Annotated in this window: 62 protein-coding genes and 2 pseudogenes (2 of these 64 only partly in view); 19 read left to right on the top strand and 45 right to left on the bottom strand. The window is 58.8% G+C overall.

Annotated features, from left to right (window positions below; genetic code table 11):
- From AC13Q5_RS15305 to AC13Q5_RS15295, 3 genes are all read left to right on the top strand, one after another.
- Positions 1-912: the 3' portion of a CapA family protein gene (locus AC13Q5_RS15305; protein ID WP_488502226.1), read on the top strand. It extends 324 nt beyond the left edge of the window; 912 of the gene's 1,236 nt are visible here — the last part of the coding sequence; its start codon lies beyond the left edge, outside the window; its stop codon occupies positions 910-912.
- 231 nt (positions 913-1,143) lie between these two features.
- Positions 1,144-1,479, top strand: a complete 336-nt coding sequence (locus AC13Q5_RS15300) for a helix-turn-helix domain-containing protein (RefSeq protein ID WP_488502225.1) — start codon at positions 1,144-1,146, stop codon at positions 1,477-1,479.
- Complete coding sequence (locus AC13Q5_RS15295) at positions 1,472-2,719, top strand: type II toxin-antitoxin system HipA family toxin (RefSeq protein WP_488502224.1); 1,248 nt, start codon at positions 1,472-1,474, stop codon at positions 2,717-2,719. Before AC13Q5_RS15300 ends, AC13Q5_RS15295 begins: the two co-directional genes overlap by 8 nt.
- Positions 2,720-2,914: 195 nt before the next feature.
- On the opposite strand, the gene AC13Q5_RS15290 is transcribed toward AC13Q5_RS15295, so the two are convergent.
- Entirely contained in the window at positions 2,915-3,391 is a 477-nt protein-coding gene (locus AC13Q5_RS15290) for a helix-turn-helix domain-containing protein (protein WP_488502439.1), read from the bottom strand.
- A 145-nt stretch (positions 3,392-3,536) separates the two neighbouring features.
- Between AC13Q5_RS15290 and AC13Q5_RS15285 the strand changes: the two genes are divergently transcribed.
- Complete coding sequence (locus AC13Q5_RS15285) at positions 3,537-3,797, top strand: helix-turn-helix domain-containing protein (RefSeq protein WP_488502438.1); 261 nt, start codon at positions 3,537-3,539, stop codon at positions 3,795-3,797.
- A 15-nt stretch (positions 3,798-3,812) separates the two neighbouring features.
- Here the strand turns inward: AC13Q5_RS15285 and AC13Q5_RS15280 are convergent, their stop codons facing one another.
- The 3 genes from AC13Q5_RS15280 to AC13Q5_RS15270 form a co-directional block, all read right to left on the bottom strand.
- Positions 3,813-5,225, bottom strand: coding sequence for a hypothetical protein (locus AC13Q5_RS15280; protein ID WP_488502223.1), 1,413 nt, complete (start codon positions 5,223-5,225; stop codon positions 3,813-3,815).
- Positions 5,222-6,463, bottom strand: coding sequence for an MFS transporter (locus AC13Q5_RS15275; protein ID WP_488502222.1), 1,242 nt, complete (start codon positions 6,461-6,463; stop codon positions 5,222-5,224). Before AC13Q5_RS15275 ends, AC13Q5_RS15280 begins: the two co-directional genes overlap by 4 nt.
- 99 nt (positions 6,464-6,562) lie before the next feature.
- A complete protein-coding gene (locus tag AC13Q5_RS15270) occupies positions 6,563-7,462 on the bottom strand; it encodes a helix-turn-helix domain-containing protein (RefSeq protein WP_488502221.1) in 900 nt (299 codons plus the stop codon).
- A gap of 265 nt (positions 7,463-7,727) precedes the next feature.
- Between AC13Q5_RS15270 and AC13Q5_RS15265 the strand changes: the two genes are divergently transcribed.
- Together AC13Q5_RS15265 and AC13Q5_RS15260 are read left to right on the top strand one after the other, a co-directional pair.
- Complete coding sequence (locus AC13Q5_RS15265; RefSeq protein ID WP_488502437.1) at positions 7,728-8,741, top strand: class I SAM-dependent methyltransferase; 1,014 nt, start codon at positions 7,728-7,730, stop codon at positions 8,739-8,741.
- A 191-nt stretch (positions 8,742-8,932) separates the two neighbouring features.
- A complete protein-coding gene (locus AC13Q5_RS15260; protein ID WP_488502220.1) occupies positions 8,933-9,562 on the top strand; it encodes a hypothetical protein in 630 nt (209 codons plus the stop codon).
- A 1-nt stretch (position 9,563) separates the two neighbouring features.
- On the opposite strand, the gene AC13Q5_RS15255 is transcribed toward AC13Q5_RS15260, so the two are convergent.
- The 5 genes from AC13Q5_RS15255 to AC13Q5_RS15235 all read right to left on the bottom strand — a co-directional run bounded on the left by AC13Q5_RS15255 (position 9,564) and on the right by AC13Q5_RS15235 (position 13,641).
- The gene (locus AC13Q5_RS15255; protein WP_488502219.1) at positions 9,564-11,576 is read right to left on the bottom strand and encodes a relaxase/mobilization nuclease domain-containing protein; all 2,013 of its coding nucleotides are present in this window, start codon (positions 11,574-11,576) and stop codon (positions 9,564-9,566) included.
- A complete protein-coding gene (locus AC13Q5_RS15250; RefSeq protein ID WP_488502218.1) occupies positions 11,542-11,916 on the bottom strand; it encodes a hypothetical protein in 375 nt (124 codons plus the stop codon). Before AC13Q5_RS15250 ends, AC13Q5_RS15255 begins: the two co-directional genes overlap by 35 nt.
- Positions 11,917-11,939: 23 nt before the next feature.
- The gene (locus AC13Q5_RS15245) at positions 11,940-12,344 is read right to left on the bottom strand and encodes a hypothetical protein (RefSeq protein WP_488502217.1); all 405 of its coding nucleotides are present in this window, start codon (positions 12,342-12,344) and stop codon (positions 11,940-11,942) included.
- A gap of 4 nt (positions 12,345-12,348) precedes the next feature.
- Entirely contained in the window at positions 12,349-13,098 is a 750-nt protein-coding gene (locus tag AC13Q5_RS15240) for an AAA family ATPase (RefSeq protein WP_488502216.1), read from the bottom strand.
- A 162-nt stretch (positions 13,099-13,260) separates the two neighbouring features.
- Positions 13,261-13,641 (bottom strand): hypothetical protein, encoded by a 381-nt coding sequence (locus AC13Q5_RS15235; RefSeq protein ID WP_488502215.1) that lies wholly within the window; start codon positions 13,639-13,641, stop codon positions 13,261-13,263.
- A 112-nt stretch (positions 13,642-13,753) separates the two neighbouring features.
- Here AC13Q5_RS15235 and AC13Q5_RS15230 point away from each other — a divergent pair, with 112 nt between their 5' ends.
- The 5 genes from AC13Q5_RS15230 to AC13Q5_RS15210 all read left to right on the top strand — a co-directional run bounded on the left by AC13Q5_RS15230 (position 13,754) and on the right by AC13Q5_RS15210 (position 16,979).
- Entirely contained in the window at positions 13,754-14,449 is a 696-nt protein-coding gene (locus AC13Q5_RS15230) for a thermonuclease family protein (RefSeq protein ID WP_488502214.1), read from the top strand.
- The gene (locus AC13Q5_RS15225; RefSeq protein ID WP_488502213.1) at positions 14,449-15,093 is read left to right on the top strand and encodes a thermonuclease family protein; all 645 of its coding nucleotides are present in this window, start codon (positions 14,449-14,451) and stop codon (positions 15,091-15,093) included. The genes AC13Q5_RS15230 and AC13Q5_RS15225 overlap by 1 nt, the downstream gene beginning before the upstream one ends.
- Positions 15,090-15,713, top strand: coding sequence for a thermonuclease family protein (locus AC13Q5_RS15220; RefSeq protein ID WP_488502212.1), 624 nt, complete (start codon positions 15,090-15,092; stop codon positions 15,711-15,713). Before AC13Q5_RS15225 ends, AC13Q5_RS15220 begins: the two co-directional genes overlap by 4 nt.
- The gene (locus AC13Q5_RS15215; protein ID WP_488502211.1) at positions 15,714-16,028 is read left to right on the top strand and encodes a hypothetical protein; all 315 of its coding nucleotides are present in this window, start codon (positions 15,714-15,716) and stop codon (positions 16,026-16,028) included.
- 405 nt (positions 16,029-16,433) lie between these two features.
- The gene (locus AC13Q5_RS15210; RefSeq protein ID WP_488502210.1) at positions 16,434-16,979 is read left to right on the top strand and encodes a hypothetical protein; all 546 of its coding nucleotides are present in this window, start codon (positions 16,434-16,436) and stop codon (positions 16,977-16,979) included.
- Positions 16,980-17,009: 30 nt separating this feature from the next.
- Here AC13Q5_RS15210 and AC13Q5_RS15205 read toward each other — a convergent pair whose 3' ends face one another.
- Positions 17,010-17,351, bottom strand: coding sequence for a helix-turn-helix domain-containing protein (locus AC13Q5_RS15205; protein ID WP_488502209.1), 342 nt, complete (start codon positions 17,349-17,351; stop codon positions 17,010-17,012).
- A gap of 309 nt (positions 17,352-17,660) precedes the next feature.
- Between AC13Q5_RS15205 and AC13Q5_RS15200 the strand changes: the two genes are divergently transcribed.
- Complete coding sequence (locus AC13Q5_RS15200; RefSeq protein WP_488502208.1) at positions 17,661-19,007, top strand: hypothetical protein; 1,347 nt, start codon at positions 17,661-17,663, stop codon at positions 19,005-19,007.
- Here AC13Q5_RS15200 and AC13Q5_RS15195 read toward each other — a convergent pair.
- The 19 genes from AC13Q5_RS15195 to AC13Q5_RS15105 all read right to left on the bottom strand — a co-directional run bounded on the left by AC13Q5_RS15195 (position 18,989) and on the right by AC13Q5_RS15105 (position 36,088).
- Positions 18,989-19,267, bottom strand: coding sequence for a hypothetical protein (locus AC13Q5_RS15195; protein ID WP_488502207.1), 279 nt, complete (start codon positions 19,265-19,267; stop codon positions 18,989-18,991). The two genes, AC13Q5_RS15200 and AC13Q5_RS15195, sit on opposite strands and share 19 nt — an antisense overlap.
- A gap of 5 nt (positions 19,268-19,272) precedes the next feature.
- Positions 19,273-19,755 carry a GNAT family N-acetyltransferase gene (locus AC13Q5_RS15190; RefSeq protein WP_488502206.1) on the bottom strand — a complete coding sequence of 161 codons (483 nt, stop codon included), beginning with the start codon at positions 19,753-19,755 and terminating at the stop codon, positions 19,273-19,275.
- Positions 19,755-20,039, bottom strand: a complete 285-nt coding sequence (locus tag AC13Q5_RS15185) for a type II toxin-antitoxin system TacA family antitoxin (protein ID WP_488502205.1) — start codon at positions 20,037-20,039, stop codon at positions 19,755-19,757. The genes AC13Q5_RS15190 and AC13Q5_RS15185 overlap by 1 nt, the downstream gene beginning before the upstream one ends.
- 289 nt (positions 20,040-20,328) lie before the next feature.
- On the bottom strand, positions 20,329-20,667 hold the full coding sequence (locus AC13Q5_RS15180; RefSeq protein ID WP_488502204.1) for a hypothetical protein: 339 nt from the start codon (positions 20,665-20,667) through the stop codon (positions 20,329-20,331).
- Between the two features lie 58 nt (positions 20,668-20,725).
- Positions 20,726-23,479 carry a type IV secretory system conjugative DNA transfer family protein gene (locus AC13Q5_RS15175; RefSeq protein ID WP_488502203.1) on the bottom strand — a complete coding sequence of 918 codons (2,754 nt, stop codon included), beginning with the start codon at positions 23,477-23,479 and terminating at the stop codon, positions 20,726-20,728.
- Positions 23,448-24,497: a P-type DNA transfer ATPase VirB11 gene (gene virB11 / locus AC13Q5_RS15170; protein ID WP_488502202.1), complete on the bottom strand. Its 1,050-nt coding sequence runs from the start codon at positions 24,495-24,497 to the stop codon at positions 23,448-23,450. Before virB11 ends, AC13Q5_RS15175 begins: the two co-directional genes overlap by 32 nt.
- Positions 24,494-25,822 (bottom strand): type IV secretion system protein VirB10, encoded by a 1,329-nt coding sequence (gene virB10 / locus AC13Q5_RS15165; protein ID WP_488502201.1) that lies wholly within the window; start codon positions 25,820-25,822, stop codon positions 24,494-24,496. Before virB10 ends, virB11 begins: the two co-directional genes overlap by 4 nt.
- A gap of 10 nt (positions 25,823-25,832) precedes the next feature.
- The gene (locus AC13Q5_RS15160; protein WP_488502436.1) at positions 25,833-26,657 is read right to left on the bottom strand and encodes a TrbG/VirB9 family P-type conjugative transfer protein; all 825 of its coding nucleotides are present in this window, start codon (positions 26,655-26,657) and stop codon (positions 25,833-25,835) included.
- Positions 26,657-27,313 carry a VirB8 family type IV secretion system protein gene (locus tag AC13Q5_RS15155; protein ID WP_488502200.1) on the bottom strand — a complete coding sequence of 219 codons (657 nt, stop codon included), beginning with the start codon at positions 27,311-27,313 and terminating at the stop codon, positions 26,657-26,659. Before AC13Q5_RS15155 ends, AC13Q5_RS15160 begins: the two co-directional genes overlap by 1 nt.
- 136 nt (positions 27,314-27,449) lie before the next feature.
- Complete coding sequence (locus tag AC13Q5_RS15150) at positions 27,450-28,523, bottom strand: TrbL/VirB6 family protein (RefSeq protein ID WP_488502199.1); 1,074 nt, start codon at positions 28,521-28,523, stop codon at positions 27,450-27,452.
- A 31-nt stretch (positions 28,524-28,554) separates the two neighbouring features.
- Positions 28,555-28,764, bottom strand: coding sequence for a hypothetical protein (locus tag AC13Q5_RS15145; RefSeq protein ID WP_488502198.1), 210 nt, complete (start codon positions 28,762-28,764; stop codon positions 28,555-28,557).
- Positions 28,761-29,552, bottom strand: coding sequence for a conjugal transfer protein (locus tag AC13Q5_RS15140; protein WP_488502197.1), 792 nt, complete (start codon positions 29,550-29,552; stop codon positions 28,761-28,763). The genes AC13Q5_RS15145 and AC13Q5_RS15140 overlap by 4 nt, the downstream gene beginning before the upstream one ends.
- A gap of 23 nt (positions 29,553-29,575) precedes the next feature.
- Entirely contained in the window at positions 29,576-30,748 is a 1,173-nt protein-coding gene (locus AC13Q5_RS15135) for a lytic transglycosylase domain-containing protein (RefSeq protein ID WP_488502196.1), read from the bottom strand.
- Positions 30,726-33,245 carry a VirB4 family type IV secretion/conjugal transfer ATPase gene (locus tag AC13Q5_RS15130; RefSeq protein WP_488502195.1) on the bottom strand — a complete coding sequence of 840 codons (2,520 nt, stop codon included), beginning with the start codon at positions 33,243-33,245 and terminating at the stop codon, positions 30,726-30,728. The genes AC13Q5_RS15135 and AC13Q5_RS15130 overlap by 23 nt, the downstream gene beginning before the upstream one ends.
- Positions 33,246-33,248: 3 nt before the next feature.
- Positions 33,249-33,575 carry a VirB3 family type IV secretion system protein gene (locus AC13Q5_RS15125; protein ID WP_488502194.1) on the bottom strand — a complete coding sequence of 109 codons (327 nt, stop codon included), beginning with the start codon at positions 33,573-33,575 and terminating at the stop codon, positions 33,249-33,251.
- A gap of 2 nt (positions 33,576-33,577) precedes the next feature.
- A complete protein-coding gene (locus tag AC13Q5_RS15120; RefSeq protein WP_488502193.1) occupies positions 33,578-33,937 on the bottom strand; it encodes a TrbC/VirB2 family protein in 360 nt (119 codons plus the stop codon).
- Positions 33,934-34,758: a lytic transglycosylase domain-containing protein gene (locus AC13Q5_RS15115; protein ID WP_488502192.1), complete on the bottom strand. Its 825-nt coding sequence runs from the start codon at positions 34,756-34,758 to the stop codon at positions 33,934-33,936. Before AC13Q5_RS15115 ends, AC13Q5_RS15120 begins: the two co-directional genes overlap by 4 nt.
- Before the next feature lie 438 nt (positions 34,759-35,196).
- On the bottom strand, positions 35,197-35,658 hold the full coding sequence (locus AC13Q5_RS15110) for a hypothetical protein (RefSeq protein ID WP_488502191.1): 462 nt from the start codon (positions 35,656-35,658) through the stop codon (positions 35,197-35,199).
- A gap of 4 nt (positions 35,659-35,662) precedes the next feature.
- The gene (locus tag AC13Q5_RS15105; protein ID WP_488502190.1) at positions 35,663-36,088 is read right to left on the bottom strand and encodes a hypothetical protein; all 426 of its coding nucleotides are present in this window, start codon (positions 36,086-36,088) and stop codon (positions 35,663-35,665) included.
- On the opposite strand from AC13Q5_RS15105, the gene AC13Q5_RS15100 reads away from it, so the two are divergent.
- Both AC13Q5_RS15100 and AC13Q5_RS15095 read left to right on the top strand, forming a co-directional pair.
- Entirely contained in the window at positions 36,080-36,334 is a 255-nt protein-coding gene (locus AC13Q5_RS15100; RefSeq protein WP_488502189.1) for a hypothetical protein, read from the top strand. The two genes, AC13Q5_RS15105 and AC13Q5_RS15100, sit on opposite strands and share 9 nt — an antisense overlap.
- Before the next feature lie 1,227 nt (positions 36,335-37,561).
- Positions 37,562-38,035, top strand: coding sequence for a WGR domain-containing protein (locus tag AC13Q5_RS15095; RefSeq protein ID WP_488502188.1), 474 nt, complete (start codon positions 37,562-37,564; stop codon positions 38,033-38,035).
- Here the strand turns inward: AC13Q5_RS15095 and AC13Q5_RS15090 are convergent.
- On the bottom strand, positions 37,989-38,159 hold the full coding sequence (locus tag AC13Q5_RS15090) for a hypothetical protein (RefSeq protein WP_488502187.1): 171 nt from the start codon (positions 38,157-38,159) through the stop codon (positions 37,989-37,991). The genes AC13Q5_RS15095 and AC13Q5_RS15090 overlap by 47 nt on opposite strands.
- A 400-nt stretch (positions 38,160-38,559) precedes the next feature.
- On the opposite strand from AC13Q5_RS15090, the gene AC13Q5_RS15085 reads away from it, so the two are divergent.
- Positions 38,560-38,838, top strand: a complete 279-nt coding sequence (locus tag AC13Q5_RS15085) for an HU family DNA-binding protein (RefSeq protein WP_488502186.1) — start codon at positions 38,560-38,562, stop codon at positions 38,836-38,838.
- Between the two features lie 65 nt (positions 38,839-38,903).
- Here the strand turns inward: AC13Q5_RS15085 and AC13Q5_RS15080 are convergent, their stop codons facing one another.
- The 6 genes and pseudogenes from AC13Q5_RS15080 to AC13Q5_RS15055 all read right to left on the bottom strand — a co-directional run.
- Positions 38,904-39,236 (bottom strand): hypothetical protein, encoded by a 333-nt coding sequence (locus AC13Q5_RS15080; RefSeq protein WP_488502185.1) that lies wholly within the window; start codon positions 39,234-39,236, stop codon positions 38,904-38,906.
- Positions 39,237-39,290: 54 nt separating this feature from the next.
- A complete protein-coding gene (locus AC13Q5_RS15075) occupies positions 39,291-39,614 on the bottom strand; it encodes a DUF736 domain-containing protein (protein WP_488502184.1) in 324 nt (107 codons plus the stop codon).
- Positions 39,615-40,138: 524 nt separating this feature from the next.
- Positions 40,139-40,558: a hypothetical protein gene (locus AC13Q5_RS15070; RefSeq protein WP_488502183.1), complete on the bottom strand. Its 420-nt coding sequence runs from the start codon at positions 40,556-40,558 to the stop codon at positions 40,139-40,141.
- Complete coding sequence (locus tag AC13Q5_RS15065; protein ID WP_488502182.1) at positions 40,548-40,808, bottom strand: type II toxin-antitoxin system Phd/YefM family antitoxin; 261 nt, start codon at positions 40,806-40,808, stop codon at positions 40,548-40,550. Before AC13Q5_RS15065 ends, AC13Q5_RS15070 begins: the two co-directional genes overlap by 11 nt.
- A gap of 83 nt (positions 40,809-40,891) precedes the next feature.
- A pseudogene (locus AC13Q5_RS15060) lies at positions 40,892-41,365 on the bottom strand (DUF2493 domain-containing protein); the annotation flags it as partial.
- 19 nt (positions 41,366-41,384) lie between these two features.
- Positions 41,385-41,564 (bottom strand): annotated as a pseudogene (locus AC13Q5_RS15055) (helix-turn-helix domain-containing protein); the annotation flags it as partial.
- 328 nt (positions 41,565-41,892) lie between these two features.
- Here AC13Q5_RS15055 and AC13Q5_RS15050 point away from each other — a divergent pair.
- The 3 genes from AC13Q5_RS15050 to AC13Q5_RS15040 are packed head-to-tail and all read left to right on the top strand — an operon-like array spanning position 41,893 to position 46,309.
- Positions 41,893-43,929: a DUF4034 domain-containing protein gene (locus AC13Q5_RS15050; RefSeq protein WP_488502181.1), complete on the top strand. Its 2,037-nt coding sequence runs from the start codon at positions 41,893-41,895 to the stop codon at positions 43,927-43,929.
- Positions 43,930-43,937: 8 nt separating this feature from the next.
- The gene (locus AC13Q5_RS15045; protein ID WP_488502180.1) at positions 43,938-45,884 is read left to right on the top strand and encodes a M48 family metallopeptidase; all 1,947 of its coding nucleotides are present in this window, start codon (positions 43,938-43,940) and stop codon (positions 45,882-45,884) included.
- A gap of 53 nt (positions 45,885-45,937) precedes the next feature.
- The gene (locus tag AC13Q5_RS15040; protein WP_075856077.1) at positions 45,938-46,309 is read left to right on the top strand and encodes a hypothetical protein; all 372 of its coding nucleotides are present in this window, start codon (positions 45,938-45,940) and stop codon (positions 46,307-46,309) included.
- 270 nt (positions 46,310-46,579) lie between these two features.
- Here AC13Q5_RS15040 and AC13Q5_RS15035 read toward each other — a convergent pair whose 3' ends face one another.
- The 9 genes from AC13Q5_RS15035 to AC13Q5_RS14995 all read right to left on the bottom strand — a co-directional run bounded on the left by AC13Q5_RS15035 (position 46,580) and on the right by AC13Q5_RS14995 (position 54,140).
- Positions 46,580-46,981 (bottom strand): hypothetical protein, encoded by a 402-nt coding sequence (locus AC13Q5_RS15035; protein WP_488502179.1) that lies wholly within the window; start codon positions 46,979-46,981, stop codon positions 46,580-46,582.
- Between the two features lie 407 nt (positions 46,982-47,388).
- Positions 47,389-47,610 carry a hypothetical protein gene (locus AC13Q5_RS15030; RefSeq protein WP_075856075.1) on the bottom strand — a complete coding sequence of 74 codons (222 nt, stop codon included), beginning with the start codon at positions 47,608-47,610 and terminating at the stop codon, positions 47,389-47,391.
- Between the two features lie 115 nt (positions 47,611-47,725).
- Positions 47,726-48,421: a TfuA-like protein gene (locus AC13Q5_RS15025; RefSeq protein ID WP_488502178.1), complete on the bottom strand. Its 696-nt coding sequence runs from the start codon at positions 48,419-48,421 to the stop codon at positions 47,726-47,728.
- A complete protein-coding gene (locus AC13Q5_RS15020; RefSeq protein ID WP_488502177.1) occupies positions 48,418-49,590 on the bottom strand; it encodes a YcaO-like family protein in 1,173 nt (390 codons plus the stop codon). Before AC13Q5_RS15020 ends, AC13Q5_RS15025 begins: the two co-directional genes overlap by 4 nt.
- A 14-nt stretch (positions 49,591-49,604) precedes the next feature.
- Positions 49,605-49,823 carry a hypothetical protein gene (locus tag AC13Q5_RS15015; protein WP_488502176.1) on the bottom strand — a complete coding sequence of 73 codons (219 nt, stop codon included), beginning with the start codon at positions 49,821-49,823 and terminating at the stop codon, positions 49,605-49,607.
- Between the two features lie 12 nt (positions 49,824-49,835).
- Positions 49,836-51,644, bottom strand: a complete 1,809-nt coding sequence (locus AC13Q5_RS15010) for a hypothetical protein (protein WP_488502175.1) — start codon at positions 51,642-51,644, stop codon at positions 49,836-49,838.
- Positions 51,645-51,653: 9 nt separating this feature from the next.
- A complete protein-coding gene (locus tag AC13Q5_RS15005; RefSeq protein WP_075856070.1) occupies positions 51,654-52,037 on the bottom strand; it encodes a helix-turn-helix domain-containing protein in 384 nt (127 codons plus the stop codon).
- Between the two features lie 278 nt (positions 52,038-52,315).
- Positions 52,316-53,083: an aspartate dehydrogenase domain-containing protein gene (locus AC13Q5_RS15000; protein ID WP_075856097.1), complete on the bottom strand. Its 768-nt coding sequence runs from the start codon at positions 53,081-53,083 to the stop codon at positions 52,316-52,318.
- Positions 53,084-53,270: 187 nt separating this feature from the next.
- Positions 53,271-54,140 (bottom strand): LysR family transcriptional regulator, encoded by an 870-nt coding sequence (locus tag AC13Q5_RS14995; RefSeq protein WP_075856069.1) that lies wholly within the window; start codon positions 54,138-54,140, stop codon positions 53,271-53,273.
- A gap of 112 nt (positions 54,141-54,252) precedes the next feature.
- On the opposite strand from AC13Q5_RS14995, the gene AC13Q5_RS14990 reads away from it, so the two are divergent.
- Positions 54,253-54,299, top strand: the 5' end (the start) of a protein-coding gene (locus AC13Q5_RS14990; protein ID WP_488502174.1) for a pyridoxal phosphate-dependent aminotransferase. Its footprint extends 1,168 nt past the window's final position; only the first 47 of its 1,215 coding nucleotides appear in the window; it begins with the start codon at positions 54,253-54,255; its stop codon lies beyond the right edge, outside the window.

Below are 54,299 nucleotides of genomic sequence, written 5' to 3'. Positions count from 1 at the left end.
CTTCACGCGGGGATCGGCCTTGATCGCGATCATGCCATAGCGCCGGGCGTGGCAGCTATCCGCGGTCGACTTATAGGCCTAGTGGCAATGGATGCCGGACCTGGGCCTCGAACCATGTATGCTGAAAATGCGCGCTACCGCCGACCGTCGAGGCCGGGTGTCAACCATTTGGAGGTGACCAGAATCTTCGAGGCAGACCAGGCCGCATTCGACATGTTGGCAACAATCCGGACCACCTTTCAAAGTTCAAAACTGGAACGAGCCAACTACGCTCAACCAGACGACCCACCGATCCTCGACGATGACGCCGAAATCGACTTCTATGGCACCATTTTCCGGCGCGCTGACGTCAATCGTCGTGTCATTGCGATCGATCCTGACAGCGCTTCAGTCCATCTGGAGGCGATTGCAAGGGCGAGATCGCGCGGACAGTTCGTCATTGCCTATCTCCATCATCATCACTGGGAACCGAATTGGCGCGACGTTCCCGATTGGGTCAGGGCATTCGCTCATGCCTGTATAGATGCCGGCGCCAATGTCTTCGTTAGTCATGGGACGCCGGTCCTGCAGCCGATAGAGATCTATAAACGGGCTCCGATCTTTTTCGGCCTCGGGAACTTCATCTTCCATACCGAAAAGGGGGAAACCGAATGGAGTTCACCCAACGTATGGAAGAGCGTGGTCGCAACATGCGCCTTCGATCCGGCAGGATCCCTGCAGATCGACCTTTTGCCCGTGGTACTTGGCGGCGAAAAAGGGATCGAAGAGCTGGATTTTCACGAGCGACACGTTCCTATGGTCGCCTCCGGGGAGTTGGCAGAGCAGATCATTGACGATCTTGCCAATCGTTCGGCTGCTTTTGGCACCACGATAGAGCGGCACGGTCCAATGGCCAGAATTCAGGTCTCTTGAGGTCTTCAAATGTCCTATCGAAGGCGGCGAGCCCGTTGGTGTGGTGGCGCAAAGCGTTGCCAGCTTTACGCTGCGGGATGCGCTCGGACGTTCTCGTCCCACGCTTCGCCGCCAATGTTCTAGCGGAGGGATGCACTTCACGTTGCGGGCAATTGGGGACAGCTCCATGGAGTTGGAAAAATGTTATTTTCGTGCTACATATCTTAGCAATTTGTAGTACGAAGGTGACAAATGCCAACACCACATACCCCTTCGGCGGCCGTGCGCCGAGCTTTACGGAAGCTCGGCTCGGATATCCACGACGCCCGCCGTCGTCGCAAGCTGCCTATGGCCGTTGTGGCCGAGAGAGCCTTCACATCCCGCTCCACTCTACAACGAGTCGAAGCTGGCGACAGTAATGTGAGCATCGGCATCTACGCTGGCGTCCTCCAGGCCCTTGGCCTCCTCGAAGGTCTGAGCCAATTGGCCGACATCAGCAACGACAGCGTCGGACAGGCGCTAGCCAGTGCCGATCTGCCCAAGCACGTTCATCTAAAGCGGCCAATCGGATCGTCTCGGAATGACTGACTTCGAGGTTCATATCGATCTGCACGGCCACACGCGCCCGGTCGGATTGGCGAGAAGCAATCGCGTCCGCGGCGCGGAAACGATTCTCTTTGAGTACGATAGCGCTTGGCTTGAGGATCCGCATCACTTCTCGCTGGAGCCAGCGCTGGCTTTGACTCGTGGCGCTTTCGCTCCCCCTGCTGGACTGACAACTTTCGGCTCGATCGGGGACTCAGCACCAGATACCTGGGGCCGTCGCCTCATGCAGCGCGCTGAGCGCCGTCTCGCTGAACGCGAAAACCGCGCCGTTCGGACGCTCACAGAAAGTGACTACCTGCTTGGGGTGGCGGATGAGACGCGGCTCGGCGCGCTTCGGTTTCGCTGGTTGGACGATAAGGCCTTTCAAGCGCCAATCAGAACCGGCGTGCCGGCCCTGATCGAGCTTGGTCGTCTGCTTCAGATCACTGAGCGGATTCTCCGGGACGAGGAAACGGACGAAGACCTACAACTAATCTTCGCGCCCGGTTCCTCCCTCGGAGGTGCGCGGCCGAAGGCGTCGGTCATCGACCAACATGGCCGTCTCTCCATCGCCAAGTTTCCAAAGGAGACGGACGACTATAGCATGGAAATTTGGGAGGAGATTGCGTTGCGGCTAGCCGACCAAGCCGGCATCGTCACCCCACAACACGAACTTGTCGAAGTTGCCGGCAAGGCCGTGATGCTGTCTCGACGCTTCGATCGCGATGGCGCGATCCGCATCCCCTTCCTGTCCGCAATGGCGATGATGGGCGCCAGGGACGGCGAGCGTGGCAGCTACCCCGAGATCGTCGACGCCCTGGCCGAGCATGGCGCACAGGGAAAGACGGACGCCCACGCGCTCTACCGGCGCGTCGTCTTCAACGTGCTGATCTCCAATGTCGACGATCACCTGCGCAACCATGGCTTCCTCTGGCTCGGCAAGGCCGGATGGTCGCTTTCGCCCGCTTATGATCTCAACCCAGTGCCAACAGATCTCAAGGCGCGCGTTCTGACGACGAACATTGATCTCGACGAGGGTACCTGCTCGCTCGACCTGCTTGAACAAGCATCGGAGTATTTCGCCCTCACGCTGTCCCAGGCGCGCGCGGTCATCAAAGAAGTCGCGACGGTAACCACGACCTGGCGCGAAACCGCCAAGGCAGTTGGAGCTCGGTCGGCCGAAATAACTCGCATGGCCAGTGCTTTTGAGCATGACGATCTCAGACGGGCGCTGGCGCTTTGAAAACAACGTTCCTTCATAGCTTGAGCCAGGGAAAAGGAACGTCATCACCGGTCCCGTCTCAGAGGTCGAGGACGCTGGCATTGCGAAGCGCTGAAGACGCTCGGCAATACCTAAGCACGTAATTGAGCTTCGACGAATTGGACAATCGAACGGTTGACCTCGATCGCCGGCGCGCAAGCGCCTGATAAGTGGGGTTCAATCGTCTTCGGAATTATCTTCATCTCCGGCAACCACCCTGATCAATGCTAATGTCCTAGTCCGGAGCTTTGGCGACAGACGGAGAATTTCTTCAACGAAGCGGCGCCCTTCTGCGGTGGCGAGATAGGCAATACGTTCGTCTGCCTCCGGCGCGATGGCCATCCCCTCCCCTGAGCCCGGCTGCGGCAGTCCGTCGAAAAAGCAGCTCACCGGCACATTCAATCCGCTGGCGATCTCATACAGCATTGACGCGCTGATCCGGTTCTTGCCGCTCTCATATTTTTGGACTTGCTGGTAGCTCAGACCAACCTTCTCACCGAGTTCCGTTTGCGAGAGGTTAGAGTGGACACGCCTGATGCGCAGCTGCTGTCCTACGTGGATATCGACGGGATGCGACGATTGGTTGCTCTTCTCTTCAGCTCGAAACGCCTCTCGCCCGGAGCTTGCAAATCGCTTTTCTACCCGATCATGCATCGCGTTTGCCCTTAGATGGGAGACGCCACTCGCATCATCATTTGGGAGCGGCAAGGGCGTACCGTGCCCCGAAGTTGGAGCTGAAAACAGAATATGTCGAATATATTCCATGGATTAATGCAACGCAAGATGTTGCCCATTGCGCATGGAAACTCGTGCGCGCATAGCGTGGAATCTGCGACATCACAGGTCAGCGCAAAAGCTTACGCAAGAAAACCTCGCGGTAGACGCGCATGTGGATCGCACCGTGATCAGTGATCTGGAAAGAGGAAAGTACAACGCCTCTATTGATCTGCTGGATCGCATTGCGAATGCGTTGTCGATAGATATCTCTAAGTTCTTTTTGGAACCGTCGCCTGGAGATAAGCCAAAACCGCTGAGGGCCGGAAGGAAGCCGAAGGTCTGAGCTAAGGAACCGAGATTATTTTGCGAGCGCCCACTCTGGATCATCCACGCTCAAAGTGCCTTCGCTATGGTGAACCCTGAGATGTGCCCATAATGGGTCATCCGCAAAACTCTCGAAAGTGCCACCAGCTTCCTCCAGCGAGAGGCCGCGATAGCTGTCGAGCGCGGGCTCGATGTTACCCGAGCCCAGGCTATTGAGCTCTGCAAACGGCTCGGCATTCTCCAGAAGCACCCGATGTCCCCAAACTCCCGACCGGCGGTCAGCAGCGATCGTAGCAGCTAGCTCGGCCTGTCCTTCCATGGTGAGCGCCCGAGAAAAGGCATGGCGCATTAGGGGATAATAAACGGTGTGCCGGCTGCCGCCGAGGACGCGTATGCCCGGCAATATCGCGGTGACGATGAACATCAAAAGAAGATTCGGAATAATCTTGCGCGCCTGTAACGCCTCGATGACTGCATCCACCTCGAATACAAGGGAGCAATCCTCCGCTCTCCCTGCCTCGAGCCTGTGCCCCACTACTCGCAGGGGAAAGAGGCGGCCCCGATCGCTACCCCAGAACAGGTCGGTGGAATTCTTCAACCAACCCTCCCAGGGACCATTGGCAAGGTCGTCAACGGAGGAGAGCAGACCTCTCACGAATCCGCAGTTCACAAACAAATTCCGCGCCAGCCAGGACGATTTGTCCTGAAGATGATCGACAACGAGATCGGCCACATCCTCGTCATCGATCTGCAAGAAGTCGATGTCGGGATCGAAATATCTCTTCCAGAGGTGCAGATTGGCATGTTTGATCGCAGACGCAGCAGACGGATATTCGCCCTGCGGCAATATCGAACGCAGCCGTGCGACGAGGTCGCTGTCGTTCCCGCCGCGATCGACATTTTTCAGAGCGAAGCGATAGGGGCCGTTTCGGGCAAGTATGCTATAGGGGATCATCTGGCTGCGGCTTAGGCCGAAGACGTTGATGGCGTCGCCGCTGATCTTTAGCCACCCTGGTCCCTTTCGGCCTCGTTCCACGAATTTGACCGTCGATACCGCGTAGGAAAGATAAGCTGAGCGGTGATGCGCCCTTAGACCCATCAGACTGAAGAGATGTGTGTAGTAGGCATCCGGCTCGATCAGCAAATGCAGGTGAGGTCCGGCTTGCATGACAGGGGCAAGGACGATCTCGGCTGCAATCACGCTGGCCCGATCATCCGCGAGGCCAGCCTTCCTGCCCGCCCGGAAGATAGATCGTTGAAAGTGCGACATCGCGTGCTGGCGGACACCACACGTGCTTCTATGCGGCTCGGTGTCGAAGGCCGCTCGAGCATAATCCGCCAAGCTTCTGTGCTGGAAGTCGGCGATCCATGGAAATAGGGTGCCGATCAGGTCCAAGACGGCGTGCTTGGTCAACTGAGGATTTGTATCTCCTGACCATTCGCTCATGACCGCGCCTCTCGGCGTGTGGAAATTTTCGATCTGGCTAAGTTCAGAAGATAACCGGTAACAATGCAAGCGATCATCCCGAGCCCGAAAGCCAGGAACACCGTGGACGGACGGGACTTGTCACCGGTGGCGGCAAGAGCTGCATAGATCGTCAAGCTAAAGCCCATGCAAATGGCATGCATCCAGCCTTTTGCTCGCCCCAGCTTTGCACCCGCTATTCGTCGCTGTATTTCAACATCAATCAGTACCCGCGAAAGGTTATAGCAAGCGCCAAGGATTGCCATGAGTGCAAAGGCAATATCGAGATTACGCGTGGGGTAGAAGGCGGTCATTGCCACGGCGGACAGAAGCACGATGATCGGAATGACACTGCCATCAGCGCTTCGGAAATGCCGGAGGGTCAAAATCAGCATGCTGATCATTGCGCCAGCTCCCCAGTAGAATTCCACCAGGCCGAATTCAAAGGCATTCCCCTCGAGCTCCTGCAGCACGAACTTCGACATGAGCGCGCTGACGAGCATTCCCAACGCGTAAATCAGCACATAGCTGACGACAAGCAACATCGGCACACGACCCGTCCCCTGGCCTTCAGCAGTTTCCGAGGAAGCTTGAGGAGGGCGGCAATTATGGGCGGCCTCGCTCGGAAGGTGGTGGGCGGCTTGAAGCATGCTGAGCATTGAAATCGCGAATGTACCGGCGGCAAACAGGAATGGTATCGTCTGCGTGGTAGCGCCGAGCAGCCACCCGGTCGCAATCGCTGCAAGCATGTTTCCGGTCTGCATGGCACCGTAAGTCAGAGAATTGAACGCCACGAGACGCTCGGGTGACGTGATCGATGGTACGATTGCCGACGAGGCAGTAAGGTATAGCCGGTCGGCCGCCGCAAAAAAAATCGCAGAGAGATAGAAGGTATGATTGGCCGTTTGCTCGACCACCGCGGCAGATGTGATGACCAAGATGACGGTCCTGATAGCGTCGCCTGCCAGGCATAGCCGCCTCCGATCGAAACGATCGACGAGATAACCGACCGGCGCGCTCGCCAGAAACTCCGAGATGCTGCTGAGGGCCAGAAACAGGGCGATGGAGCCGGCGCTATTGCCCGTCTCCGCTAGGATCCAGATTGCTCCGACGTAGTAGGCATTGCGGCCGGCGGCAGAAAAGAGAACGCTAACCAGGAGGAAAGAGCGGACCGAGCGCCGCCTCAATTGGTCCGGTGCGATATTGGCATCTTGATCCATGTATCCGCCAATTTGTAGAGCTAGCGCTTGCGTGCCGTCACTCTAGCGGACGATGCGATATGCCACTTTCAGAATCCTGCTGCAATCCGCTCCGACGCGTCAACGTGCTTGGTCCTTCCATTCTGCTCTGTGTTGTTTCGGGGTGGTACCCATTAGGCGGCGGAAGGCTGCCGCAAGATGACTGGGGCTGGAGAAGCCACAAGCATAGGCAATCTCGGTTATCGAATGTTCGGAATAGCAAAGCATTTCGCTCGCCCGCTCCACGCGTCTTCGAACGATGTATGCATGGGGCGGTAAACCGGTCGATTGCCGAAATGCTTTCGAGAAATAATACTCGCTCAATCCCGCCTCTTGGGCTAACTCGGCCAGGGTCAAAGACCCATCCAGGTTCGCATCGATCTTTTCGATGAGACGCTTCAGGATCGCGGACGAAAGACCGCCTTTCAGGTACAGTCGCTCTTCGCCCGAGAGGCGAAAAAGCCGAAGGAAGATCGTCCGCACATGGCTTTCCACCGTCATATTGGACAAGGAATCCCGTTCCCCTATCTCGGAACGAATGCTGCGTGCAGCATATTGAATCAGTGGGTCCTCGAAACCGAGCGTCGGCGTCAGCTGATCAGGATCGGTTCCGGGTACGCTGTCGAAATGGTTCCGGATAAATTTTTTGCCTACGGTAATTAATAGATAGGACGCCGTGGTGTCGCCATCGTCCCAACCGTTCCAACGATGGTCTGCCGGAATAAACGATAGAGAACCGACCGGCCTTTGTTTAAATGCGACCTTCCGGCCATCCAGATAGTCTTCGCCGTGCTTTGCAACGCCTTGCATGTTCAGGAGGATCGCATGGTTGTCGGCGACAAGATTCGTTTCCTGCCGCCCGAGGCCTGTCCTGCGGACGACGTCCGCGCGGACTGAGCGCCAGCACCCATGCTCGCGGAAAAATGTGGAATGTTCTGCGCGCCTGATCGTGACTGGGTCAAACGCAGCAGAACGCACCATCTACAATTTCCTTCCGTCGATTGCCTCCGGGAAGCCGTGCGAAGCAAGCGGCATCTTGAACTACAAACTAAAGCGCGATTCTGATCTGTCTCCTGCAACGCAAAATTTTATGACAATTTTTTGAAAGAATAACGAGATTATGACGGTCGGGAGACCGAGCTTTCTGCAAACCTGCCGCTGCACGGTGTTCGTTCGGCTCAATAGAGCAGCAACCCAAGTTTTCGCAGCAAGAGCACCGATGCGTGTCGAACCGACGGAGCACGACATGCGGGATTTCTCCACCTTTTTCGAAGAATGCGAACGCGCGCCGCGTCTCAACGAGCTTTCAGAGTTCTTTTCGAAAACCGCATCCGGGCGGGCGGGTATGCCACTTCAACCGCCTTGGCTTGATCACCGCCTGTTTCCGCAGGACCTGACGTTCAGGCGCTTTTCAACCCTTCATCCCTTGAGGCAAGGTCCGTTCGATCAGCATTACCTCAGTAGCATACCTTATCGGTTCGAAGAGGAGTGCCGCCTCGGTTGTGCAATTCTCAAATATGCTCGTGCCAGAAAAGGAAGGCTTAGCATCTATACCTTGGGAACAGCCGAGGGCACGATGGCTCGCGTGATTGCGGAGATTGGCAATGGCAGGGTGGAAACGCTTTCGTGCAGCCCAAATATAGAGAACCTGAGAAGCTTCCATGCCTTTGGGGTTCCTCCTCATGCCGCGTTTTTCCACGGCCCGTTTCATCATTTGACACCTCAAAGGATCAGAGATGACACTGAGCTGCGGGCATTTGCCGATGGTTTCGACATAATCGTCGAGGACACGACCTTTCAGATGTACTCGCCCAATCGCTTCGATCAAATCCGCTTCGTGTCACAACACCTGAAAACCGATGGGCTCTTCATATTCGTCGAGAAGTTCACGCATGACGATGATGAGGAGTACCGGCGGCGCGAACTGCAAAAGGACTATGGCTTCAAGGCTCGTTTCTTCAGCACCGCCGATATTCGCGAGAAAGAAAACACCGTTCTGACACGAATGAACCAAAACGAAGTCAGTCTGGAGCAGATGGGTGACACACTGCGGCACTTTTTCAGCCACACATTCGTGACCTGGAATAGCGGCAATTTCTATACCGTCATTTCCAGCAACAAACCGGAAAACCTCGGTCGGTTCATGTCGAAGCTCTGGCCCGCCGCAATACCGGGCGAATACGTCTATGCAGAACTTCCCTATCGGCTTTATCCCGAGGCGGATGTGCGGCTTGTATCTGGTAGATCCTGGACACTTTAGTGATCGGACTCGCGTGACCCGGCTTGGTGATTGTATCCAAAGCGATTTGGACAGCCGCGCCGATGCTCCACACCGATAGACAAGTTGGGTTACGTGCACCAACCGGCAAGATCAATCATATAGCTCAGCTGTCAGACTGACAAATGGAATCTTTGAAGGGACAGAGCTGGAGACAGCCTGGTTGTCTGCCAATGAACCTCGATTCTCATGAGTTTCACTGCATATTCCGCAGTATCGGCACTACAGGCATTATCATCTTTGAAAGGGACAATGTTCTTCTCAAGAGCAGGGGTTGTTCTGCGGATCTCACGCTGGGTGATATCAATGAGAGACTTGTTCGATATCTACGGGAGCTGCGAAAACGAGATATTCGCTTCGGTTTCCTCTCTCGCGGCTACCCTGAGGATACCATGCCGAGAGGGATTCTCGATATGTTGCTCAAAGTTCGAGAGGCCTCGCCCGATTTTTGGATAACGGCGGTTGGTTCGCCGCAAGATAGTCGAACGAAGGACCCGCATGCAGGTGGCATCTGGCGCAGAATCCAAGTCGCCGCAATTACGCAAGCGATGGAGCGGTACAGGATCAATAAAGGCAAAGCCGTATTCGTCAGCAGCACCTCGTCAGCTTTCACTGTCGCCCAAACAGCGGGTATCGCTGCCTTTCAATATTCAGCGCTGGACAACAGCCGAGACTCGTCCGCCGAGCTTGCAAGGGCTGTAAATCTCCTGGGCCCATTGCCTGTAGCGCGCGACGTGCGGGAACTTCATGCCAAGATCGAACAAATTTTGGGATTGAGCTGCTCGAAGAGCCGAGACTTGTAATTCAGCGACCCCGGTCCCGATCTTTCTCCTGGGGCGGTCGAAGCTTGATCGATTTCGGTGCGTCGCGATCACGCTGTTGGGCTTTCTGACGTTCGCGATCCGAACGATCTGTTTCCGGCCGCTCATGCTCGGCGTTGGACCGAGCGATGCGTGATTGATCGACCGAGCGGTTGTTCGAGCTTTTATTGACGATGCCCTGCTCTGCAACGTGATCGCGCCCGGCGGCCGATTTCGTCTCCAGGCTGCCAGAGCCGCGTTTATCCTTGTCGGCCTCGTCGCGGTCGCGGTTCTTCACGACGCGGGAATCGAGCTGCAATCCGACGACCTTTCCAATGATCTTCGTCGCTTGCTCGAAGATCAGCCGGTCCGATGGGTTGGCGATTTTCGAGGCAAGGCTCAACGCGGTATTCGCGAGCGTTTCTTTCGCTGTCTTCGCCTGGGCGGCGCTGATGGGTGTCGATCGTAGCATGTTTTCTTCGCCTTTCTCTTGTGCGGGGTCCCGGCCACCGTGGACGGCTGTTTCAAGCCGCCGGTATTCGCGTTGCAGTCCAATCGACAGGTCCTGGCTCAGCTCGCGTGCCGTGCTCGGCGCGGATCGGTCCTTGGCAATCCCGTCGAGCATCCTGATGACCATTCCGACCGATCGACGGCTCTGCTCGAGCCGCCTCCTGGCGTCCTCCAGCGTCGGAGCCGACGGCGTATCGCGAACCTTGGACATTACCTTCTCAACCACGTTGCTCGGCGCCATCACTCCCATCCGCCGGAACATTTCCCATTCCCAACGTTTGACGGGCGGTGGGCCGGCGCGTTCGATGCGCTTCTGGCGGTCGATCGGGATGCCACGTTCGCGCGCCTTCTCGGCGAAGCGGAGCCGCCATTCGGTGAAGTCGCGAATGTTGGGGTTCAGCGTCCTGCCATCGGCGTTGCGCAGCGCCACGATCACATGCAAATGTGGATGCTTCTGAAGATCGTTGCGGTTATGCACCGCATAGGCATAACGATGCGCCGCAAATTGCTCTTTCAGGAAGTCACGGCCGGCCGCGACGAAACGATCGCGGTCGACGTTCGCCGGTCCCGACAACAGGAGATGCATGAAGTCCCGCGGCTGCCGGGTCTGGATGAGAGCGCCGACGATCTTCCCCTCCGCCGTCAATTGCTTGTGGTTTGCGGTAGTGACCTCGTGCCGCTCGGCGCCACGCAAGTAACGCCCGCTCTTGCCGGGCCGCTCCTCTATGCGTGTTTTCGTGGAAAGCGTCACTTCCGCACCCCTGCGCTGCATGGCGTGGAGCGTTGCTGTCAGGCCTTTCGGACCTGACGAGAAATCAGCGGGATAGCGCGAGATCGGCATGATGCCCCCTCGCCTTAAAGTTTCATCCAGCCGCGCATCGATCGCATGCACGACGTCGATCTCTGCCGGAATGCGATTTCGGCTGTTTCGATCAGACCGGTCCTTCTTTTCATGGGCGATTACCAGCGCGAAATCCAGGCGTGTCTGCCCCTTCACGCCCTCGCTGACACTGAAGGCATAGGTCCGGCCGGTGTCGCCGGTGTGATGGAAACCATCTTCGGCGAGCGCATTGATAGCGCGGCCGATGTCTTCCCGGCTGGCGCTTTCGAGCTCGTAGGTCAGCCGAAGAACGTCCTTGCTGCCCTTGCGGCTACCGAACTCTCTCTCCCATGAACGTACTGCCTCATTGAGGTCGGACACGTCACGGCCGTCCTGGTCAAGCGCCTTCTCTTCTTTGCTCTGATAGGAAAGCACGCTGCGAGCGGAGCTCGCGCCGGCGCCATAGGATAGGACCTTGACGACGACAGCGTTGTTCCCGAGCGCACGGCTGAGTGCCGAGGCGGCACCGGGATGCCTGGCGGGAGGTTTGCCAGCTTTTGTGATCGACGGCCGTTTTCCGCCACCGCCGCCGCGCCGACGCAGTTCGTCTTCGATCAGATCGAAATAGCTCGGCAGTCTTCGGCCTTCCAGCCTAGACTTCGAGCGACTTCTGGACGGCTCGTTCATCATGTTTCCTGATCAGGTCAACGATATAGGACGACGGTCGGACGAAGGCGGCATCACGAATTGCATCGAGAGCGCCCATGACGTCCTCGAGCTTGTGCGCGATCGCATTGGTGCTCCCCGCATGTCCGCCCTGCTCGCGAAGAAACGCCTCGTTGCGAAAAGCAAGCTCGCGTAGAAACTGGTGTATGTTTGCCAATTGCCGGTCGTGTTCGTCGAGCATCGCGGGAACGTGCATGATCTCCCTGATGACGATCAGCTTGGCGACGATGTTGACGGAAATCTCGAGCCGTGTGGCAAGAGTCTCCGCATTGCTCAGAACGTGATCGGGCAGACGGAACATGATGGGCGGCTCTCGCATCCGATCTATAGCCCCCTCGCCTTCAGCGCCTCGAGAATGAGCCTGTGCGTCGCCGACGACAGTTGCTCGTGGCGTTCCAACGACACCCGGAAGATTTTCGTCAGCACGTCGTCATCGAGATAGAGCGATATCCGCTTTCGCTTCACGTCTGCGCCCGTTGCCGGTACGCGTTCCTTGGGCGCCGATCGCTCGCCGCGTTGATGTTTGCTTGGGCCTCGGATTTGCGGCGGTCGAGTGTCTGGAAGGATGGTTTCTTCCCGCCCCTGAGGAACATCATCAGGCATGAGCGTATCGAGGTCGATATTGGTCGGCATGTACGAGGTCGCAGTTTCCACGACGTCCTTCGCCTGGCCTTCTCTGGATCGGGCAAGGGCGAGAATATTTCCGGCCGGCGTTCTTTCCCTCGACATGATCTCAAGCCGCCTCCGCCTGAAGAAGGCCGATGAACTCGTTATTGATCCTCTTCACGAGATCGATCGCGTCGAGCACGCTTTCCGAAGCTCGGCGCTTGGCCGACGGCGTCAGGGTGGGATTGTTCTCGATGCTGGCAAGCTTGGAATAGAGCGAGCCAAAGCCGGCACCGACGTCACTGAAGTGGTTGCTTTTGCGGACGACTGTCTCGACCATTGGGATCCTGCCGCTCGTCAGGATCGCGTGAACCTCGGGTAGCGACCGGTTGTGCTTGAGGGCGATCATGTCGACATGGTTCCAGATCGCAGCATAAGGGATCGGTCCCCGACCCCGTTTCCTCGAGATCTCGTTCAGAATCGTCGCCACCTTGATAGCCGACGTCGCGGCGGTCGGTTCCGGGATGACCGGTATGATGATCGCGTCGCACTCGCGGTAGACGTCGATAGCGCGCTGGTGCACATAGCCGCCGACATCGTAGATCCGAATATCAGCCTCGGGAGCATTGTCGAGCCGATCCCGAAACCGGTCTGCAGGAGCAACTCGCAAATGTAGCAGCGTCCCATCCGTCGGCAGCAATCCCCGCTTCATGGAGACATTGTACCAACGCGTGGCTGATTCCTGCTCATCGCAATCGATCAACAGCGTCCTGTGCCCCTGTTGGGCGAACTCTGCTGCAAGATTGACGTTCAGAGTCGATTTCCCGGCGCCGCCCTTGAAGGTCGAAATGGCAAGCGAGAGCGGTTTTGCTGTCATCGAATTCCTCGCCGTTTTAGGAACTGGAAGTCGGCGCCGTGGCCAACCGAGCGGATCAGGAGACATAGGCGTACGGCCGACGCGCATGAGGCGATGGGCGCAAGCTTCTGATCACCAAACGCATAAGCGCCCGAAATCCTGCTTTCAGGCCCGAAGCTTCCGTTAGAGCAGTCGGCGCTGCCGCGCCGCAATCAGCTCGTCGTTCAGTCGCATCGTCTCCCGCTCGCGAGCTGCATCGGCGATCGGATCCCTCCCCGGCCAAAACCGCAGAATCGGCAGGAAAAGGAGCACAAAGAAGGTGATCGTCGCAGCCTTGAACCAGGAAGACCGGTCATAGAGGTCCGCGGCCCACTGCCACAGCGCCTCGGTCCACTCTGCCGGCAGGAACGCATACGAAAATGTCAACGCAATCGCGTAGCCCACGAAGGCCGCCACCAAAAGGCACGCCCCCGCCACCAGCAAAAAGTTCGCTATCAAGATCAAGAACCACGCCGCCCGGAACGGAAACGCCAAGGCTCTGAGCCCCTTTCGATGCACCACCATCTGCTTGTCTCCACATGCGAATTCGAACGTCCAGAAAACCTCACCTCAACCCTAATGGAATTCCAGACTTGCGCTACAGTACAAGTTTATGCATGATCAGGCAAGTCAACAGATGACGGATGCGAACATGAACAATGGCGCATGGCGACCCACTCGCCCCCACCTTTGGACCCTTGTCGGTTTTTTCATCGCTCTGCCAATGGCCGCGCAGGCCGACCCGATTGCGGAGTTCGTCAGCTCCTATCAGGAGGCCTATGCACGAGGGCAGGATATGATTCCCGGGCTACAGACGCCACTCGACACGTCCTCGATTGCGACAGGGCTTGATCTGCAAAGCGTCAGCCCGGAGGCCGCGCTGAGCGGCAGCGCGTTTCTCGCTGATGATGGCACGGTTGTCAGGCTGGCCGGAGTGCAAGGCTGCCTTTCGACCGGCCGAATAGAATATGGGGGTGTGGTTGCGACATGCTCCACGATCTCGCTGGCCGGAATGACCGCTGTTCTTGGCGAGGCGAAGGCAAGTGCCCGCAATGCGTTCCCCTGCCATGAGCTAGCGCGAAATTCCGGCCGGCCGACCGTGCGCTTCGCGGAGTGCTTTTTCGTGAAAGACGGCGCAGTGCGATCGCTCTCGGAAGATCTCATAGCCAAGGGAATGGCGTTTGCTTCTCGTGACCGTGCGGGTCGCCCCCTCTTCCCGGAATATGCGCGCGCCGAAGACGCCGCACGAAGCGCAAGAGCCGGGATCTGGGCAAACGACCATTTCGTGCATCCCTACGGTGAGCGCTATCGCGCAAATCCAGCAATGCACTGATGCGGATCGGAACCTTCATGCTGCTTTCCACGATTACCGTTTCAGGCCTTTATGCGGGCATCACCATCATGCCAATGCTTGCCGGCGCGGAACTTCCCGCCGCGCGGCATGCCTTGCCCCCAGTCGCTCCCGTTCAGCTATCGCAGGCCGAACGCGCGGCAGCCGGGGATCGTGCTCCATCGGAATTCGCGCCATTCCCCGCGGAAGCGCAGTTCGAGACCGGCGACACCTGGGTCTCCGGCGGTAGGCGGTATCGCCTCTATGGCCTGCAGGCATGCCTGCGCGGGACCAGCATCACGCTTTCCGGCGGCGCTGTCCGGGATTGCGGAGAACTCAACGTGATCATGACGCAGGCCATGATCAGGGACGCGAGACCCGTCTGTACGAACATGAAGGACATCGACCGCAACAATCTCGTCGTTGCGTGCCAGACGACCGCAGGGCAGCGTCGCTACGATCTGGCGACCTATTTGATCGCTCAGGGCTGGGGATTTGCGGCGGTCGACGGTGCCGGCCATCTGATCGTTCCAGGCTACAGGATCGCCGAGGAAAGCGCGCGCACGGCGCGGGCAGGTCTTTGGGCGTATCCGGACATGCCGCATCCGGTCACCATCCTCATGCAGCAAGTTGGAGCGTCGCGATGAAAGCCGCCGCCCTCACGATGATATTGCTCGCAATGACCCAGACGGCATCGCTCGGGCAAGGCCGCCCGACTGATGTGCCGCGCCAGATTTACGGCAAGGTACAGATCATCGACGGCAGAACATTCGAGTTTATCAAGAGCCGTCACGTCGTCCGGCTCGCGGGCTATGAAACTCCTCGCCTGGAGCAGACGGCGACGAGCGAAGGCGTGACGTGGCCGGCAGGGCAGGTGTCACGTGCCTGGATGATCCTTCGAACGCTTGGCCAGAACGTCAATTGCGCGCCGATCGGCCGGGACGCCAACAAGGTTCTAATCGCCCATTGCTTTGTCGGTGAGGCGAACCTGGCCGCGACCGCCATCGCGGAAGGCGTCGGCTACGCCTTCAACTATCGCAATGAACCCCAGGTCCCCGCCTATTTAGATATCGAGCGAAAGGCCCGCGGGCTCGGTTTCGGTGTCTGGTCGTCGCCGGACCTGCTGCCTCCATGGCTCTATACCGCGTCGACGGCGAATGAGGGACTGTCCGATAGGCTTTCGTCGGAATCCGACCAGGTCCTACCGCTGCCCTTACCGGTCACCCGAGACGGCGCGGTGACCCTTACGAACACGCATGGAGGTTGAATGAAACGCTTCTCCCGACTCTTCGCCGTTGTGGCGCTTCTGCTGATCGTCGCTCCGCCCGCAACCAGCGCGCAAGACGGCGCCACCCAGAAGCAGATTGAACAGCGCGATCCGGACTTTTGCGGAGCAGGCGGCGCCGGCTGCGATCCGACGGACGTGCAGCAATGGAAAGCGGTCGGCAACCGGCTTGCGGACCTGTCGTCGGCGGACCTCAGCCAATACGCCTACGCCTGCGCGAAACATGCTGAATGGAAGAAGGAGTGCGAAACCGATCCAGTCGCCATCCTGAAGCGTCTCGGAATCGAGGGATATTGAGGTCGCCGATGAGGACGTCCAGCAAAGGAGCGCTGATCTCCGCCGCGATCGCTTTCGTCATTGGAACCGGCGGCGGATACGCCATCAACGAGCTTGGTCGACGCGGTGGGATGACAGAACTCGAACAGGACATCGCTCGGCGGAGGCAAGAAGCCCGGCGGAGGTCGGAGATAGAGGTCCCCACTGACGAGGAAGCGAGCGCCGCAATTGCCAGGTCGGGCCGCTCGATCCGAATTTCCGAATGTAAGCCGCGCGAAGCGGTATCTGGCGTTACCTGCACCGGCGTCATCACCACGACGAGCGGATCGTTTGCGGGGACGTCACAGCCTGGTGTCCTGTCATTTGCAAAGATCGACGGGATCTGGGCGCAAATTCAATAGGGGATCCAAGGGAGGGAGGCGAATAGTGAAAGCGATCGTGATCTTTGCCGCAGTCTTGATGGGGGTAGCCAGCGGATTTCCGTCGGCACCTGCAAAAGCTCAAGATGCCTCCTGGGGATGCCAGGTCTTATTATGCGCGGCGTCGAAGAATCCGTCCTGGCATGGCGTCCCCTATTGCGTTCCGCCCATGACAAGGCTCATCGCAGCGATGTCGAAGCCCGGATTTTCGTGGCCCATTTGCCATGAGGCCAACGCGGGGAAGCCAGGACGCGACACCTATGAGGCTTGCCCTGCGGGAACGACAGTCGGCTACAGCTCGCAGGGCGACGACGGCCTCCGCAGCGAACCCGACCAGTGCGTCAAGACGGTCGATGTCTGCCGATCTCCGGGCCGGCGCGAGAACAGTGCCGGCTCGACAGTTTTGACGATAAACCGACGCTACGGTCGGGACGGTGAGATCTGCATTCAGGAGATCGCAACTCCCCGGCCGCGGCGTGCAGACCCCTGGTTTTTCGACATCCCAAACGACCAAGGCGTAAAGGAGAGGTTCTGGTTCAATCTGAACCACTAGCCATCCTCACAGGCCGCGACGGCGTCAGGATCACGGCGTCGTCTCGGCAGCTTTCTTCTTTTTCAGGCGTGTTTTCCAGACCGCTATCAGCGGGAGATCGGCTTCCGTGACCTTGAGCAAATTCTCGCCATCGACGTTCCACGCTCGCTGCATCCTGTCGAGGGTCGACAGCTTGACATCACCCATCGCCCGGGCCAGGCGCGATATGTATGCTTCATCTACCCCGAGCTGCTCGGCCAGCACCCTGTTCGTCACGTCACGTTCAGCCTTCAACCGCTCGATGCCAATCGCGAGCCTCTCCTGGAACGTCAGTGCCTCCAACGACGCCATATCGACGGGTTCGATCGGAATGTCGCGTTTTAAACGAGGCATGGAACACCTTCCTTGGCCGCAGATACTGCTGATCCACGACAGATGGACATGCCAACAAGATGACGACAGAGCCCGCCTCGCCTTCGGAGCCGCAATATCTTCGATAGCCTCTTGCTCATTCAATACCCGATATCGACCGGCAACCTCTACGACCAAGCGTAAACCCGTTGTTGGCCATCTTTCACGTTGGGCAGTTCACAACTTCGTTACGCCTCTTACACCTACACCGCTACGATCAGCCGGCGCAAGAGGACCGGTGACGGCTTGCGGTCCGCACGGCGGCCGGCACGTGGCCGACACTTCGACGGCATGCGTATAGTCGTCCGCAACAGTCCCGCGCACGGGCTGGCCGAACTCACCGAAAACGAAGCCGCGGCACTTCGCGCCTGGTACGGCAATGCCGCCTCCAAAGAGGACGAGGCGATCGCTCTTGCGGTGATCAGGCGCGTCAGAGTGATGAACGGCTGGATCAAATGCGACTGCCTCGCCGGTCAATGCCAACCATTGCTCACCCCCATCCGGCAGGAGCGCACATTCACGCTGCGACGGCTGACCGCGCAGGACGAGGATCCTCTTCGGCACGAGGAAAGGCCAAACCACGCGCACACCTGCCCCTTTCGTGTCGATAAGGACGCCACGCCAGCCCTCATTGATCGAACCTATCACATTCGGCCGGTGCCCAAATCCGATCGCAGCTACATCGAAGCGCTGCCGGCCATTCCCGACCGCCTCGCGGATGTCGCGGATCGCGAGCTCGCCCGATCGTCCGAACGAAACGACCGGCCTTCTAGACTTGGAGGTATCCTGTGGCGGTTGCTCGATGACGCCGGCACGAACGTCGTCCCGCCGCTGCAGGACGATCCCGATCTTGCGTTCCGAGACCAGCTTTCAAGGCTGCGTGGCGCCGCGAAGAAGCTCAGGGTGCTGCGAACCTGGACGTTGAACGCATTGATGTCGACCTGGGCGGCAGACTATTGGGAAGCGGACAGCCGTTGGCAGCGGTTGCTCGAAATCTCCCGGCCGGATTGGCCAGCAACGCATCGCCGGACTGGCTTCATGCTGCTCTTCACGACAAGCATATCCGCCCAGGCGATTATGCCGGCATCGTCATCGTGGCCGATCGAGGTGCTTGGGAAAGTGCGGCAACCGCTTCGCGGTGATCCCACGCATCGCGGCCCATTTCTGAGTTTGCTCAACGTCGATTTTCAGGATGATGACGAAGGGCAGGTGCGGGCAGTCCAGGCCTATGCGCAGCCGGTCTATAACGGCGACACGCTGTTTCCGGTGGAATCCGGTTTTGAACGGGCCGTCTCGCATCTACTGTTCTGGCTGCAGCAGTCCCTGTTCGAGGCGATTCCCGAATTGCGGATGAAGATCACCAAGCCGCTCTTTGCATCGGAGACGCCACTCGGGCTATGCCGCCCGGACTTCCTGATAGAGGCTACCTACAGGGAAAATCGGCCTGTAACGCTCGTCATCGAGGCGTTCGGTATGGAGACTGAAGAATACCGGAAAGCCAAGGACAAGACCGTGCCGCGCATGAAGCATCTCGGGCCGATCTTCAGTCTCTTTCCAGAGGATCTCGCCGAAGCGAATGCGCCGGGCACCGCCAGACGCCTGCAGGATTGGGCGATAAGTCAAATTCGCCATGCATAGGACCAACGCAAAATCCACACGGATGGTATCCGCCAATTGCCCGAACAGTCGGGTTGATCTGCGCCAGGGGGAAGCTGTTTCAATTTCTCCAAACCTATGATTTTTCCGCTGAGAGGAACCTGGGTAATCGCAACCCGTTGTGCCACACCGAGAACCATTGGAGCGTTCATCACCGGCTGCATCGGGTCAGAATTGTGCGTCAGCGTGTCGGCTGCAATCGCGGCGCCGCCGGGAAATGTGGTGGCAAATGCGATTGTCATCAGCCTTATCCGGTCTTGGTCTTGAGCGAGAGCACCAGCGTCATGGGATGATTGGGTGAGCACTGGAATCCATAGTGCTCGTAAAAGGCTTTGGCCTCTTCGGAAATCGCGTGAACGAGAAGACCGCGAATGCCCATGATGGATGCAGCCTGCGACGTGCGTAGAACGGCATCCTGCAATAGCGCCGCGCCCAATCCTTTGCCCTGCCATTCGCGGTCGATGGCGAGGCGGCCGAGAACCGCCATGGGTATAGGATCCGGCATATTCCTGCGAACTGATCCCGGTGCATCGGCGAGATCAAGCGCGCCGGAGGCAAGGCAGTAAAAGCCGACGACCCGCGGCCCTTCCGCGACAACATAGGTCCGGGACGCGCCGCTGACCTGATTGGATCGAGCCCGGCGGCGCAGCCATTCATCCAGCGTGTCGTTACCGCTCTGGAACAAGTCGAGATCATGCGCTTCCTTAAGAAGCGCCGGAGCGGACAGCATCAGGACTGCCAGGGCCTGGGCGCGTTCATCAGCCGCTCGAAGCCCTCCCCGTCCGGCGGCTGGTCGAGGATGGCCAAGAAGTGGCGATAACTGTCTTCATCGACCCGCACAAGCGTTTGGTCGAGCAAGGCATCTTCCGCAGCGCGGTAGGCCGCGTCGATCATGAAGTCAGTGCGGCTCTTGCCGCGAATGCTGGCGGCGCGGTCGATCACCTTGCGCACGTCTTCGCGGATACGCAGGTGGACCGGCTTCGCATGCGAGTCCGTCAAAGATTTTGTGGCCATGGCGTGGTTCCTTTCAAAGCCATGATAGCACAATCAGATACACATTGTGTATCTAAAAATGGTAGGCACAGAGGATTGAACAAGAGGGTCGGAAACCGCTGCGTCAAGAACGGCGTAAAGAGGCTCCATGCCGAATGGACCGGGGAGAGCGACAATCTCGCACGCGCCAGCGGATACCTTGGTTTATGCTCCACCTGCGATAAGTGGCGCGTATCCAAACCGTGTAGCAATCCGCGTTGAACCTTCCAGATTTGAGCCTGATCGGCGCGTAGGCTAACAGCAGCGGTCCTCAATCCGTCTGGGGCGCATCCAGCTCACGCTTGGCGGCTTCCAACAAGGCTTCCTGAACAGGCGCCAGCATCTCCGGCGGGCAGCTTCCGAACATGCGCGATACCAGGTCATCCGCAATTTCCGATAGCCGCGGCTTCAGCCGGTTCGGAAACAAGCGGTCAATCGCAGTTGGGTCGGTGTCCAGGCGCTTGAGTTCGGCCATTATCGCACGCATTTCCATTTCGCGCTCTTTCACCATCAGCCAGAGGCCAGGATCGGCCCTGGCAGTAGCGACAATCCGCCCGAGACTGCGCTCGTCCGAAAGATGACGGCTCGAAAGGTGTTCAACCCTGGCCACGATATGCTTCTCCTGACAATCGGGCGCAGTGCGCCGTAATGGTTGCAGCGGCCGCGCGCTATATCTCATCTGACTTAGCCTCCGACGGCTCGCCGTCTTCGCGCAGCGGATCGCGCGCCGTGTGGGCGAATTCGCGTAGATAGGCTCTCGAGCTCTCCTCCGTCAGGCGATCCGAGAGGGTGTCGATCAGCAACTCGACATCCGGATTCAAATCCGCCGGCTCGATCGCATTCTCCTCCCCTTGCTGGAAAATTGCGTCGTTCAAGGCCTGGAGATCGCCTCCAAACGCCTCCCTGACCTCCTGGCGCCGAAGGACGGCCGATCCGGACAGCCGGTCGACGGAGGCGTGCCGGGAGGTTGAGGAACTGTCACGCTGGTTGCGCCGCCGTGCAGAAGAAGCCGAATAGGTGTTTCGATTGAGCTTCTCGTGATCGATATCGAGATCAATGTCATCGGCGGGCACGGTGCGAGGTCCACGCCTCGCGTTACGTACCGGCTGTTGCTCCTCATTCTGCAGCTCTTCTTCGGCCACTCCGGCCGCCCGCTTCTCATCGAGATCCAAACGGCGACGCAGTTCATCGAGTGAGGAAATATAGACATGACGAACGCCGTCCTTGACGATGAAGCGGAGATCTTGTGGTTGTCTCGGCCGCTCGACAGCTGCAAAATCGACGTCAGTCCCCGCAGACGCGCCGACGGTCCGGTCAGCTTGTTTCGGGACTTTCGGCGCGATCGATGCGAAGCTGTCGCTGTCGGCGATCGTCCATTCGACTGACCTCAGACACGGTCTGGAAACCGGCTTGAACCTGCGCGCTTTCGCGAACATCCGTTCGCCACCAGAGTCCAGCTTCATGATGCGCATCAGCGGCATGCCGGTGACCTGCAGGATCGCCTCTTCTGGCTTCATCATCATCAGAGTGTTGACGGGAAGAAGATCGACTGCAACCGGCACTTTCGAGACCGACCGCTGCCTGCGGCCATGACGATGGGAATAGGACGATTGCTCCACCCATTCCGTCGTCTTGCCGGCGGCCAGCGAGACCGCCGTCGCATCATCCTGGTTCTGAAAATTCATGAACAGCTTGATCGTCGAAGCACCCATCAGGATCTTCTGGCCCGAGCGTTGGTAGAGGCGCTCGAGCTGGGCGCCATCCTGAAGGATGAAGACGAAGCGCACACCATTCTTGCGGATCAAGGGAGCAAGTGTCAGCACCGTGTCGATGCGACCGCCATTGCCGAACTCGTCGAGCATCATCAGAACTTCGTGCTCGCCATTGCGCAATTCACCCATCTGCACGAGCTTGTCGGCCATCTGCTGGATGAACATCGAGATCAGCCGCTCGTAGATCTGCATCGCATTCCAGTCGGCCTGGACGTAGATTGCGAGCTTGCGCTTTCGGATGGCGTCGATCGGGATTGACGTGATCGAAGTCAGTGCCTCAACCAGCGGGTTCTGCAGGAAATTGAGCTTGGCAACGATCTCTGCCGCGATCCCTTCGCCGAGTTTTTCGTGCCGGCCGGCGAATTTGGTCAGCTGCATGCGGGTCTGGTCGGAAAGGACGTCCTCGTAATTTTCCAGCAACTGGATGATTGCCTTACGCTCGTCCGACATCGAGTTGAGGATACGGTAGAGTTCACTGAGCGATTTGCGCGTATCCGGGCATTCAAGGACAAAGCCGAGCATTGCCGTCAGCAAGATCCTGGCGCTCTCCTCCCAGAAGTCTGAGGAGTCCGACCGCAGTCGCTCCGGCAACAGCATCTGCGTCATCTTCTGAAGGTCGGTGATCCGCTCGTAAGGATCGGTGCCGATGAGATCGAGCGGATTATAGCCGTCGGTAAATTTCGATCCCGGTGCCAGCAGGAAGGTCTCGTAGCCCTTGTGCTTGAGATAACCGGAGGTTTGCTTGTAAAGCTCGCCGCTCATGTCGAGCACGACCTGCGACCCTTGAAAACTCATCATCGTCGGGATGGCGAAGGCGCGGGACTTGCCTTGACCGGGCGAGCCAATCAGCATCACATGCTGGTCGCCGTCATTGCGCAGCAGAAGCCCCTGCTTCAACCCGAGCACGATGCCATGCTTGTCGCGCAGCCGAAAGTCGGCGGCATCTTTCAGTGTCGCCAGGCGCGCCCGGCCCATGATCATCCGCTGGCGTTTCTGGATTGCCGCGCCGATCGGGAAGCCGATCAGGGCACCGGCGGCGGCAAGACCCGCGAGTGCGGCGAGCACCGTCTGCCGGGAGGGCTTTTGATAGACGCCGGCAGCGTCGGTGACCCCAAACGGCGCCTGGTACATGGCGGCGAGATGATTGCCAAAATAGCCGGCAATCTCGGCATATTCACCAGCCTTGGTGGCGACGAGATAGAAGGCAACGCCGTAGGCGACGACACCCCCATAAGCAGCGGCGAAAATGAGAGCCGTGTGGGCGATCAGGCTGAACATCGACCTGACATGCAGAAGGTATAGCATCTTGCGCGACAGCGCCCGGCCACCCTTCAGCATCCAGAGGGAAAGGAGAAAAAACAGGAACGGCGCGGAAAGGGCAAACGCCAGAAGGGACAGTCCGACTGTATTGCGGGTGTGGATGATCGATAATGTGTAGCGAATGGCGTCGACAAAGCGCGCCCGCGCGACGTAGTGAAAGTACGAGGCCGACCCGAAAGAGGAAATATACGCATCATAGATCAGCGTGAAGAAGGCCAGCCAGATCATGGCAAGTCCGAACAACGTGAGCGGCAAGGTGAACAGCGAGGCGCGCTGTAGGCCAGTCCATTTCGGGCGGTCAGTGTCCGTGTGCGTGAATACGCTTGCCATCTTCGTCCACCTCATCGGCAAAGTAGATCTCGCTGACGCCTCGGCCCCCGGCGGCATCGCTCTTCTTCAATTGGACCACGATCGGGATGATCGAGCGGATGTATCGAATGATGTCGTCGCGCTCCATGCGCACATTGCTGTTCAGCACCAGCGTCGAAAGACGGTTGAAGGCATGGTGCGGCGAGTTCGCATGGATCGTCGACATCGAGCCCGGGTGCCCGGTGTTGATGGCATTCAGGAAGTCGAACGCCTCGTCGCCGCACAGCTCGCCCATGAAGATGCGATCGGGCCTGAGGCGCAGCGCCGTGGCCAGAAGATCGGTCATGGTGACCCTGGCTTCGCCCTGTCCGCCCTTGGAGACGAGCAGCGACACGACATTCTGTTGGCACGGCTCCAGCTCAGCCGTATCCTGCATCAGGATGAACCGCTCATGGTTCGGAATGGCGGTCAGCATGGTGTTGAGGAATGTCGTCTTGCCGGTCGACGTCCCGCCGGAGATCAGCATGCTGCGGTGGTTGTTCGCGGCAAGTTCCAGGAAAGCCCGAACCCTGCCCGCCCGCAGCAACCGCGACAGTTCGATATCGACATTGTCGATGTAGTCGTCTCCAGTGACCTTGGTGAAGCGGAATGCGCCAGCCTTTTCATAGTCGTTGAGATCGAAGCGGCGGATGAACTGCTTGCGGATCGAAAAAGCGTGGCCGGTTGCAGACGTCGGATTCAAAACGAACTGGACACGCTCGCCGCCGCTGAGCGTCGCCGACAGCAGCGGGTTTTCGGCGTTGACGGTCTGCTTCGTAAACGATGCCGCCCGTGAGGCCATGTGCCGGATCGCTTCCTGATCCAGGCCGCTGACCTCTTGTCTGACCATGCTGAGCTGGCCAATCTTTTCGAGCCAGATTTCGTGGCTGCGCTGGCAGGAGATCTCGACGACGGCGGGATCGTCAAGGAAGCTCCGGATCGGTTCCAGCGCCTCTGCCAGAAAATGCTGCTCGGCGGAGATTGCGGGACGTGCGTTCATTTGCCGTATCTCTGCTTGCGCAAGCTCTCGAACCGCTCGCGAACCGGATCGGGATAGAGGTCGGCGAAATCAAGATCGCGTGTGACGAAGACGTTGATGTCGGAGCCTTGTGGAATATGGATGGTCGGCCGGATGTTGCGGCTGTCCTGAAAGGCTTCGGTGCCCAATTGCTGGATGCCGGAGGCGATGGTTTCAGCGGCGATTTCGCGGGCGCGATCTTGTGACGTCTCGCCATTGTCCTGCGGGATGCGGGTGACGCTGCCATTATCGTTGACGATGGTGATGTAGCGATCTTCCCTCTGGCCAAGCTGAGCGATGTATTGCGTGGCGCCGCCGATCAGCGTCATCAGCGCCGGCGGTCCGAACCGCTCCCAATATTTCCGGTCAACGACACCGGTCATGCCTGACCGGCCAAGCCGGTCGGTGCCATAGGAGCCCAGCTGCACCGAGACGCCGTCGCCACGGATCATCCGCGTCCAGACGATCAGGATGCGCTCCTGCCCGCGTTCAACGCCCGATTTGTAATCGCCAATCAGCGAGGAACCAGCGGGGATGAGGATGCGACGACCGTCGAAGGAATAGACGTCCTCGCGCACGATCCCCTTGACCATGCCGGCGAGGTCGGAATTGATCGCCGTCTCCAGTGTCCCGCGGATCATCGTGCCCTGCGGGATCCACGCATCGGTGCGGCGGTTTGCGGTGGCAACGGACACTTCCACCCCCTGCCCACCCATCGCCTTGAGGAAGGCACGATCATTGTCGACCGCACCACTGCCGTCCGAGGCCGGTTGGGTGCCTGTCCCGACCCCCGTGCCGAATAGGCCTGCACCCTTACCATCACCGGACGCCCGGCCCGCGCCACTCGCCTGGTCCGATTGATCGAAGACGACTGCCGAGGAACGTACGCGCTCCAGGAGTTTTGCCTCCCGCGCGAGCTCAATGCAGCGCGGATTATCGGGGTTCTTGCCTCGGGTGCAGTCGACTTCGGCCGTAGGTGCGGCCGGAGCGGCGGCCGGGACGACAGGTGCTGGCGGCGGCGGCGGTGGCGGCGGGGCCTCGGGGACTTCCACAGTCGGAAGTGGCGGGGGCGCCGGTGCTCTAAAACCTTCGTTGCGCGGTGCCTGGACCGGGCGAAACTCCTCACGTGGGGTGGTATCGACGGCCGGCTCCCTCTCTCCGCCCGCAACGAGGAAATACAGAACCACGCCGATGCCGCCGATCGCCGCCGCAACTGCGATCGGACGCATCAATCCTATCCCGGAACGCCTGACCTGTCCTCCGATGGCGGTATCGTTGTCGATCGAGTGGTAGTTGGGATCGGACATGGGTCGCTTCCTATTGCGGTTGGGGTTGCGGGTTGCCGGTTCCGATCCGCTTTGGTGCGACCGCGCCTTCGATCGGCGCCGGGATATCGGCAGGGGCAGTCCGAAGATTGAAGAGGCAGGTTTCGCTCTCGGTGCCGTAGCGCAGCGTCCATTGTCGTGAGACCTTGTCGATGACGATGTAGTCGGCCTCGCGGCGGTAGTTCACGAGGCTCTCCCGGCGCCTGCCATCGACGATGAAGATCGCCGGAACGTCGCCCGTGAATTTCATGAAGGTCTTCAGCCCATCGTCGAATACCCACAGCGGCTTGGCACCATCGCTCCCCTTGAAGCCGTAGTCGTAATTGACCTTGTCCCGGCGAATGTTTTTGATGTTCGGATTTCGCTCGGCGTCCTGAGCCTGCTTCCAGAGTTCAGCCGTGCCTTTCAAGCCGGCATCCTCGGGGTAGATGAACTTCAGCTTGAAAGTCTGGTTCTGCATCGCCTTGCTGTCGTTGACGCGCAGATCGAATGAATAGGTCCGCTTGGTGGTGACGACAGAAAGATTGGTCGCGGCATCCTTTTCCATCGGCTTCAAAGTTAGGGAACGCCGGTCGGCCGACGTGAGAATCTGCCAGGAAACGGTGTCGCCCGCGACCACCTGGGTGATTTCCTCGTCCGCGCCGAAGAGGATTGTCGTCACCAGTCCGTAGGTGCCCGTCACCTGAAATACCTGCTCTGCCGAATAGGGAAGCGAGCGCACACGAGGGTCGAGCCGTCCGGGCCGCGCCAACAGTTCGGGATGAGCGACGGTCGGTGAGAGCAGCAGAAAGAGAGAGAATGCAGCCACCCATCTCATCACGGGGCAATCCCCGACGGCATGGTCTCAGGGACTTTGGCGTATTCGGTCACGACGAATCCCAATGGATTATAGAGCCGAACCCGGTTGCTGGCGGGAAGATTGATCTGCCGGTAGCGCACCGTTGCCGACCAGCGATTGACGACCTCGCCGCCGCGGCGGCGCTCCCGTGTTTCGAACCGCACGGCCATGGTCGAGGGATTGAGGGGATTGACCGAGAGGATCTCCGGCCGGATATCCCCGATGGCGCCTATCGTCTTCACCGGCCCCCTCGGATTGGACGGGTTCATCCACTCTTCGTAATCCTTGAATGCCTGCGAACCCGGCTCCGACCACAGCGCAATCATGTCGAAATTGTCAGAAAGATAGCGTGGATCGTAGGTCTCGCGGCGGATAACATAGTTGCCGACAAAAGCCGCGCGCACCGCCGGCATTTCCGAGACGTTCGATCGATCCTTGTCGAGCGTCGTGACGGTCTCCATGTAGCCGGTGTTCTTGTCGACTATGAGGGGAACGACCTCGGTGCGAATGAGCGGAAAAAGTTGCGCCACCGAAAACGACAGCACGCCAGCGACAGCCCAGCCGGCAACGGCGAATGCCAGCAAGATGAGACCGATCAGCGTGCGAAGAGACCGGTTTTTTTCTCCCCACGACAAGTGCCGATCGTAGATGTCCTGAGGACCTGGGACATGGTCGGCCGGCGTGGCCCTCAATTGCCTTTTGAACAATGCCAAGTGTCAAACCTCGAAGTCGTCATCGTAAGATCTCGAAATCAATCCCGTCGCCGTGTCGTCATTCGCTGTTGCGGCGGCGGTTGGTCAGCATTCGCCCGAGAGCGCCTGCACCTGCCATGCCGCCACGTCCGGCGAGCGCCGCAGCAGTCACTGCTCCTCTTGGGCCTGCCAACATGCCAAGAGCAACCGCAGAGGCCTGCCCGGCCCTCGAATTGCTGGCCGAAAGCCTTCGCCGCGCTGCGCCATAAGCAGCATCAACCCCGCCCCCGCCCGGTACACCCGACACGGCTGTCCCGTAAGCGAAGGTGCGGGCGAAATCAGGCACCTGGAAAATGAAGTACGAGATCAGCGCGAGGTAGAGCACCATCGCCAAGACGATCGCCAGCGCGTTCTCTTTGGTGGCCATGTCTCCGTTGATCGTGTCCATCATGCCGATGAGAAACCCGAACGACAGCCCGGCCATAATGTAGGTGAAGAGCAGCATGAACATGCCGTGGGCAACGCCTCTCACCCAGGCGTCGAAAACAAACCGGGTGATGCCGAAGAAATAGCAGAGGATGGCAATCGGGCCGATCGCCAGCATGACGGCGGTGATCATCTTTGCGAACAGCGTGACGCCGGTGAGGATCAGCAGCATCGGCAGCAGGCCGAAGACGAGCACGATGAAGACGACTACGGCACCGGTGACGTTCGGCAGCCAGCCGGATTCATAGGAATTGAAGAGCTGCATGGCGAAGTCGTAGACCTTGCGGGCCATCGAGGCGACTTGGCTGGCAAGATCCGCTCCGGCCGACTGCCCACCCATCGCTGAGGAAATCGCCGAGCCGAGATCCTGCGGCGTGGAGAGCACGAACTGGCCAATATTGTCGTAGAACGTTGCCCAGGACACGATCAGGGCGTAGGCGAGCGCAAGCTTGAAGGCAGTCACTGCCATGTCCTGCAGCGCGACGCTCGACAGACCGAGCGCGCCCCAGAGAAAGTACAGGATCAGGAAGATCGCAAGGATGCCGGAGACGAGATTGCTGTTTTCGGCAAATAGCCCCCAGGCACGTTCGAGTGATGCTTCGTTGATCTTGTCGAAGTATCGCAACGCATCGCCATAGAAATTGATCGCGTAGCTGACCGGATCCATCTCGCATCCTAAAAGTGGTTCCCAGAACTGCCTAAAATCGATTGACTGGCCGCATCGGACCGCAATCGTCCCTCATCGCCGCCGACAGTGCCTGTACAGGCGCAGTTGGCTTCAGAGCGTCGTCATATCCGAGAGCTGGCACCGGATTTTCATCGGCCGAGCATTTCGCCAGCTGCTCGTATTTTCCGCCGCAGCCACTCAGCGCCACGCAACCGAGGATCAGGACGAGGATCAGCCTCATTGAGACTGTTCCTCGAATGCCCGCAGTTGGTCGCGAATGGAGGCCCCTTGTTGTTCAGTTCCGCCGCCGCGCATGACGCTGTCGGGAAGTGTCGCAAAGGTCTTGAGGTTCTGGGACGAGGTCGCGAGCGCTGCCTTGTATTGCTGGTTCAAAAGCATGACCTGATTGTTGAGCGAGCCGACAGCTTCGTTGGCGGTCTGGTTGCCCTGCAGCACCATCTGGGTGTTCTGCTCGAGCGCCCCCTTCAGGTCCTGTGCCGTGCCGATCTGCTGCGTCGCCTGCATGAAAGAGTTCTGCCGCTCCTTGGTGGCGCTGTTCATCGCATCAGTGAGCGCCGTCATCGTCGTCAGAGCATTGATGCCTTGCGCGTAAGCCTGATTGGCGCCGGATAGTTCGCCGCCCTTGACGGTATCGACCACCATCTTCACCAGATTGAGCCCGTTGATCAGCTTGGCTGCGGTATTCTGAAACTGGCCGCCGATACTGCCGAACAGCGCCTGATTTCCCGACAGGATGCTGTTGAAATCCGGCGCCTGCCCCATGCTGAATCCGTTGCCGGTGGCAAGTCTTGCGAACTGGCCGGCGTCCTGGGTGCGATCGCCGGTGATCGCCTGTAGCGTCTTCGTCGTATTGTCCTTGACGACGGAGGTGTCTTCCTGAATCTGCTTCGAAAGCCGTTCGATCTCCTGGCTTATCGAGAGATTGGCCGAGTCCTTGACCGGCACCTGCGCAGAAGCGTGCGATATGGCGGTGATGCTGAATGCTGTCGCGATAACGAGTTTTCTCATCTGCCTGTCCTCTCATTGCCTGTTCAATTCCCAGTCGGCCTGGCGTCGACCACGGTCACGAGCCCAAGGGCCGGATCCTCCATCGCCGAAAAAGTCGCGACGGTGCCGTTAGCGCGTGCCTGTTCCTGGAGATCCTCGAGCCATCGCTGGATCTGTTCGGTGGTCGCGGTCGGCGGCACGGCGAAGCAGCGGGTGCTGCCGGTATCGATGATCGTCGACGGGCATTGGATCTGCGCCATGACGAGCGAGCCATCTTGGTCTTTCGCATTGCCGCCGCCCGAGCCGCGCAGGTTCGCTGACGACGATTGAAGCCCGGCTTGCAGGCGCTGCAGATATTGCTGGTTCGCCTCGGTCGATTTGCGAACGAACTCGTTCCACACGTTGCCGCGCTCGATCTGCGCCTCGGTGTTGCGATCGAAAGCTTTCTTCAGCTGTTCGCCGCATCCCTGGCTGTCGCTCACGGTTTCCGACACGGCAGTGTCTCCCGCCGGCGCGCGGTCCCCATTCTGCGCCTCGTTCCGGCTGTAATAGGCGGATACCTTTTTAACGTAGTCCTGGGTCTCCGGGATGTTAGGAATCTGGCCGTTCTGCAGTGATTGGCGATGAGGGCCGGCATTGTAGCCGGCGGCGATCAGGTCGTAGCGACTGCCGAACATCCCTTGCAGTTGCTTGATGTATTTGACGCCGCCGCGGATGTTGTCTCGAGTGTCATAGGGATTGACGCCAAGCCCTGCTGCGGTTCCCGGCATCAGCTGCATGACGCCAGTGGCGCCGACCGCCGATCGCGCAGATTGCCGGAAACGCGATTCCTGCTCGGCAATCGCAAGCGCGAAATTCGGATCGACGCCTTGGCGGATCGCCTCGTCCTCGACCATTCGGGCGACTTCCTGCTGGCTCGGTGTCCGTTTCGACGGCCCGGCCGGAGCCGTGTCACCGGCCATGCCTTCTGCCGAGCAATCAGCGGGTGCGCCAGAGCCTTGACCGGGCGCCACGCTGTCCGTCGTTCCGCCCGATGCACCTTTCGTCGCCTGCGTGTCCGCCTGATAGGTCTTGTACCAGTTCGCGGTCGCCCGCTGGATGTTCCGACGGGCATTGTCGATGACAGGCACCTGCGCGATGACAGGCGCGGGCGTCAGTAGGGTGGAGAGCATGATGGCGCTGACGGTGGCCAGTTCAGGAAGCCTTGCGGTCTTCATCGGACGCATCCCCCTCCCAGTTGCAGAATTTCGACAGCCAGTTCTTCGGATCGTCGCCATATTCGTCGCGCAGCATCTCGACCTCGCGGACTGTTTCTTCCCGGCCCGACAGCACCTTGATAAACTCCGGCATGTGGGACATGTCGACGCGTGCGATGACGCTGCCCTTCGCCTGCTTGATCAGCATGAAGCGCGCGCTCGGGTCGCCGTTCTTGACCCAATCGAACTCGGCCCGTGAAAGGCCGAAGTGATCCATGTAGGAGTTCTCGTCGGCTTTCGGATTGGCAAAGAAGATGTTGGTCGAGGTCTGCTCGATGATCGTCCGGCTGACACTGGACTGCACCACGTCATCGGCCGACTGGGTACCGAAGATGACGAGACCATTTCGCTTTCTGATGGTCTTGAAATAGTCCTTCATGGTGCGCTTGAACTCGTCGTCGTCGAGCAGCTTCCAGGCTTCGTCCATCAGGTTGATGATCGGCGCCTTGCCGTCATAGATCGCGTCCAGCCGGTGGAACATGTAGAGAAGGGCTGCCGTGCGCACCGGCGGGTCGTCGAGGATCGAAGTCATGTCGAAGCCAATCATCGGCCTGGAGATGTCGAGATTGTCGTCGGCATTGTCGAACAGCCAGGCATAGGGGCCGCGATCGACCCATTTGTCGAGCCGTGCGATCAAGCTGCCCTCGGTCCGCTCGCTGCCGGCAAGCAGGGCGCGGAGCGACGACAGACGTCGGTAGGAGCGATCCTTGGTCTTGAGGATGGACTTGATCGCATTCCGGATGATCGCCTCTTCCTGCGGCGTCAGGCTTTCGCCTTCCTTCGAAGGTTTCAGCATGAAGCTCAAAAGGCCGTAGAGGAAGACGCGGTTCTCTTCGGTATCGTCGAGAAGCAGCGGGTTCCATCCTGAAGGTTCGCCGGGCTCGAGCGTCATGTAGGTTCCGCCGGCAGCGCGCACCATGATGTCGAGGCCGCGGTCCTTGTCGAATACGATCGTCTTCAGTCGTGGACTGACGCGGTAGGCCTGCAGGATCAGGAACGCCATGATCACGGTCTTTCCGGAACCGGTAGGACCGAACACTGTCGTGTGCCCGACATCACCCTGATGGAAATTGAAGAAAAACGGCGTGCCTGATGTCGTCTCGAAGATGGTGATCGCCGGTCCCCAGTGATTGCCGTCAGGCTTGCCATAGGGATAGGCATGAAAGCTGCTGAGGCCTGCGCCGTTGAGCGTCGAGATCAAAGCTCGGCGCGCGATATAAGCCTGATTGCCGGGAAGCTGCGCCCAATAGGCCGGTTCCGCATTCAGGTCCTCCCGGACGTAAGATGCCCCGAGCACGCCCAATTCATTGCCGATCAACGCGACCGCGTCATCAAGCTGGGCCGTCGATTTGGCGACTGGCATGACGGTCAGATGATGCTCGGCGAAGGCGACGCGTTTTCGCGCCAGCTCATCGCGGGCGATGTCGAGATTGGCCTGGACGCTGGAGCCGCCTTCGTCGGCTTTCGACAGCTGCCGGTCGAGCCGTTCGATCCGGCTGCGGGCTGCCATGTCTTCGATGAACGACATCGACTGGGTCAGCACCATCTCGAACGGCAGCTTGAGGATATAGTCGAGCATGCCGGCGCCGGTCTCCGGCGGATATTCCTTGAGCGAGACCATCGCTGCATAACGATCGTCGTCCTGCGTATCGCCTTGGAGATGGATGATTCGATTGCCGATCGAGGTTCGGCGCGCCGGCAGCATCTCGTCGATCGGAATGTTGCCGAGACGGACCGGTCTGACTTTCCCTCCGTTCAGAAGGGTGTAGAAGAACTCGCATTGCTCTGAGAACCAGATCTTCCGCGCAGCGTCTTCGACCACCATATCCTCGGTGAGGTCGCGGTAGATCGTCTTTCCGCTGCCAAGATCAGCCTCGATGCGCTGCACATCGCGCAGCACCTTCGGGCCATAGGCAGACAAGGACTTTTCCAGAGCTCGTGTCGCCTCGACGAGCTTGTCGCGCATTGCCCGGAACTGCTCCTTGCGCACGACACCACCGCCCACGCTCATGATGCGAGAGAGCGCCGATCCCTTTCTGAACAAGGGTCGCACCACCAATGACACGTAGGTGTCGTTGACGAACATCTCGTTCCGGGAAATGCTCGACTGATAGACGTCGTCGAGGCGCTGCATGAAGGGATCAGCGAAGCCCGAGGGCAGCGACGGCGCCACCTTCCTACGGACAACGTGTGTGTAGAGCGCAAAATTGCCGATGGACGAAATCGCCCGAAACGCCGCATTGCGTTGGCGCTGCAACATGTTGATCGTCTCGATATCGGCGGTCTCGAATGAGAAGCCCGTCAACTTGATGGTCGAGACCAGGCAGTCGTTCTTCAACCGGATGATGCCGTTTTCGATCGGCACGTAGAACGGGACATGGGCTGAGATACTGCGATCGGCAAAGATCTCCCACCCCTTCGACAAGCTTCCTTTCAGCGATCTTGCCATCGTGCTCATGGGTCAAGCTCCATAGGTCCGGATGCCGCCGCCGAGCCGGCGCCCGAGCGGGTTGATGCCGCACATGCCGAGCCTGCCGACGATGTCGAAGAACCAGAGGTCGAGCTTGACGGTCAGCACATAGAGAATGGTGTGCAGGATGATGAAGGAGACCGGGAACCAGAGGATCGATCCGAGGATCATGAACACCATCAGCGAGACGAAGCATTCCGCCAGGAAGTAGGTGTAGGGAATGCCCATGACCGTCGGCGGACGGGTCAGGGCGAGAATGACAGGATAGCACTCGATATAATCGTCGCCACCGGCAGGAGTATGGGTAGACTCGGCCATGCTCAAGACCCTCCGCCAGCGAGGAAATCGACGAGTTCGGCGGCGGCAAACATGCCCGCGAGGCTTCCTCCAACGCGAAGCAGCGCTCCCCATGACCAGTATCCAAAGGCAGCCGCCAGAAACATGCCGATGAAAGCGATCGCTCCGACCGAGCGACCGAACGGGCCGGTAAAGAACTGCACCAGCCGATCGGCGGCGTTCTGCAAGGCATCGAGGTTTTGCGCCGCGGCCGGCTCGTATTGGCTGACGACCAGGAGCGTGGTCGAAAGTAACACCATTGCGGTATGGCCGACCCACCTGCGCTTGGCCATGGAACGGCAGGCGACGCTACCGCAAAGCACTGCCATTGCGGGTATGTTCATTGATGCACCTCTTCCTTGATGATGTTCAGCGGACTGCCGAACTGGTTCGCCTCCTCCACCTGGTGAAGGCGATTTTCCGGTGCGTGCGAGTCCGCACTCGAGAAGACAAGCATTGGGGATCTTGCCCGGTCTGCGGGCCTAATTCGGCCTGGTGGACTCGGGTCGGGACGAGAAGGCCGGCCAACCTGCGGATTCGGAGCAGACTCCGCTGCGCCCGTGTAGTAGCCGACGACCCGCGTCACATAGTCCGCAGTTTCGCGGATCAGCGGCAGCGACCGATGGGCGTCGACACGAGGCTCGCCGGCATTATAGGCCGATGCGATAAGCACCGGGTTTCGATACTTGTCGATGAGAACGCGGAGGAACCGCGTGCCGGCTCGAATATTCTGCTCGGGATCCGTGAGATCATGCGCGCCGAAAGCCTCGCCGATCTTCGGCATCACCTGCATCAGACCGATCGCGCCGGCCGAACTGACCAATTGGGGATCGAACCCGGCGTTTTCGGCCCGCATGATCGACAGCACCCAGTTCGGATCGACCCCCTCCTCGGCTGCGATTGTCAGGGCGAGCTTGGTATAGCCGTCAGGTATTCCGGAACGCAGGTCAGGTCGGGGCTGCATCAGCGCCGTGTCGGAGTCGTTACGCGGATCGCTGAGCGGCAGGGCTGCGCCTGAGTCAAAGGAGAAGACACTCATCGGTGAGAGCACGGCGCGTTGGCGCCGCGCTCTCATGCTTCCTGCCGCTTCTCCCGGTCGCTCCGGATCGAGGCCACCGTAATCAATCCCGACTTGATCAAGGTGACGCGGGCTTGCGACGAGCATGTCGGTATCCAAGTTCCCCGCAAAGCGCTCGTTGAAACTGGCGAGATCGATTGATGGCGGTGGGAGGCGCCTTTCTTCAACAGGACCAGACGATGCGGCAATCCGCGTCGCGAGCGCGCCGGCCTCCCTGAGACGGAGAAGCACCGCTTGATCGGGGATTCCGGCAGCCGGCTGTGGTCCATTATCGGCCGAACTGGCGGCCGATCCGGTAAAGAGAAACGCGGACGTCACGACAGAGCAGATGGCGCTGCGTGGCCAACGGATTAGCGGTATCTTCACAGAAGAATGCGAGCTGCGATCCATCACCGAACCAGTCAGACTTGTACTTCAGTACAAGTTTTGAACCGCATTCTTCGGCGGAAATCAACCCAAAAGTTGCACTGCAGTACAATTTTTGACGTGAAGAGATAGCCTGATCCGATCAGATATCCAAGGAATTCAATCCAGTAGGCGCGACCATCGATCCGGCTTCCAACGATATTCGATCTGCTGTCGATCGCCCAAAATTCGCGACAAACGCACAGCGGTGCCGCCTTTGACCAAAACCGAACCGGCATCGGCTCCCGACCGGCTACCAAAGATTCGGCACGTGAAATTCGGCAGCTCCCGCTGAACCCTGGGTGCCTGCCAGCACGTGAGTACCTGATAGCGATGATCATCGAGCCTCCTCGCAAGATCGCGTGAGATCAGCTGCACGGGGCCGAGACGGTGACGTTGAAATTCTGCGCCAAATTCCAGCTGGCACTCGACGATATTGCTTGGATAGTTTCTGCAGGCGGCGAGCGTGAGATATGCAAACGGCTCTGGCGGCAGCGGTCGCTGCACCGGCGTCAGTTGCCCACATCCGGCCAATGGAATCGCAATGGCCATCGGCCAAAACAATGCAGTCGAGATCCGCACGGCTTCATCTCCTGGTTTCCTGCCGATAGCCGGCATGTTCGAGGGCTTCGAGAAAGAGATCGCGGGCGAGCCCGCAGAAGGGCGACGAGGTCTGGGCCATGCGCAGTTCGGTCAACACTAGCCCAAGACTGGAGATGGTTGCGACGACCTCCGTTAGATCGTCATTGAGACCGTCGCGAAACATCTCGCGACCCAGGTGCCCCTTGACGACGATGGCGTAGTCGTTGCGCGCGATGCTATGCCATAATTCGAGAGTTCCAGTTTCACTGCCGTGGCTCTCCGTGTCGCAGAGGAGCATCAAGACGTAATCCGGATGCGGCAGGTCGCATTCTTCGATCGACGTGCCGCCGTGAAATTCCGTCAGCAACGTGGCCGACGAGAACAGCAGCAAGCGCTCGTTGACCAGCAGCAGCCGCTGTGATTGGTGCACGAATCCATTCATGACTGCCGACCGCAGGAGGCTCGGAGCAAGAACTTCCGCGCAGTGCTCGCAGATCGATACCAACTGGTCGCTTCTCAAAGCAAATGCGTTGTGAAAACGGCCTACAACGAAACGCTCGATATTGTCGGTGCGACCGCCGAGCGACTCGACAAATGCGAAGGCATCAAGCTGCGCCCAAGGCTTCTTCAGGTCACCATTTTCAGCGGAAAACCCGGCGACGTTCACCAGGCTTGACGAGCCGACGACGATCCCGGCCGCCCGGGTTTGCGCGCCGCAATCCGCGCAGTCGACGCAGATCGGAACCTTGTACCATTCCTTCGTCAGTAGGGATCGCTGCCTTGTCAGTGGAAAACCCGTCTTGCTGACGAAAAGCCAGACAAACGCCGGTGCAGGTCCGACGCCCCTGTCTTACAGCAGGCGAGGAATGTCACTGGCAAGGCATCGGCTTTCCGAGATAAAACTTGTACTGCAGTACAATTTTGTAACAGGCCGAAACCGGTCGCTCAAGATTGGAAATCGGATTTTATGAAAAATGCCAATTCGCCACACGGGCGGGTCGCCCGCGCTTCGTTCGTAGATCCGCACTGTTTGCAATGCACATATCCGCGGAATCGCAATCTCGCGTACTCGCTGACGCACGCATTAGCGTAGGAACTGGTTCGCCCATTTACGGATTGTCTCAAGCGCTCTTTCACCGATTGAGCGGATCAGCGGATCGGTGAAGGAGCTGCTCGCCTATTCGCGCATTCACCGATTTTCGCATTAGCACATTCCCCGATACGAGCATTCACCTATTCACCTAAACGCCGGCCAGCGGAATCACCCATCCACCGAAATGGCAGTCGCATCTCATGGCAAACATCTCCCTCAAGGCTGGCACCCGCTCCCCTCCTAACGGCCAAACGCCTATCGTCTCAGGCCTGCTTCACGATCAAGTCGAGGACGATCTTCGGCAACGCCGGTTCGCCTTTGCGATATTCGCCCCGCGGGCGGAACGGCTAATGGTATACCATTAGCCTATCCTGCCATCGCCAACCAAATCGGTGAACGCCGTGCCCGAGGCGCCAGACAAAGCAACAGCGATCGCAGGCGCGAGCCTGTGATCCGCGCCGAAGAAACAGCGCGGCGTCCACCGATTTGGTTGGCGATGCTGAAGCGAGCCGCCGTCGTGAGCTGCCGGGATGTCCGTGACCGAAGGGAACGGGCATCGATGGGCGGCGAACGATAAGACGGCAAGCGCAGCGCAGGAGAGGAGGATCACCTGGAGCGGATGCCCGAAGCATGAGGGCGTAGCGCAGAGTGATCCTCCTCTCCGTCTTGTTTAGGAAAGTCGCGGCAGCGTCCGCCTATCGGCCCGACAGGCCGGGCGAGTGTTAACCCGCTCCGCGCGGCACGCGTAGAGCCAGACCGCCGAAGGCGGCTCGCCCGAATACATATACCGTCCCCTCAACCATCAAGCTGATGAATCGATCCGCGGCGACCGATTCAAATCTGTCGTTGGACGTGGAATCTGCGATCGGCGATTCTATCGGTATGATCACGCAGCCCTACCAGCTCTATGTCGAACGTACGGACGCCTCGAAGAACATGGCGCGCTTCTACGCCATGGATATATCCCCGACATTGTTCGAGCAAACCTGCCTGACACGGCGCTGGGGCCGTATCGGTGCACGCGGGCAATTAAAAGTGCACATTTTCGCCGGAGAACAAGAAGCGGTACTGCTGTTCCTCGAACTTCTCTGTCAGAAGCGATCTCGCGGCTATCGGCCAAAGCCGCACACGCGATCGCGAGATTTTAGCCTCGTATCGCTTGTGGCGAAGCAAAGCCTCGAGCCTGACGCGTCGGTCGATCCGGCGCGTCAGGCCATCGACATGGCAGGAACCTCCGTCAGAATGGAGGCTCGGCGTCGATTGCGCCCTCCTGCTCGGCAATAAGGACGACCAGCTCGGCGCGCGTCAGTTCCAGCTCGATTTCGATCTGGCGGCGCTCGGCCGGGTCAACTACCGCCTGCAGCTCGGCCCGGAGCTCTTCGATTTGCAATTCGAGTGAAATCGTCATCGTCGTCTCCTTGACGTTTGTGAAAGACGACGCCCTCGGTCACGGGGACATGACGGGGTCAAGGATCACTGAGGCGACCGGCGGAGCCGGCGAGTGGGGGAGCCGATTTTGTCGGAGCGCAGGGAACCGGAGCGGAGCCAAAATTGGGGGCACCGCTCGTCCTTGAGGCCGGCATGGCGCCATGGCATGCTCGGACGGACTGAGCAGACAACAAACCTCTCTCGTGGCACCAATAACGTCGGCCACGGCGGACTGGGTCGCTCCCTTTTTAACTCCGGGAGCTGCCACCAATGAGAAGCTGCGGAAATCCAGGATTCCGGCGACAAACTCGATCTTCCGCCGATGACAGGAGGAAAATCGCCTGTCACGGATTCCGCATAAACATGATGCGGAGATGAACATGACCACCACCAATCAAATTGCCGACAAGATCGCCGCTGAGCACAGCCTGACAAAGGCGCAGGGCAAGGCGATCGTCGAAGCCGTGATCGCTTCGATCACCGAAGCTGCTGTTGCTGGAAACGAAACCTCGCTCCCTGGCTTCGGCAAGTTCAAGGTCAAGGAAACACCTGAGCGCGAGGCCCGCAATCCCGCGACCGGTGCAACAATCAAGGTCGCGGCGGCCAAGAAGCTGGCTTTCACACCGGCCAAGGCGCTTAAGGATGCATTGAACAAGTAATCTTGCCAGCCAAGCAAAAAAAATTGCCCGGCACCGTGCCGGGCAATTTTCGTTTTGGGTTTGCTTCAGCGGGCGGATATCCCGTTCAGAAGATCCTGGATGATCGTGTCGCTGACCGCGTGATGCGCTTCGCGGGCATGGTCGTCCAGCAGCTTGTGAAGAATGCCGGATGCCAACGGTATGAAGTCGAAGCCGCGTGCGATTGCTGCGGTACGCAGTTGCGACAGTGTTTCGAACTCCCGGCAGTCCGTCCCCAACCAGAGTTCAAGATCCGCGCCTTGGGCATCAGGAAATGCCTGGAGGAAGAACGTCTGAAGCGGGCGGTCGTAGCCGATAGTGGCATCCGGGTCTGAGTGGCGGGATGCGGTCCTGGTGACCGTAATCGTGTAGCGGCTCATGGCGGCCTCCTTCGAAATGGGAGGCCGGCCCCAATTCGGGGCCGGCGGTCCGGTTCAGGCCGGGCTGTTCCAGAGGATGACCTTCTTGCCGGGCTCGCCGCCAGGCGCCGGCGCGACGTTGCCGAAGATCACGCCGATCTCCGGCGCCTCCAGCTTCGTGGAGATGTATTCCTCACCGGTCTGGCGAGAGACGCGGTTCCAGCCTGCGCCGATCTCAAAGCCGGTCTTGCGGTGGATGATGCGGTAATCAGGGGCTTCTTCGCTCGCCTTGCTGGCGTTCGGGACGAGGGCGATCGGGGCGTTGACCCGGATGGTGGCGAAGACGCCTTCGAGAGTGCCGTCGGTCTTTTCGGTGAGGGTTGCGATCGTGGTAGCCATGGGATTGTCTCCTTCGTTGCATCGGGACCATTCCCGATGGCGCCCGAAGAAGGGGCTGCGCCGCAGGCGTCACCGCAGCGTGAGCGAAGGGAAACCCCTTGCGGGTTGACGCTGATCGCGGCCGGTCCCTTAGAAAGGCGACATAAAGAACGGGAATGGTCCTTGATTGCGACGTCGGCAGGAGACCTCGCCGCGGCCTGCCCTTTGCAGACCCGCCGAGTGCCGCGCTCTTGTCATGCGTCGGTGGCGTTCGGGTCAACGGACGTTGACCGTCAACCAGATGCACGCGACCGGATAAATCAGCACCGTCCCAATCCTCCTGGTCAAAGACGGCTTCGGTGGCGTGACGCGCGAACTGTTGGCCCCGACTGACGCGACTGCAGCTCGGGTGAAGCCAGATCACAACACTGGTTTGATTTCCGGACGTCGCTCCCGCGCCCGATGATGATTAGGAAACGGAGAACTGCGGAAAACAACCCGGCAGTCGGAGAGTTGCCGCGGCGAGAACCGCTTCGATTGCCGCCTCAATCGAGTCGGTTGACCCGACCGGTTCGGCCGCGCGCCTCGGCAAACAGTCTGGCGATCTTTACCACAAAGGATTTGCTGAAGCGGCCGCGGACGTCCTGATCCGGCTCAATGTACCAGGATCGTTCGACGATATCGTAATTGTATTCGTCGGCCATGATCCAGCACTGCTTCAGATCACTTAAGCCAGCACGCTTGCGCTCGATGTCCGGGATCTCCAGAGCGATACGACCCGCCTGCGGCGGTTGGGTGGTGATGGCGAGAAGAGCAAGGTGCGTATTTCCATCGGCGGCACTTCGGATGGCGATGACGACGCAGACCCGGCGCTGCTTGCGGCCTTCGGTTTCGCCGCGCTGCTGCTGCCAGGCCCAGAGGTAAGGATAAGAGATGACCTCGCCGGGCAGGAATTCACGGCTCATCGTCGTAGCCTTCGCCACGCGTCAGCCGATCGAGCGCCTCATCGAACAGTTCCGCATGCTCGGCGGGCATTTCCGAGATATGATAGGAGCGGCGCGGGTCGCCGCCGGTGCGCATGCGCTCATAGTGCTCGTAGCTCATCAGCACGAAGCGCGGCTTCTTGTGCCGGGTGAGCATGACCGGCTCGCGGCTTGCCGCATCGGTGATATCCCCGATTTGTTTATTCAAGTCGCCTGTCGTGAACTGTTTCATCGCTATGGTCTCCGGTATGGTTCTCCATATAATCCAATTTTCCCATGTTTTCCATCTTTTCCATATTTCCAGTAAAACGGCGTTCACGCGCCATCTCCTGAAGCCCGCCAGACCGCGATGCCAAGGCGGCGTGCCTTGTCGGCGAGATTGCCGGTGATCCCGTTTCCCGGAAAGACGATCAGTCCGGCGGGCATGACCGACAGCATCTCGTCGTTGCGACGGAAGGGGGCGGCCTTGGCGTGCCTGGTCCAGTTGGGCTTGAAGGTGATCTGCGTCACCTTACGGGCTTCAGCCCAGCAGGCGGCGATGCGCTCGGCGCCTTTCGGCGAGCCGCCGTGCAGCAGCACCATGTCAGGATGCTTGGCATGCGCCTGATCGAGCTTCGCCCAAATACGCTCATGGTCATTATAGTCCATGCCGCCGGCAAAGGCGATCTTGGTGCCGGACGGGATCAGCACCTCGGTCTCGGCCCGTCGGCGGGCGGAGAGGAAGTCACGGCTGTCGATCATCGCCGCCGTCATGTTGGTGTGGTTTACCTTGGAGCCGGTGTGGGGCCGCATTGTTTCCCACTTTCGCTCGCGCGCCATTCGGGCTGTTCTTGCGGATGATAAGCCCAGCTTGCACGAGAGAGGCCAGATGGCGCCGGATGGTTTGCTCTGCCATCCCATGCGTCCGAAGCGACAACTGGGCGTTGGACGGAAAGACGATCAAGCCGTTCTCTGCGGTCAGTTCGTTCTTTGGATAAAAGCTCAAAAGCAAGCAATGAACGCTGGCTTACGAGCAAAAGCGCGTAGCACTGCAATGCATGTCACGGCGTCACTGAGCGATGATGCAGATCCTCAATGGCTTGATGCATCCCACGTCAAAATAGCGAGCCAGCCCTCTACCCATTCTGAAAGATGAGACCATTTCGTTCGCTATCTTTTTCGATAGTACGGCCGGTGGTTGAAATGCGTGGTGCATTCGCGTTACACATCAGGCGCGTATGGCCCGGATTCGGGTCAGGCCATGGATATGGTTTCCGACGGGACCCCGTTGGGCCGAATTGGAATCGACCCGCGCTAGACGCATGAAGGAACCGCGCATGCACATTCCCACAAGCTCGTCCCCCTTGCCGCTGGATGGCCCGCAATGGATCCGATTCCGCCAGCAGGAAGAACTGCGAAAGGCAATGCTTGAGCGGCGCTTCGATGAGGTTGAGCGACTGGTGGCCGCGCTTGAAGCGGCTTGGTGGCAGGCCGGCGATGTACCCGATGATCGCTATCTGTATCTTGCAACCAGTTCCGGCCTGTTTGACCATGCCAGTGTGGACGCTGCCCGGCGGCTTGAATTGCTGAATGACTGGGCCAAGTCCTATCCGGATTCCTATCATGCGCAATATATTCTCGGTCACCATTATTTTCGCCGGGCCGGCGATATCCGCACGGCGGCCTGGGCATCGGATGTTGGCGAAGACCAATGGGTTGCCGCCCACATGGCTTGCGTCACCGCGGCCGAGCATCTTTTGAAGGCAATGGCGCTCTCTGAGCGTCCCGCACTGGCCGCTGAAACCATGATGCAGATCTGCCAGTATCTTGGCCAGCCGGATTTCGTCGATGCTCTGTTTCGCGGGACGCCGCTTGAAAAAACCATGCAGCGCGGCGAGTTCGACCCCGACCTTTATGAAGCGGCATGCGCCCAGCTCGCCAGATATGCATTGAAGCCGCCGGGCATCCTCACCGCGGCACTTCCGGCCTCTCTCCCGCCAATGCAGGAAGGAGATATCGAAAACTCTGGCTATTACTGGCTGCGTTATTGTCTTTCGCTCAGACCGCGCTGGCCGGACATCCTGGCAGACTACGCGCAGTATCTGAGCCCGAGATGGGGTGGCTCCGAGGGGGAGGTCGAAAAATTCGCCACCGGCCCTTTGTGTTCACAATTGAGCGAACAAGAGCGCAATTCCATCCGCTGGCCTGGCATTCATGATGCATTGACGCTCCCTGGGTATCCACAGCCAGGCGACGCGCGTGAGATCGCGGCCCGAGAGAAGATATTCAAGAATTGGCTGGCGCGGGATCTCTCCGATCCCCTGCGTTTCATCTCTTTGGGGCAATACGCCAATTTCACCCACTACTCGCTTGCCGACCGGAAGCTGGCGCATCAGCGTCATGTCGAATCTATCCGCTATTGTAAGCCGCCGCGAACCTATCCGGGAGTGGATGGTGCGTTTCGGGATTTCACCAACCTGATGCTGATCCAGCATTTCGAGGATGATGAAGGCGCTTATGCAAACGTGCTGCAAACCGCCGCACGCCGCTTCGACGAGCCGACGATGCTCACCATGGCCGCCTTCGCCTGGCAGTTTGGCATGTGGGGGATCAAGGCCGATCCGGCCGTCGCCACGCGATTGATCGACCGGGCGGCCGAGCTTGCGCCGCTCTATGAACCCGATGAGTTCACGCCGATGCATGCCTGCCGCATGATATGGGATGGAGGCTTCCAGGAGCAGTCCGCCTATCTCACGCGCGAATTTGCCGAGAGACGCGTCTATTCGGCAGCGGCAAGCATGTACGATATTACAACGGGCTACCGACCGGATACGGAGCCCCGCTTTCTCGACCACAAGGAAGCGCATCACTGGCTCGAACGCTCGGTCGAAGAAGGTGAGCCTGTCTCCATGTTCAATTACGCCTGGCGCCTCGAGAAGGTTCACAAAATCGATCTGACGATCCGCGAAAATTATGAGCGGGTTCGCGGTTATTATTTCCGCGCGATGGAAGGCGGCGTAGGCCCTGCTATCATCCGGCTTGCAAGTGTCGATCGCCGACACGGAACCGAAGAAGAAAAGCAACGGGCCGTCGCCCATATGAAATCCTTCATTGCCCATGAGGATGACCACCTTGCCGGCGAGGCATATGGTGAGGTCGTTTTGGCATACAAATATGGCGACGGCGTTCCCAAAAGCGAGTTCATCGCCATGCAATGGTTCGATCGTTTCAAGCAGCTTTTTCCGGATCATTCGACGATGGAATGGATGGAAACGCAGGTCTATGGATCGACCGGATGGCAAATGGCCGGGCGGGCACTGCGGGCCTTCTTCCTTGGGAAGAAGCTTTCAAAAGAGCATCTGCCACCGAAGTAAGCGCCGCGATGAGCAATTTCCTCCCGGCACCGCAGGAAGGCAGATGGCGAGCCCTGATCTGGCTCGCTTTCGGCGATGCCTTTCTGCTCTTCGCCGGGATGTTGCTGGTTGTCTCGCCTCTCCTGTTGATCTTCTCTCTGTCCTCGCCGTTACTGCTGGCGCTGCTCGCCTTGCCGTCGCTGTCATGGTTTTTCTATGGGCTGATGGTCCTGCGCGCTCTTGCCGTGCCGCCGCCACCGCCGGTTTCGAATGGGATATTGTTGGATCCTGCCAAGGTTCCGGCTCTTGCCGCCGACCTTGAACGGCTGCGCCTTGCCTGCGACGCGCCGGCCTTCACGGCGGTCTACATCAATGGCGACCTCAACGCATCCATCTACCAGACTGCGTCGCGGTCCGGTCCGTCGAAACATATCCTCGTGCTCGGCCTGCCGCTTCTTGCTCTCTTGACCAAGGATCAGGCGGCGGTGGTCATCGCCCATGAATACGCACATATCTCCCGCCAGCACGGACATTTCGCCCGCTGGGCCTATATGGCGCGCCAGCGCTGGGCGGCGTTGGGGGATCTGCATGAACGCAACCATCGTCTGATCACCGCGCCGCTCAGGCTGTTTCTGTCCTGGTACGTGCCACGCATGATGCGAGAAACGCTGGAGTTCTCGCGCCGTTGCGAAATGTTTGCCGATGCGCAAGCCGTTCAAGCGTGCGGCGCCGATCTCGCACTGGAAGCCGAATTCGCACTGGCTCTAAGGCAGAAAGCCCTCTCCGACCGGTTCTGGCCGAGCATATTCGCGCGAGCCGGCGCGCAGGAACTTGCGCAGGCGCAGCCGTTCACACAGCTCCTTGTGGAGCCAGCGGAGAGCCGTCCGCGCCATGGCGCACAGGCGGCGGTCTGGCTGCACGAAGCTCTATGTCAGAGCCCGGACCCCCGCAGCACGCATCCAGCATTTTTCGAGCGTGTTGCATCGACGGGATTCGACCCGAAAGCCCGGCTTCCCGATCCCCTGCCCTGGTACCTTGAAAAAGCGGCTGCGGCCGCCGACTGGCTGGGAAAGGAAGCGTCCGGCATGGCTGAGCAGCTCGACGCCCACTGGCGCGAGAATTCTACGCAGGCCTGGCAGGATGCAGAAGGCTGGTATGCGCGCCAACATGGCGAATTCGCAAACCTGCTGCACCGTCGCAAGCAGCAGACGTTTGATGAACGAGACTGGCTATTTCTGGCGCAACTGGCGGAAAAATTTCATCCAGAAAGCCCCCTGCGCCAGGAGGCAATTGCGCAAGGATTGCGGCATTCACCCGATGATCCCACGCTTCTCCAACTAAGAGCCGACTATCTTGAGGAGAATGGCGACGTTGGCGGAGCGATAGCCCTGTGGCATCGCATCGGCAAAAATTCGCCTGCTTCCGCCTATGCCGTTCATCGCCGTCTTTGCGAACTCTGCTTGCGGGCGGGAGACAGAGCGACGGCAGAGTACCATCGACACGTCGCCGACGAACTATGGACCGGCCAGGATGCGAGGCGGTCCGCGCTCAAAGATCGTTTTCCGCATGGGATGGAGGCGTCCGAGGTCGCGCTGCTGCATGGCGTATTGCAGCCGCTCTTTGCTCATGCGCGTTCCGTTTGGCTTTGCCGTGACACGCCAGCGAATATACCGGACGCGTCCCGATGGTTTCTCTATGTCGAGGCGTATGATGGCTGGTTCATGCGGATGGTTGGCAGTTTGACCGGCGAAGAGGACGTCAATGCATCGGCTTGCAAAAGGCTGCTCGAACGCCTGCTGCCACGGTTGCATATCTATCCGGACGTCGTGTTTATCGGACCATCAGAGAATATTCCGGCCTATTGTTCACCCGATAGCCTGATCGCCCGCGCCGGCAGAGCCGTTTCGCCCGTGCGCGCCAACGTTGAAAAACCGCTCATCGCACACGTTGACACTGGAGGGTCAGGACCCAATTGATGGTTGAGGTACATTGGTAAGAGATGGGATGGCGCGATTGCAGGATTACGCAAATGAATAGCCGAATTATCACTCTGACTGCTGTCGCCTTGTTGTGTGCGTCTGCTGCTGCGCATTGTGAGCAGATTGCCGATCTGAAAATCACGGCCTTTCGTTCCGAAGAACCTGACCGATGCCGCAAATCCGATGTCGACTTATCCCCTGCTAAGGCTCAGGAATTCTTCAAGCGCGCCAAACGGATCAATGCCCGAATCCTTCATGACGATTATGATCTCGCTCCCTGTTACATAGAGGGCACATTAAGGTGGGACGGAAAAATCTGTGACTGGAACATCCGGGCAGGCGCTACCGGCCGTGTTCAATGTAACAAGCAGGAGATGTATTTCGCCTGTGAGGCTTGCGGTGATCTATTCGACCAAAAGTAGCGGCTGTTGTTCCATGCGAAACGAGGTGCATTTGAATGCTGGCCTCGTACGATTATCAAAGTTTGCCAGTGCAAGCATTTTGGGAAATGCTGCCGTTTTGGCATCCCCTGCACGTCGTATTGCCAGGAAACGTTGCTTGCGAAACGACACACGGTTTCCGCGCCGATAAACGATTGCTCTGCCGGCGTAGTCGGGATCATTTTACGATGATCCGTTCGCATTCGGTTGCGTATCTTGAGTATCGAAGGTTCGGCCCTTTCAATAGAAAGCCTACCCCTCCACCTCGCATCGGCCATAGAGTGATCTCAGTTTAGCCCGTTGGGTACCCGACATGTTCTGAGAAAAGTCGCTCAATGCCCAAAACATTGCGATCCTTTCCAGCTGAGCCGGATTAACCATTCCGCATCGAAACAGGCCGACCAGCGCGGCGGCAAAACCGTCTCGACTGTATTGAGTATCATCGAACCAGCTTTGCGCGGTAGCCAAGTCGAATACTCGCTTTATGATTTCGAGCTCGCTTTGCGACAAAGCGCCATGTGCGAAGCGTTTAAACCTTTCCATGATCGTCTCCACCGCGAGACTGCCGGCAATCTCGCGTAATCCCGGCATGAGCAGAGACTGCCTATGCCGGCCGAGTTCTCCTAGGTTCTTTCCACCGTTGACTGTGTCCATAGAGTTTGCAGGCTGGTCAGTACACTCGGCAGTATGAAACAGCATGGGATTGCGACGCCGATAGGCAAGATAAACGATCGTCTTGCAGACGTGATCTGGATCATTTCACGATGACTGTTCACAGTCAGAGATCAGAGCCAGTTCAACGAACGGCAGATATTGTAGGCAATTGCAAGCCATGCAGTGATGATTGCTCCAAATATTACAAGCTCAACCCTCATATTCCCTTGAGGTTCCTTGAAGTCCGCGACAATGCCTGCTGTCTCGGTCGTGCTTACTTTTCTCACGGACCATCCCGCCCTGGTTAGTACTCTTCTAAGCAAGCTGGCTCTCTTGAAGTTTCTGTGTGTCAGCGCGATATCAAGGAAATGTATCAATCGATGCTAATAGAATGACCGGAGTGAGCTCTAGCAGTGACCATGCACGTCGCTGACAAGCTCATTCAAATGCTCGCCGGACAGCATCGGAAACTCAGTTTCCAAGATCGAAAGCAGAGCAGCCTGTGCCGCCTTTATAAGGAATACGGCCTGTGCTGCATCGAGTTCACTTGCGATTCCTCCGGCGTATTGCATCATTTTTGCGAGCGCCAAAATCTCTCCCTGGCGTTCCTGTCCTTCAAAATCAGTCACTCTCAAAGCCCCAACAAATGATTTCGTGAGGGGAGATTGGCATATTTCTATTGAAATGGTGCGTTGCAAAAGCGTTGCGCACTCAAGGGCTGTATTTTAGAATTATTTAAAATCTTTATAGTTGCGGAAACAGTTTGCGCCACAGCGGAGTTGCATTGAAAGACCAGTCCGCCATATGTGCCCGCGACGGCGCCTCGGCAATCGCGCCCATCAGCCCTATGGCATCCTGACGTTTCTGGTCGGTCCATGCTCTTGCGACGAGAGCCCTCACCTGCCCCATGTCCATATCGGCGGCTTCGGCAACACGCCTCCAGGTGCGATCCTTGAAAAATACACGCCGTGCCGCCTGAGAGAGCCGCAGAGCCTCTTCCTTGCCGATAATAGCTTGGTCAATCGCAGTCTCGATTGTGGCATCGACATTGACCAGTGGTACCGACAAAGCGGGATAGCCCAATTCCGCTGGGCCGTGAAGAAGAGCAACATCAGCATCCTCCTCCCGGAGCCCTAAGGCATAGTCACCGAATATTCTGCCAACACCGACCATGCCGAAAGCCTGACACTCAACCGCGCGGAGCGCTCCCATGCTGGCTGCCCCAAACACGGGAACGCCGCGGGACAGAGCAAAGAGCAGCTCCTTGTGCCAAACCGGTGCGACGAACTCGAACAGGCCGTCGATAAGGCCGACGGCAGTCGCGCCATCCTCAAGAGCTCTCACAACATCGCCCTGGCATGCCGGCGGCCGTATGACCATCGTGTCGTCGGCGAACGCTTCAGCATCGGGCAGGCTCGGACCGACGAAGATCACTTTCACAGGAAACCCTTTGACAGTGCCCGGCTGCCGAGACGAATTCGGCGGTCGCCGTCCGGATGTTCGAGTTGTGGCGCGAAGACCTTTGCCACCGATGCCGGCAACCATTCAGGTGCCAGCTCGATTGCATAAAGCTGGTCGATACCGCATTCCGACAAGGTCTCGACAAGGTGGTCGAGCGCATCTTGCGCAGACTTGGCTGGCATCGTCGGCAGTTCGTTGAGGTTCGTCGTGCATCGCGCCTGGAACGACTGCAGGTGGGCGGGGTCGGCGCGGCGTGAGAAGAGCTCCGGGACAAGATCGTCTCTGGCGCCGGCAATGAATGTCATCCGCGATTGTACGGCCTCGGAAATTGCCCGGGCTGCGGCCACATCGGGGGACAAGGATGCGCCTGCCCCCATGGTCAAGTCGACATATCTCAGCGAATTGTCATCCCCTTTCGGCCGCAGCAACGCGGCGACGGAGGCAACAGAGAGATCGCTCGTCACATCGAAGAGGGCGATATCGAAATCCGCCGAGAAAATCTTCTCGAGCATCTCGCGAATACCCTCATCTTCGATGCTATGCGGATCTATCCGGCGCTCATAGCGATACTCTGGCTCGCTGACATTCCAGAGGACACAAGCATCTCGCTCTACCCGCTCCAGCAATCCGTGCAGGACTGCCTCGTGCCAATTGTTGCCGGACGCCAATCCGTCCGATGACACCCAAAATCGTGGGCTGACATGCGTCCGGTCAAGATGAATGGCCTCGAAAGGTACGAATATCGAGGCGTTGTTCGCCAGATCGCGGGCTTGAGACCATCTGATCTGTTCCGTGGTTTCTAGCGGTCGCACGCCAATCGCCAGCAGATCGTCCAGGCAATCCATCGCATGGCCGCTTGCGGCAAGATCATCCTGACTTGCCATCAACGCTGAACAGTAGGGCCGGGTCGCGACCGATCGCTCGATCGCTTCCATCACCGCGGATGTCTTCGCGGAGATATCGTCAAGGCCTTTGCCCTGAGCAATGACGATCGCCCTGGAGTTCGGAGCATAGGCACACCAAACGGGAATGCCTATGCGATCGAGCTCGGTCTGGCAGCCAACACGAGTTATGCCAAGCCGTCCCAGATAGGGCGAAATCCTCGACAGGGTTTCGCCAGGAGGGCACGCCCTAAAGTTGTTCGACACGGATGAACGAGCGCCTAGCCCTCAAGGAGACCAGAGGCCACGCCGCTTGCTGACGTCAACGCCACGGCGAAATCGACATCCTTCTCCACCTTGACCCCCTTGGCCCGCCAGGCTTCAGCCTTTCCCAAATCGCCCGTCAGCCGGCGCGTGTATCGAACGATTGTCCCCTTTTCGAGGTCTGCCAGCCAAAGTCCTTTTTCACCCTTGATTCCAATCAGAACTGCAGTCGCCATAATCTCTTCCTCTCAAAAACCGGCCTTCAGCAGGCCTTCCCTGTAATGATCTGTCTGCCACTTTTCCTTGAGTGGAACCATGGCGAGCCATGCCTCAAGATCGAAATTCGGGTTGTCGCGCAAAGCGCGCTGTCGATAGGTCTTAGCCTTGGTAAGATCCCCCAGCATTGCCCAGCTTGCCGCAGCAAGCCTGCTTGCCGGTACCGGGTCCCTCATCCTGTCCAGATAGGTTAGTGCTTCTTGATATTCCCCAAGGAGATAGCTGGCTCCTGCTGCGGTCCAATAATAGTAGTCCGGAGCCAGCGGATTGAGATCGAGAGCGGTAACAACCTTCTCTAGTGCCGCTTTCGGGTTGGCCCCATGGGTGAGACTGTCGGCGTGGCTGCAGATCACATCCGCATAATGCGGACTGAGGTCCTCGGCATTCGACAATGCCTCGAGGCTACCGTCGATATTTCCGCGATAGAGCCGGGCGACGCCGATTTCCTTAAAGCCTCCGGCGAACTGATTGTCATCGCTGATCGCCTCGGCCGCCATTTTTTCAGCTTGCTGCAACAGGTCGCCGTCGCCGCGGGCCGTCAGAACCCATTCCATCGTCAACGTTCTGGCGATGCCGGCAAGTGCCGCGGCAAAGCCGCGCTCGTACTCGAGCGCTTCCTTGAAATGCTTGCGCGCGCGACGGACATTCTGAAGGCTCAATCGAGACAGGCATTGCACGCCCTCAAGATAGGCAAAATAGGCCTGAGGCTTGCAGCTGAAATCGGAAACGATGTGATGGAAGGCGCCTACACGCTCGATGATGGAGCGCTGGATCGCTGTGGCGATCTCGTTGCGATGCTCCGTTATGGCCGCGCTATCCAATTGAACGCGCGTTGCCCAGACGATTTCGTCGCGCGGCATGAAAATCAGCTGCGCGAAAAGGCTGTCGCCCGTCCTCTTCGTATCGAGCGCGTAGACGACATTATGCTGCCTGAGAAGGCCGGCCTTGTCCTTGGACGAGCGAATCTGCTCGGCGGTGTAAGGAGCGACGACGGATACGCTTCGATCGACGCAAAGACTGATCGTCAGGTCTTCGATGACTGCATTGGCGACCGATCCGGCCCTCTCCGAATCCTCGAGCGTCTCAGGGGGAAGCAGCGCAATGCGCGGCATCTGGTTGTCGGCGGCGATCGGAAGCGAATCTTCAGCCGGATGACTTGAATTCGGATCTTTCGTTTCACCTATCACCTGGATGTAGGAGGTGATTCTCTCGCCAAGCGCTATCCTGACCTCATCATCGGTATGATCCCGATCCAGCAGGAGCATGGCTGCGCGCTTCAATTCACCACGGTATTGGGGTGAAGAGGGTTCGTTCAGTGTCTTGAAGAATTCGGCTCGCAACTCTCCTGCAAGTCGCGCCCGCACGTCGCGTACCCAGACGGCCACGGCCGTGGAACCACTGCCGTAGGCGGGTAGAAAATTCTTGGCGACGGCATCGGTAAGCGCGCCGAGCCTGGCAACGCCGGAGGTGCTGTCTATAGTTTCGAGATCGCAACGCAACGCCTCGAAATTCAAAACGATATTTGCAGCGACGTCGCCAATCAGCGGCTTGGCGGATTTGGGTGTCGCAGTCGCCAAACGCAGCAGCGTCGACCTCAGATTGGCGCCGGCGGCCTGGAGATTGCCGGACCAGAGAAAAGCAGCCAGGTCCTTGCGCGGTATCGACTGTCGGCAATCGTAGAGATAGGCAAGCATGAGCAGCGCCTGCTTTGGCACACTCACGCGATCGCCCTTGTCGTCATAAAGGGCGCAGCTGCCGAGTGTCGTTAAATGATATGTCATCTTGCCGGGTCAGCGCTCGTTGTCGGGTTCTGATGATTGCACGAAAGCCAGGATCTTCGCTCGTAACCGCTTGTCCTCGATCCCGGATAAGGCTGTCCGCAGAACGGCCTTATGATGCTTCGCAAGTCGAAAATCAGCCAGCGCCTCCCTGGAGGGATAGGCGTCGTCCGATGCACTTTCGAAGAAAAACATGACCGGCACATCGAGGATTTCTGAAATGCGCAGCAGGCGGCCAGCACTGATTTTTTCGACGCCGCATTCGCATTTATCGAGCTGCTGAGGGCTTATGCGGAGCTTCTCGGCCAGTACATTCTGCGCAATTGACAATTCCTCCCGGCGCAACCGGATGCGTAATCCAACTTCGACATCGATCGCATCGGTTTTTTTGTCCATCAGGGAACCGCCAGAAGAGAAACTGCCTTCATGTTCGCAGGTTTCCCTTGGATTCACAATCTTCCAGCAATGTACTCAAAGCCAATTATACACAGTGGCAGGAAGTTTCCGATCACCGTATCAAGAACATAGCAAGATCGTCCTTCACGGCTGCAACCACATCGACGATCATCTTATCTGCCGTATCGCACTTTAGGAGAGGCACCGCCGAGCTGGCTCCTCCCCCCTCTCATATCTTTAAATTCTGCAAGACAGCCGTTCTCGGCTGCCTTGCAACATTAGGCGTTGGCGAAAACATCGTCGCCGAGAATTCGCTTCAGCGATCCGATGGCCGAAGCCGGGGTATAAGAGCCGGTCACCCCGCCGAGCGACTGCGAACTCACCGAAATATCCCATTCGAGACCCCTGCCGGAAACCGCTATATGGTGCCGCATCGCCTTGGTATCGGGATCGGCAACAACGATGCTGCGGGTGCGGTCGAAACCGATACCCGCAAACGCAACGGCAGCATGGACATTGACGTTGCGCGGAAACCTGATGCAGGCCTCGCGGGTCGAACCATCGAAGAGCGTTCCCCTGGCATCGGCCGGCTGACCAAGACTCGCACCGCTTTTCGTCGTGGTTATCACAACCTTTTCGATTTGTTCGCGGCCGTCGCACAGACCATCGAGACCGAGTACGGCACCGTGCGGGACGAAGAAACGCCGTCCGCTCTTGCTGGCTGCCGCATGTATCGCCGCTTCCACAGCGCGATCCGCGAGCGCCGAGCAACTGAAACCGCAGAGGTCCGAATGGGCAAGGATATCCGGTCCCAGCGTGCTCAGAAGAGCCGGTGTCGCGGATTCGAGTACAAGGTCCGCCTTCCGGTCGAGCGCATGATCGGCATCATCCGTGACGAAGGCAGCCATGGAGGCATTCTGCGCATGTTTGTTCTTGTCGGATACGAGAACATAAGCGATCTCGACCCCTTCCAGACTACTGATATAGTCGAACAGGCTCCTGCCGATCACGCCTGCGCCAATAATTCCTATGGTTCTATATTTCATTATTCCCCCTACATAGATTTCTGACGCCGTGGCCTCGACGTTCGTCGCGATGCCTTGGCGATTTGGGTTCAACGCCCCGGCAACCGCACCTCGACATCTCCTAGGCCTCGGGCGCCAAGCGAAAGGTACTTCAAAACATCACTACCGCGCCGCACCGGTACGGTTGAAACCTCAAAACAGCCGTCATTCAAGTTTTGGAGAACCCTTCGCAGGCCTCGACAAAAGCGCGAATGGCAGCAATCCGTGGGCCGGAATTCGCCCACAGCACACCCATATTGCGAAGTTCGCCATCTTCCATTCGATATTTTTGCAGACGCAGACCCTCTGGCCACGGCGGAGCCCAGTCGGGAACAAGCGCGACGCCCAGTCCGCGACTGACCAGCGCCGCAATGGCATCCAGCGCATCCAGTTCCGCCCATTCGCGCACGCTGATGGCATGACGGCGGAGGTAACGATCGACGATCTGGCCACCCCACTGATTGCGGTCATAGCGAATAAAGGGCTGCTGTGTAAGCGTCAGATGCAAATCGTGAATTTCCAGCTCCGCGGGCGCCAACAAGACCAAAGGTTCGCGCCGGATGGTCGACCAGCCGAATGCTTTCGGAATCGGGAATTGCGGCTCGATGATGAGGGCGGCATCCAGCTCACCCGACAAAACCGCATGGTAGAGGTTCACGGATGAGCCGGGCTGAAGGAAATAGTCGATCTGCCGGAAACGCTCGCTCAGGGTCGCCGTAATTTGCGGGATGAGGCCGGTCATGGCCGTCGCCGTCGCTCCGAGGCGAAGTTGCCCGCTCGGGAGATCGCCTGCGGCTATTGCTCGCAGGTCTCGCGCCGTGCGCACAAGCGCCGGTCCGTGGCGTTGCACGGCAAGGCCCGCGGCGGTGGGCCGGACCGTGCGTCCGACGCGAGAAACCAATGCCTGCCCGAGCTCCGTCTCCAGCGCCCTTATGCGCTGAGCGACTGCCGCCGGCGTCATATTCAAGCGCCGTGCGGCTTCGGCAACCGATCCACATTCGGCGACGATAAGGAAGCTTTCGAGGAATTTCGTATCCATAAGATATATTTTCTATCTTCTGAAGAAACTGGCAAGCATATTTTATTGCTTTAAAACCAGGGTACCGTAACGTTCCGGTTTTGCGGCTTTCGCGCCGATGAAGGGAGTTTCAATGACTATTCAAGCCAAGTTCGAGCGCATGGGCACCGATGCCGCGCC

This window comes from Martinezella sp. CNPSo 3964 (assembly GCF_057784375.1).
Note: the sequence above shows the minus strand (reverse complement) of the source record. Positions and strands in the feature narration are given on the sequence as shown.

Coding starts and splice junctions, on each gene's coding strand:
- AC13Q5_RS15275 (WP_488502222.1), bottom strand. CDS start 6,463: ATGGATCAAGATGCCAATATCGCACCGGACCAATTGAGGCGGCGCTCG.
- AC13Q5_RS15290 (WP_488502439.1), bottom strand. CDS start 3,391: ATGCATGATCGGGTAGAAAAGCGATTTGCAAGCTCCGGGCGAGAGGCG.
- AC13Q5_RS15265 (WP_488502437.1), top strand. CDS start 7,728: ATGCGGGATTTCTCCACCTTTTTCGAAGAATGCGAACGCGCGCCGCGT.
- AC13Q5_RS15190 (WP_488502206.1), bottom strand. CDS start 19,755: ATGCTGTCCGCTCCGGCGCTTCTTAAGGAAGCGCATGATCTCGACTTG.
- AC13Q5_RS15125 (WP_488502194.1), bottom strand. CDS start 33,575: ATGGCCGAGTCTACCCATACTCCTGCCGGTGGCGACGATTATATCGAG.
- AC13Q5_RS15050 (WP_488502181.1), top strand. CDS start 41,893: ATGCACATTCCCACAAGCTCGTCCCCCTTGCCGCTGGATGGCCCGCAA.
- AC13Q5_RS15040 (WP_075856077.1), top strand. CDS start 45,938: ATGAATAGCCGAATTATCACTCTGACTGCTGTCGCCTTGTTGTGTGCG.
- AC13Q5_RS15150 (WP_488502199.1), bottom strand. CDS start 28,523: ATGGATCCGGTCAGCTACGCGATCAATTTCTATGGCGATGCGTTGCGA.
- AC13Q5_RS15070 (WP_488502183.1), bottom strand. CDS start 40,558: ATGAGCCGTGAATTCCTGCCCGGCGAGGTCATCTCTTATCCTTACCTC.
- AC13Q5_RS15245 (WP_488502217.1), bottom strand. CDS start 12,344: ATGTCGAGGGAAAGAACGCCGGCCGGAAATATTCTCGCCCTTGCCCGA.
- AC13Q5_RS15280 (WP_488502223.1), bottom strand. CDS start 5,225: ATGAGCGAATGGTCAGGAGATACAAATCCTCAGTTGACCAAGCACGCC.
- AC13Q5_RS15075 (WP_488502184.1), bottom strand. CDS start 39,614: ATGGCTACCACGATCGCAACCCTCACCGAAAAGACCGACGGCACTCTC.
- AC13Q5_RS15230 (WP_488502214.1), top strand. CDS start 13,754: ATGACGGATGCGAACATGAACAATGGCGCATGGCGACCCACTCGCCCC.
- AC13Q5_RS15135 (WP_488502196.1), bottom strand. CDS start 30,748: ATGAAGACCGCAAGGCTTCCTGAACTGGCCACCGTCAGCGCCATCATG.
- AC13Q5_RS15235 (WP_488502215.1), bottom strand. CDS start 13,641: ATGGTGGTGCATCGAAAGGGGCTCAGAGCCTTGGCGTTTCCGTTCCGG.
- AC13Q5_RS15260 (WP_488502220.1), top strand. CDS start 8,933: ATGAACCTCGATTCTCATGAGTTTCACTGCATATTCCGCAGTATCGGC.
- AC13Q5_RS15255 (WP_488502219.1), bottom strand. CDS start 11,576: ATGAACGAGCCGTCCAGAAGTCGCTCGAAGTCTAGGCTGGAAGGCCGA.
- AC13Q5_RS15130 (WP_488502195.1), bottom strand. CDS start 33,245: ATGAGCACGATGGCAAGATCGCTGAAAGGAAGCTTGTCGAAGGGGTGG.
- AC13Q5_RS15215 (WP_488502211.1), top strand. CDS start 15,714: ATGAAACGCTTCTCCCGACTCTTCGCCGTTGTGGCGCTTCTGCTGATC.
- AC13Q5_RS14995 (WP_075856069.1), bottom strand. CDS start 54,140: ATGGATACGAAATTCCTCGAAAGCTTCCTTATCGTCGCCGAATGTGGA.
- AC13Q5_RS15300 (WP_488502225.1), top strand. CDS start 1,144: ATGCCAACACCACATACCCCTTCGGCGGCCGTGCGCCGAGCTTTACGG.
- AC13Q5_RS15115 (WP_488502192.1), bottom strand. CDS start 34,758: ATGCTCGTCGCAAGCCCGCGTCACCTTGATCAAGTCGGGATTGATTAC.
- AC13Q5_RS15010 (WP_488502175.1), bottom strand. CDS start 51,644: ATGACATATCATTTAACGACACTCGGCAGCTGCGCCCTTTATGACGAC.
- AC13Q5_RS15185 (WP_488502205.1), bottom strand. CDS start 20,039: ATGGCCACAAAATCTTTGACGGACTCGCATGCGAAGCCGGTCCACCTG.
- AC13Q5_RS15045 (WP_488502180.1), top strand. CDS start 43,938: ATGAGCAATTTCCTCCCGGCACCGCAGGAAGGCAGATGGCGAGCCCTG.
- AC13Q5_RS15140 (WP_488502197.1), bottom strand. CDS start 29,552: ATGAGAAAACTCGTTATCGCGACAGCATTCAGCATCACCGCCATATCG.
- AC13Q5_RS15205 (WP_488502209.1), bottom strand. CDS start 17,351: ATGCCTCGTTTAAAACGCGACATTCCGATCGAACCCGTCGATATGGCG.
- AC13Q5_RS15220 (WP_488502212.1), top strand. CDS start 15,090: ATGAAAGCCGCCGCCCTCACGATGATATTGCTCGCAATGACCCAGACG.
- AC13Q5_RS15145 (WP_488502198.1), bottom strand. CDS start 28,764: ATGAGGCTGATCCTCGTCCTGATCCTCGGTTGCGTGGCGCTGAGTGGC.
- AC13Q5_RS15175 (WP_488502203.1), bottom strand. CDS start 23,479: ATGGCAAGCGTATTCACGCACACGGACACTGACCGCCCGAAATGGACT.
- AC13Q5_RS15080 (WP_488502185.1), bottom strand. CDS start 39,236: ATGAGCCGCTACACGATTACGGTCACCAGGACCGCATCCCGCCACTCA.
- AC13Q5_RS15295 (WP_488502224.1), top strand. CDS start 1,472: ATGACTGACTTCGAGGTTCATATCGATCTGCACGGCCACACGCGCCCG.
- AC13Q5_RS15225 (WP_488502213.1), top strand. CDS start 14,449: ATGCGGATCGGAACCTTCATGCTGCTTTCCACGATTACCGTTTCAGGC.
- virB10 (WP_488502201.1), bottom strand. CDS start 25,822: ATGTCCGATCCCAACTACCACTCGATCGACAACGATACCGCCATCGGA.
- AC13Q5_RS15000 (WP_075856097.1), bottom strand. CDS start 53,083: ATGAAATATAGAACCATAGGAATTATTGGCGCAGGCGTGATCGGCAGG.
- virB11 (WP_488502202.1), bottom strand. CDS start 24,497: ATGAACGCACGTCCCGCAATCTCCGCCGAGCAGCATTTTCTGGCAGAG.
- AC13Q5_RS15005 (WP_075856070.1), bottom strand. CDS start 52,037: ATGGACAAAAAAACCGATGCGATCGATGTCGAAGTTGGATTACGCATC.
- AC13Q5_RS15120 (WP_488502193.1), bottom strand. CDS start 33,937: ATGAACATACCCGCAATGGCAGTGCTTTGCGGTAGCGTCGCCTGCCGT.
- AC13Q5_RS15270 (WP_488502221.1), bottom strand. CDS start 7,462: ATGGTGCGTTCTGCTGCGTTTGACCCAGTCACGATCAGGCGCGCAGAA.
- AC13Q5_RS15090 (WP_488502187.1), bottom strand. CDS start 38,159: ATGACGATTTCACTCGAATTGCAAATCGAAGAGCTCCGGGCCGAGCTG.
- AC13Q5_RS15200 (WP_488502208.1), top strand. CDS start 17,661: ATGCGTATAGTCGTCCGCAACAGTCCCGCGCACGGGCTGGCCGAACTC.
- AC13Q5_RS15240 (WP_488502216.1), bottom strand. CDS start 13,098: ATGACAGCAAAACCGCTCTCGCTTGCCATTTCGACCTTCAAGGGCGGC.
- AC13Q5_RS15065 (WP_488502182.1), bottom strand. CDS start 40,808: ATGAAACAGTTCACGACAGGCGACTTGAATAAACAAATCGGGGATATC.
- AC13Q5_RS15035 (WP_488502179.1), bottom strand. CDS start 46,981: ATGGACACAGTCAACGGTGGAAAGAACCTAGGAGAACTCGGCCGGCAT.
- AC13Q5_RS15195 (WP_488502207.1), bottom strand. CDS start 19,267: ATGACAATCGCATTTGCCACCACATTTCCCGGCGGCGCCGCGATTGCA.
- AC13Q5_RS15015 (WP_488502176.1), bottom strand. CDS start 49,823: ATGGCGACTGCAGTTCTGATTGGAATCAAGGGTGAAAAAGGACTTTGG.
- AC13Q5_RS15085 (WP_488502186.1), top strand. CDS start 38,560: ATGACCACCACCAATCAAATTGCCGACAAGATCGCCGCTGAGCACAGC.
- AC13Q5_RS15285 (WP_488502438.1), top strand. CDS start 3,537: ATGGAAACTCGTGCGCGCATAGCGTGGAATCTGCGACATCACAGGTCA.
- AC13Q5_RS15250 (WP_488502218.1), bottom strand. CDS start 11,916: ATGTTCCGTCTGCCCGATCACGTTCTGAGCAATGCGGAGACTCTTGCC.
- AC13Q5_RS15160 (WP_488502436.1), bottom strand. CDS start 26,657: ATGAGATGGGTGGCTGCATTCTCTCTCTTTCTGCTGCTCTCACCGACC.
- AC13Q5_RS15095 (WP_488502188.1), top strand. CDS start 37,562: ATGAATCGATCCGCGGCGACCGATTCAAATCTGTCGTTGGACGTGGAA.